The organism is Paraburkholderia unamae (genome assembly GCF_003268775.1).
Lineage (GTDB): Bacteria > Pseudomonadota > Gammaproteobacteria > Burkholderiales > Burkholderiaceae > Paraburkholderia > Paraburkholderia unamae.
Genome location: NZ_QLSU01000011.1, coordinates 1 through 57671, shown reverse-complemented (window position 1 = coordinate 57671; position 57671 = coordinate 1). Strand labels below are relative to the sequence as shown.

General features: G+C 67.7%; 47 protein-coding genes and 1 riboswitch (1 of these 48 running past the window's edge). Of the genes, 21 read left to right on the top strand and 26 right to left on the bottom strand.

Features of this window, described 5'->3' with window-relative positions:
* Positions 1 to 309 carry the end of a flagellar brake protein gene (locus C7401_RS19220; RefSeq protein ID WP_309251998.1) on the top strand. The gene continues 648 nt to the left of window position 1, outside the view, so 309 of the gene's 957 nt are visible here — the last part of the coding sequence; its start codon lies beyond the left edge, outside the window; the stop codon is at positions 307 to 309.
* A 12-nt stretch (positions 310 to 321) separates the two neighbouring features.
* Here the strand turns inward: C7401_RS19220 and C7401_RS19215 are convergent, their stop codons facing one another.
* From C7401_RS19215 to cobW, 4 genes are all read right to left on the bottom strand, one after another.
* Complete coding sequence (locus C7401_RS19215; RefSeq protein ID WP_112172980.1) at positions 322 to 840, bottom strand: vWA domain-containing protein; 519 nt, start codon at positions 838 to 840, stop codon at positions 322 to 324.
* A gap of 146 nt (positions 841 to 986) precedes the next feature.
* Positions 987 to 2021 carry a magnesium chelatase ATPase subunit I gene (locus C7401_RS19210; protein WP_112172979.1) on the bottom strand — a complete coding sequence of 345 codons (1035 nt, stop codon included), beginning with the start codon at positions 2019 to 2021 and terminating at the stop codon, positions 987 to 989.
* The gene (gene cobN, locus C7401_RS19205) at positions 2018 to 5812 is read right to left on the bottom strand and encodes a cobaltochelatase subunit CobN (protein WP_112172978.1); all 3795 of its coding nucleotides are present in this window, start codon (positions 5810 to 5812) and stop codon (positions 2018 to 2020) included. The genes C7401_RS19210 and cobN overlap by 4 nt, the downstream gene beginning before the upstream one ends.
* Positions 5813 to 5838: 26 nt before the next feature.
* A complete protein-coding gene (cobW, locus tag C7401_RS19200) occupies positions 5839 to 6930 on the bottom strand; it encodes a cobalamin biosynthesis protein CobW (RefSeq protein ID WP_112172977.1) in 1092 nt (363 codons plus the stop codon).
* A 220-nt stretch (positions 6931 to 7150) separates the two neighbouring features.
* A riboswitch (cobalamin riboswitch) is annotated at positions 7151 to 7419 on the bottom strand.
* A gap of 133 nt (positions 7420 to 7552) precedes the next feature.
* Between cobW and C7401_RS19195 the strand changes: the two genes are divergently transcribed.
* From C7401_RS19195 to bluB, 4 genes are read left to right on the top strand one after another with little or no spacing between them, the layout of a single operon-like run.
* Positions 7553 to 8008: a cobalamin biosynthesis protein gene (locus C7401_RS19195; RefSeq protein WP_258397146.1), complete on the top strand. Its 456-nt coding sequence runs from the start codon at positions 7553 to 7555 to the stop codon at positions 8006 to 8008.
* Between the two features lie 48 nt (positions 8009 to 8056).
* Positions 8057 to 8659, top strand: a complete 603-nt coding sequence (gene cobO, locus C7401_RS19190) for a cob(I)yrinic acid a,c-diamide adenosyltransferase (RefSeq protein ID WP_112172976.1) — start codon at positions 8057 to 8059, stop codon at positions 8657 to 8659.
* A gap of 4 nt (positions 8660 to 8663) precedes the next feature.
* Entirely contained in the window at positions 8664 to 9974 is a 1311-nt protein-coding gene (locus tag C7401_RS19185) for a cobyrinic acid a,c-diamide synthase CobB (RefSeq protein ID WP_112172975.1), read from the top strand.
* On the top strand, positions 9958 to 10650 hold the full coding sequence (gene bluB / locus C7401_RS19180) for a 5,6-dimethylbenzimidazole synthase (protein ID WP_112172974.1): 693 nt from the start codon (positions 9958 to 9960) through the stop codon (positions 10648 to 10650). The genes C7401_RS19185 and bluB overlap by 17 nt, the downstream gene beginning before the upstream one ends.
* A gap of 9 nt (positions 10651 to 10659) precedes the next feature.
* Here the strand turns inward: bluB and C7401_RS19175 are convergent, their stop codons facing one another.
* From C7401_RS19175 to ribA, 9 genes are all read right to left on the bottom strand, one after another.
* A complete protein-coding gene (locus C7401_RS19175) occupies positions 10660 to 11040 on the bottom strand; it encodes a VOC family protein (protein ID WP_112172973.1) in 381 nt (126 codons plus the stop codon).
* A 167-nt stretch (positions 11041 to 11207) separates the two neighbouring features.
* The gene (locus C7401_RS19170; protein ID WP_181565615.1) at positions 11208 to 11834 is read right to left on the bottom strand and encodes a DUF4136 domain-containing protein; all 627 of its coding nucleotides are present in this window, start codon (positions 11832 to 11834) and stop codon (positions 11208 to 11210) included.
* A gap of 65 nt (positions 11835 to 11899) precedes the next feature.
* Positions 11900 to 14311 (bottom strand): CHASE2 domain-containing protein, encoded by a 2412-nt coding sequence (locus C7401_RS19165; protein WP_112172971.1) that lies wholly within the window; start codon positions 14309 to 14311, stop codon positions 11900 to 11902.
* Between the two features lie 26 nt (positions 14312 to 14337).
* Positions 14338 to 15816, bottom strand: a complete 1479-nt coding sequence (locus C7401_RS19160) for a FecR family protein (protein ID WP_224045120.1) — start codon at positions 15814 to 15816, stop codon at positions 14338 to 14340.
* Positions 15813 to 16511, bottom strand: a complete 699-nt coding sequence (locus C7401_RS19155; protein WP_112172970.1) for a response regulator transcription factor — start codon at positions 16509 to 16511, stop codon at positions 15813 to 15815. The genes C7401_RS19160 and C7401_RS19155 overlap by 4 nt, the downstream gene beginning before the upstream one ends.
* On the bottom strand, positions 16508 to 16768 hold the full coding sequence (locus tag C7401_RS19150; RefSeq protein WP_112172969.1) for a hypothetical protein: 261 nt from the start codon (positions 16766 to 16768) through the stop codon (positions 16508 to 16510). The genes C7401_RS19155 and C7401_RS19150 overlap by 4 nt, the downstream gene beginning before the upstream one ends.
* 71 nt (positions 16769 to 16839) lie before the next feature.
* Complete coding sequence (locus C7401_RS19145; protein WP_181565614.1) at positions 16840 to 17271, bottom strand: hypothetical protein; 432 nt, start codon at positions 17269 to 17271, stop codon at positions 16840 to 16842.
* Between the two features lie 720 nt (positions 17272 to 17991).
* Positions 17992 to 18996, bottom strand: a complete 1005-nt coding sequence (locus C7401_RS19140; protein WP_112172968.1) for an SH3 domain-containing protein — start codon at positions 18994 to 18996, stop codon at positions 17992 to 17994.
* A 79-nt stretch (positions 18997 to 19075) separates the two neighbouring features.
* A complete protein-coding gene (gene ribA, locus C7401_RS19135; protein WP_112172967.1) occupies positions 19076 to 19723 on the bottom strand; it encodes a GTP cyclohydrolase II in 648 nt (215 codons plus the stop codon).
* A 339-nt stretch (positions 19724 to 20062) separates the two neighbouring features.
* On the opposite strand from ribA, the gene C7401_RS19130 reads away from it, so the two are divergent.
* Positions 20063 to 20506, top strand: coding sequence for a CBS domain-containing protein (locus C7401_RS19130; protein WP_112172966.1), 444 nt, complete (start codon positions 20063 to 20065; stop codon positions 20504 to 20506).
* Between the two features lie 371 nt (positions 20507 to 20877).
* Here the strand turns inward: C7401_RS19130 and C7401_RS19125 are convergent, their stop codons facing one another.
* Both C7401_RS19125 and C7401_RS19120 read right to left on the bottom strand, forming a co-directional pair.
* Positions 20878 to 21222 (bottom strand): DUF4148 domain-containing protein, encoded by a 345-nt coding sequence (locus tag C7401_RS19125; RefSeq protein WP_112172965.1) that lies wholly within the window; start codon positions 21220 to 21222, stop codon positions 20878 to 20880.
* A 227-nt stretch (positions 21223 to 21449) separates the two neighbouring features.
* Entirely contained in the window at positions 21450 to 22055 is a 606-nt protein-coding gene (locus C7401_RS19120) for a DNA-3-methyladenine glycosylase (protein ID WP_258397143.1), read from the bottom strand.
* A 230-nt stretch (positions 22056 to 22285) separates the two neighbouring features.
* Here C7401_RS19120 and C7401_RS19115 point away from each other — a divergent pair, with 230 nt between their 5' ends.
* Complete coding sequence (locus C7401_RS19115; RefSeq protein ID WP_112172963.1) at positions 22286 to 22678, top strand: hypothetical protein; 393 nt, start codon at positions 22286 to 22288, stop codon at positions 22676 to 22678.
* A 19-nt stretch (positions 22679 to 22697) separates the two neighbouring features.
* On the opposite strand, the gene prpR is transcribed toward C7401_RS19115, so the two are convergent.
* Positions 22698 to 24770, bottom strand: a complete 2073-nt coding sequence (gene prpR / locus C7401_RS19110) for a propionate catabolism operon regulatory protein PrpR (RefSeq protein WP_112173180.1) — start codon at positions 24768 to 24770, stop codon at positions 22698 to 22700.
* Positions 24771 to 25004: 234 nt separating this feature from the next.
* On the opposite strand from prpR, the gene prpB reads away from it, so the two are divergent.
* The 4 genes from prpB to prpF all read left to right on the top strand — a co-directional run bounded on the left by prpB (position 25005) and on the right by prpF (position 31086).
* A complete protein-coding gene (prpB, locus tag C7401_RS19105) occupies positions 25005 to 25895 on the top strand; it encodes a methylisocitrate lyase (RefSeq protein ID WP_112172962.1) in 891 nt (296 codons plus the stop codon).
* A 40-nt stretch (positions 25896 to 25935) separates the two neighbouring features.
* The gene (prpC, locus tag C7401_RS19100) at positions 25936 to 27102 is read left to right on the top strand and encodes a bifunctional 2-methylcitrate synthase/citrate synthase (RefSeq protein WP_112172961.1); all 1167 of its coding nucleotides are present in this window, start codon (positions 25936 to 25938) and stop codon (positions 27100 to 27102) included.
* Between the two features lie 137 nt (positions 27103 to 27239).
* The gene (gene acnD, locus C7401_RS19095; RefSeq protein WP_112172960.1) at positions 27240 to 29837 is read left to right on the top strand and encodes a Fe/S-dependent 2-methylisocitrate dehydratase AcnD; all 2598 of its coding nucleotides are present in this window, start codon (positions 27240 to 27242) and stop codon (positions 29835 to 29837) included.
* A 58-nt stretch (positions 29838 to 29895) separates the two neighbouring features.
* A complete protein-coding gene (prpF, locus tag C7401_RS19090) occupies positions 29896 to 31086 on the top strand; it encodes a 2-methylaconitate cis-trans isomerase PrpF (protein ID WP_112172959.1) in 1191 nt (396 codons plus the stop codon).
* A 94-nt stretch (positions 31087 to 31180) separates the two neighbouring features.
* Here prpF and C7401_RS19085 read toward each other — a convergent pair whose 3' ends face one another.
* Entirely contained in the window at positions 31181 to 32044 is an 864-nt protein-coding gene (locus C7401_RS19085; protein ID WP_112172958.1) for a peptidoglycan DD-metalloendopeptidase family protein, read from the bottom strand.
* Positions 32045 to 32765: 721 nt separating this feature from the next.
* Between C7401_RS19085 and C7401_RS19080 the strand changes: the two genes are divergently transcribed.
* Complete coding sequence (locus tag C7401_RS19080; protein ID WP_112172957.1) at positions 32766 to 33863, top strand: OpgC domain-containing protein; 1098 nt, start codon at positions 32766 to 32768, stop codon at positions 33861 to 33863.
* 121 nt (positions 33864 to 33984) lie between these two features.
* Positions 33985 to 34839 (top strand): alpha/beta hydrolase, encoded by an 855-nt coding sequence (locus tag C7401_RS19075; protein WP_112172956.1) that lies wholly within the window; start codon positions 33985 to 33987, stop codon positions 34837 to 34839.
* A gap of 42 nt (positions 34840 to 34881) precedes the next feature.
* Here C7401_RS19075 and C7401_RS19070 read toward each other — a convergent pair whose 3' ends face one another.
* Positions 34882 to 35949, bottom strand: coding sequence for an AI-2E family transporter (locus C7401_RS19070; RefSeq protein ID WP_112172955.1), 1068 nt, complete (start codon positions 35947 to 35949; stop codon positions 34882 to 34884).
* Between the two features lie 395 nt (positions 35950 to 36344).
* Here C7401_RS19070 and C7401_RS19065 point away from each other — a divergent pair, with 395 nt between their 5' ends.
* Positions 36345 to 36644 (top strand): DUF3331 domain-containing protein, encoded by a 300-nt coding sequence (locus C7401_RS19065; RefSeq protein WP_112172954.1) that lies wholly within the window; start codon positions 36345 to 36347, stop codon positions 36642 to 36644.
* A 238-nt stretch (positions 36645 to 36882) separates the two neighbouring features.
* Here the strand turns inward: C7401_RS19065 and C7401_RS19060 are convergent, their stop codons facing one another.
* Entirely contained in the window at positions 36883 to 37407 is a 525-nt protein-coding gene (locus tag C7401_RS19060) for a thioesterase family protein (RefSeq protein WP_112172953.1), read from the bottom strand.
* A gap of 247 nt (positions 37408 to 37654) precedes the next feature.
* Here C7401_RS19060 and C7401_RS19055 point away from each other — a divergent pair, with 247 nt between their 5' ends.
* Entirely contained in the window at positions 37655 to 40237 is a 2583-nt protein-coding gene (locus C7401_RS19055; protein ID WP_112172952.1) for an adenosylcobalamin-dependent ribonucleoside-diphosphate reductase, read from the top strand.
* 10 nt (positions 40238 to 40247) lie between these two features.
* On the opposite strand, the gene C7401_RS19050 is transcribed toward C7401_RS19055, so the two are convergent.
* Positions 40248 to 41159, bottom strand: coding sequence for a LysR family transcriptional regulator (locus C7401_RS19050; protein ID WP_112172951.1), 912 nt, complete (start codon positions 41157 to 41159; stop codon positions 40248 to 40250).
* Between the two features lie 131 nt (positions 41160 to 41290).
* Here C7401_RS19050 and C7401_RS19045 point away from each other — a divergent pair, with 131 nt between their 5' ends.
* The 3 genes from C7401_RS19045 to C7401_RS19035 all read left to right on the top strand — a co-directional run bounded on the left by C7401_RS19045 (position 41291) and on the right by C7401_RS19035 (position 45718).
* Positions 41291 to 43096, top strand: coding sequence for an acyl-CoA dehydrogenase family protein (locus C7401_RS19045; protein ID WP_112172950.1), 1806 nt, complete (start codon positions 41291 to 41293; stop codon positions 43094 to 43096).
* A gap of 5 nt (positions 43097 to 43101) precedes the next feature.
* Entirely contained in the window at positions 43102 to 44316 is a 1215-nt protein-coding gene (locus C7401_RS19040; RefSeq protein ID WP_112173179.1) for a CaiB/BaiF CoA transferase family protein, read from the top strand.
* Between the two features lie 76 nt (positions 44317 to 44392).
* Positions 44393 to 45718 (top strand): MFS transporter, encoded by a 1326-nt coding sequence (locus C7401_RS19035; protein ID WP_112172949.1) that lies wholly within the window; start codon positions 44393 to 44395, stop codon positions 45716 to 45718.
* A gap of 65 nt (positions 45719 to 45783) precedes the next feature.
* Here the strand turns inward: C7401_RS19035 and C7401_RS19030 are convergent, their stop codons facing one another.
* Both C7401_RS19030 and C7401_RS19025 read right to left on the bottom strand, forming a co-directional pair.
* The gene (locus C7401_RS19030; RefSeq protein ID WP_112172948.1) at positions 45784 to 47118 is read right to left on the bottom strand and encodes an MFS transporter; all 1335 of its coding nucleotides are present in this window, start codon (positions 47116 to 47118) and stop codon (positions 45784 to 45786) included.
* A 38-nt stretch (positions 47119 to 47156) separates the two neighbouring features.
* Positions 47157 to 48908: an FAD-dependent oxidoreductase gene (locus C7401_RS19025; protein WP_112172947.1), complete on the bottom strand. Its 1752-nt coding sequence runs from the start codon at positions 48906 to 48908 to the stop codon at positions 47157 to 47159.
* 197 nt (positions 48909 to 49105) lie between these two features.
* Between C7401_RS19025 and C7401_RS19020 the strand changes: the two genes are divergently transcribed.
* Positions 49106 to 49888 carry an IclR family transcriptional regulator gene (locus tag C7401_RS19020; RefSeq protein WP_112173178.1) on the top strand — a complete coding sequence of 261 codons (783 nt, stop codon included), beginning with the start codon at positions 49106 to 49108 and terminating at the stop codon, positions 49886 to 49888.
* Between the two features lie 65 nt (positions 49889 to 49953).
* On the opposite strand, the gene C7401_RS19015 is transcribed toward C7401_RS19020, so the two are convergent.
* From C7401_RS19015 to C7401_RS19005, 3 genes are all read right to left on the bottom strand, one after another.
* Positions 49954 to 52014 (bottom strand): EAL domain-containing protein, encoded by a 2061-nt coding sequence (locus C7401_RS19015; protein WP_165841868.1) that lies wholly within the window; start codon positions 52012 to 52014, stop codon positions 49954 to 49956.
* Positions 52015 to 52255: 241 nt separating this feature from the next.
* On the bottom strand, positions 52256 to 53200 hold the full coding sequence (locus C7401_RS19010; RefSeq protein WP_112172945.1) for a 2-hydroxyacid dehydrogenase: 945 nt from the start codon (positions 53198 to 53200) through the stop codon (positions 52256 to 52258).
* Positions 53201 to 53273: 73 nt separating this feature from the next.
* Entirely contained in the window at positions 53274 to 54269 is a 996-nt protein-coding gene (locus C7401_RS19005; protein ID WP_112172944.1) for an AraC family transcriptional regulator, read from the bottom strand.
* Between the two features lie 188 nt (positions 54270 to 54457).
* Between C7401_RS19005 and C7401_RS19000 the strand changes: the two genes are divergently transcribed.
* The gene (locus tag C7401_RS19000; protein ID WP_112172943.1) at positions 54458 to 55510 is read left to right on the top strand and encodes an NAD(P)-dependent alcohol dehydrogenase; all 1053 of its coding nucleotides are present in this window, start codon (positions 54458 to 54460) and stop codon (positions 55508 to 55510) included.
* A 313-nt stretch (positions 55511 to 55823) separates the two neighbouring features.
* Positions 55824 to 56786: a LysR family transcriptional regulator gene (locus tag C7401_RS18995; RefSeq protein WP_112172942.1), complete on the top strand. Its 963-nt coding sequence runs from the start codon at positions 55824 to 55826 to the stop codon at positions 56784 to 56786.
* A gap of 590 nt (positions 56787 to 57376) precedes the next feature.
* On the opposite strand, the gene C7401_RS18990 is transcribed toward C7401_RS18995, so the two are convergent.
* Positions 57377 to 57671: transposase (locus C7401_RS18990; protein ID WP_146757927.1), on the bottom strand; the 295-nt coding region annotated here is incomplete at its 5' end.

Below are 57671 nucleotides of genomic sequence, written 5' to 3'. Positions count from 1 at the left end.
GAGGGATACGACGGCGTGGCGCTCGCGCGCGGCATCAGTGCGCTCGGGCTTTCGGTCAGCGCCGCGTGGGCCGTGGGCAAGGTTGGGGAGCGCCTGCGCATTGCGTTCAACCTGCGCTCGGGCGAAGCCGACACGCCGATCGAAACCAGCGCGATCATCCGCAACGTGCAGGTCGATCCGGGCGACGCCGCCAACGCGACGCTCGGCCTGGAACTGGACAGCCTCACGCCCGCCGAACAGATGGCGATGAAGGTCTATGTGTTCGATCGTCAGGATGACGTACTGTACTGGACCGGCAGCATGCGCTAAAGCGCGGCCGCTTCACCCAGGCAGCGCTTGTGCGTCGAGGCACTCGCCGGACCACGCCTGCGCGAGCGCCTCGCAACGCCCCACGCGCACGGCGCCCAGCTCGCAGTCGATCACGGTGACGTGATCGGCATGACGCGGCCGCGCGGGCCACTGCGTGGTGCGCCCGTCGCTGAACAGCCAGAGATGGCGCGCTTGCCCCGGATCGCGGCGCGCCGCCGTTTCGAGCAGGTGCGCCGCGCGGCCGATTCCTGCTTCAAGCGGCGTGCCCCCGCCTCCGCCGATCGGTTCGATCCAGCGTTCATTCCACCAGCGCGGCCCCGCGGGCCCGAAACGCAACTCGGCACGCGCGCCGCCGAAGGCAACCAGTGCCACGTCCACACGCTCGGCGCGCGCGCGGTCGAACAACGCGATCAGCAGGCCCTTGGCGAGCGCGAGCTGGCCGCGCGCGAGCATAGATGCGGAACAGTCCAGCACGAAGCAATGCAGCGCGCCCGAACCCGTGGTGCGCTTCGCAAAGCGCAGATGCCGCATGTGCAGAGGTGCGGCGCGCTTGGCCGCAAGCGTGGGCGGCCAGGCAATGCGCGCGCCGCGCGCGGCGACTTGCGCGCGGCCTCGGCCGGGCCCATCTCGCCGTCGGGCGCCGCCCTGTGCGAAGGCGGCGGGCCTTGCCCGACGGGTCAGCGTTTTTTTGCGGGCAGCGGAATCACGCCCTTCACCGCCCTGGCGGCAACGGGCTCGGGCGGCAGTTCGCCCCAATCGGAATCGGGATCGGAATCGGCACTGGCTTCGGTGCGCGGCTCATTGCGCGTGGATGGCGGTTGCGCGGAAGAAGGCGCATTCGCGCCCTCCGGCATCGCGCGCCGCCGGTGGGCGAGCACGCTGTCCGCCACCTGATCGACATGATCCGGGCTCACGGCGTTCGCGCCTTCGAACGCGGCGAGCGCACGCGCCGCGCGCAGCATCACGAGGTCGGCGCGCATGCCGTCCACGGCCGCTTCGATACAGCGTTGCGCCGCGCGCTCATGCACGGCGTCGCTCCAGCCGAGCGCGCCCAGCGCGGCGCGCGCCGCCACGATGCGCTGCGCGAGCGCGGCCTGCTGCGCTTCGTACGTTGCGCAAAACGCCTGCGGATCGGCGTCGAACGCAAGGCGCGCCTTGACGATGCGCTGGCGCTGCGCGGCGTCATATGGCGTGCCGAGTTCGACCATCAGGCCGAACCGATCGAGTAGTTGCGGGCGCAACTCACCCTCTTCGGGGTTCATCGTGCCGACCAGCACGAAACGCGCATCATGCGTGTGCGAAACGCCGTCGCGCTCCACGGTGTTCACGCCGCTCGCCGCCGCGTCGAGCAACACATCGACGAGCGCATCGGGCAGCAGGTTCACTTCGTCCACGTAAAGCACGCCGCCGTGGGCGCGCGCGAGCAGGCCCGGCGCGAAGCGCACCGCGCTCTCGCGCAGCGCCGCTTCGAGGTCGAGCGTGCCGATCAGCTTGTCCTCGCTCGCGCCGAGCGGCAGCGTCACAAACGCGCCCTCGGGCAGGAGCGCCGCAAGCGCGCGCGCCGCAGTGGATTTCGCGGTGCCGCGCGGCCCGCTCACGAGCACGCCGCCGATAGCCGGGTCGATGGCCGCGAGCAAAAGCGCGCGCTGCAACGGCGCCTGGCCGACCAGCGCGGTAAAGGGAAACGCGGGACGCGAGGCCGCTGCGCTCATGGTCCTGATCCTTCCAGTTGCTGCCCGGCTTCGAGCAGGCGTTGTTCGAGTTGCGCGCGATGCTCGCCCGGCTCCTGCCACAGGCCGCGCTGGATCGCTTCGAGCAGGCGCTCGCATACCGCGTGCAGCGCGTGCGGATTGTGGCGCTCCATGAAGGCGCGCGTATCGTCGTCGTGGACGTAAGCGTTCGCCACGAGCGCGTACTGATGGTCGCCCACCACGCGCGCGGTCGCGTCATAGCCAAAAAGATAATCGACGGTCGCCGCCATTTCCGCCGCGCCCTTGTAGCCGTGACGCTTCACGCCGTCGATCCACTTCGGGTTCACCACGCGCGAGCGGATCACGCGCGCGATCTCCTCGTGCAGCGGCCGGATGCGCGGCGCGGCAGGATTGCTGTGGTCCGCGTGATAGAGCGCGGGCTGCGCCTGCGAGAAGTGCCGCGCCGCCGCCGCCATGCCGCCCTGGAACTGGTAGTAGTCGTTCGAGTCGAGCAGGTCGTGCTCGCGGTTGTCCTGGTTCTGCAACACCACGTCGAGCGTGGCGAGGCGTGCGCGAAACGCGTCGCCCGCTTCGTCGCCGGCGCTCTTTTGCGCGTAGGCATAGCCGCCCCAGGCCTGGTACGCGTTCGCGAGATCGGCGTCGGTTTGCCACTGGCGGTGGTCGATCATCGCTTGCAGGCCCGCGCCGTAAGCGCCTGGGCGCGCGCTGAACACGCGCCAGCCCGCGCGGCGGCGCGCCTCGTCGGCGGGCAGGCCTTGCTCGACCAGCGCGTCGCGCTCGCGCCGCACGCGCGCGCGCAGCGGGTTCTGGTGCTCGGGCTCGTCGAGTTCGGCCACGGCCTGCACGGCCGCATCGAACAGATGCATCACGTTGGGAAAGGCGTCGCGAAAGAAGCCCGACACGCGCAGCGTCACGTCGATGCGCGGCCGGTCGAGCGCCTCAACCGGCATGATTTCAAAGTCGGTCACGCGCTGACTGCCCGCCGCCCACTTCGGCCGCACGCCGATCAGCGCGAGCGCCTGGGCCACGTCGTCGCCGCCGGTGCGCATCGTCGCCGTGCCCCACACCGAAAGTCCCACCGCACGCGGATAGTCGCCGTGCTCCTGCAAATGCCGCTCGATAAGCTGCTGCGCCGACTTCATGCCGAGCGCCCACGCGGCCTGCGTGGGCACCGCGCGCGTATCGACCGAATAGAAGTTGCGGCCCGTGGGCAACACGTCGGGCCGGCCGCGCGAAGGCGAACCGCTCGGGCCCGGCGGCACGAAGCGGCCTTCGAAGCCGCGGCGCAACTGGCGCATTTCCTCGCTGCCACATGCGTCGAGCCGCGGCAGCACGTCGTCGCGCAGGCGTGCGAGCACCTTGGCCGCGTGCGGCAGCGTGGCGGCCGTGTCGCTGTGCGGCGTGCCTTCACACAGGCCGTCGACCAGCGTCGCCGCGAGCGCTTCGAGCCGTTCGCGCGTGTCGCCCGCGTGACGCCAGGGCGCGTCGCTCACGCTCGCAAGCAACGGCGGACGCGCGCCAGTCCACAGTGCAGACCAATCCACCGTGGCCGGATCGAGCAGATGATCGATACGCATGTCGCGCGCAAGCGCGTCGATAAGGCCCGCGTTCGCACCCTGCCCGTCCGCGCAGGCATAACGTCCGAGCGCAAGCAGCGTGTCGCGGCGTTGGCGGCCCTGCGGCGAGATGCCGAAGGTATGCAGCCCGTCGCGGATCTGCGCTTCCTTCAATTCGCACAGGTAGGCGTCGGCGCGCGTGAGCAGTTCGTCCTCGCCCGCCTGATCCTGTGGCGCGGCGATGCTCAGTTCCTCGTGCAAGCGATGCTCGACGATGGTCGCAAGGATGGTCTTGCGCAGCAGCTTCGAGCGGCGCGGGTCCACCATCAATGCTTCGTAATACTCATCGACTTGCCGCTCCAGGTCTTGCAGCGGGCCGTAATTCTCGGCGCGCGTGAGCGGCGGCATCAGGTGATCGACGATCACGGCCTGGGCGCGGCGCTTGGCCTGGCTGCCCTCGCCGGGATCGTTGACGATGAACGGATACAGGTGCGGCAACGGCCCGAGCGCCATGTCGGGCCAGCAGGTGTCGGCGAGCGCCACGCTCTTGCCAGGCAGCCATTCCAGATTGCCGTGCTTGCCCACGTGCGCGATGGCGTCGATGCCGAACGTCTCGCGCAGCCAGAAGTAAAACGCGAGGTACGCGTGCGGCGGCACCAGTTCGGCGTCGTGATAGTTCGCGTAGGTGTCGTCGCCGCGCGAGCGCGAAGGCTGGATGCCGACGAACACCTGGCCGCAACGCCAGCCCGCGATCATGAAGCGTCCGCGCCGCACCGTGGGGTCGTCTTCCGGAGCACCCCAGCGCGCGATCAGCGCGTTTTGCGCCTGCGCCGGGAGTTGCGAGAAGCGCGCGCGGTAGTCGTCGAGAGAAAGGCTCTGCCACGCGGGACGCAGCGCGCGCGAGTCGGGATCGTTCGTCACGCCCTGCGTGAGCATGCGCATGAGCGCGTCGCTGTCTTCGGGCACGTCGCTCACGCGATAGCCTTCGTCGCGCAGCATGCGCAAGATGCCGACCACCGAAGCCGGCGTGTCGAGCCCCACGCCATTGCCGATGCGCCCTTCGCTCATCGGATAGTTCGCGAGCACGAGCGCGAGCTTCTTCTCTTCGTTCGGCAGGCCGCGCAAGCGGCACCAGCGGCGCGCGAGTTCGGCAACGAACGCCACGCGCTCGACATCGGGCTGATAGCGCACGACGTCGACCTGCGTGTGCTTGCAGTGATACGCGAGCCCCTTGAAGCTGATCGCGCGCGTGATCACGCGGCCGTCCACCTCGGGCAGCGCGATATGCATGGCGATGTCGCGCGAATTCAGCCCGTGATTGTCGTTCACCCAGTCTTCGCGATTGCCGCCGCTCAGGATCACCTGGAGCACGGGCGCGTCGCCCGCGAGCGCGAGCGGCTCGGGGTCGTCCAGCGACGAAGCGGCAAACGCCGTGGTGTTGAGCACGAGCGCAACGTCGTGCTCGGCCGCGAGTTGATCGAGCACGTCGCGGCTCAAGGCGTCCTTGAGCGAGGTGATCGCAAGCGGCAGCGGGTTCATGCCGCGCGCGAGCAGCGCGTCGATAAGCGCGTCGAACGCCGCCGTGTTCGCGGCCTGCAAATGCGCCTTGTAAAACAGCAGCGCGACCACGGGCGCGCCGGGTTGCCAGCGCGCGCGCCATTCGTCGATGGTCGCGACGTCGCGCTGCGGGCAGTAGAGTGCGGCGGCCGGCAGCACGACAGGCGGCGCGGGCTCGCTGCCCCACCCGAACGTGCGCCACGCGAGCGCGCGCAAAAACGATTCGGCGTTCGCCGCGCCGCCTTCGCGCAGGTAGCGCCACAACAGACGGCAGAACTCCGGCTCGGCACGGCTCTTGGCGATGAGGTTGGGATCTTCCTGCAAGTCGCCGGAAAACATCGCGAGCAGTTGCCCACGACGCTGCGCAAGCGACACCGCCTGCTCGATGCCATAAGGCCAGTAGGTCTCGCCGCCCAGATGATCGACCACCACCACGCGCGCGTGCTGCAACACGTCGTCGACGTAGAAGTCCACCGATGCGGGCTGGCGCAGATACGTGACGTTCGCGAGCCGCACGCTCGGAAAGCCTTCGGGCAGGCGCGGCACGACGCTCGCGAGCAAGGCGAGCGTCGTGTCCGCCGAACTCAGCACGACGATCTCGGCGGGCTGCTGGTCGATGCGGATGACGCCCTGGGTGTCGTCGACGAAACCACCCGGCGTGGTGCGCAGCAGATGCATGTTGCGGCCTTGTCTTGCTCAGCGTTTCACTTCGCGCCGGCGGTCTGCACGCTCGCCAATGCCGCGTCGAATGCGGCTTGCAGCGTCGCACCATCGAGGTCTTCGCCAATCAGCACGAAGCGGCTCGCGAGCGGCTGCGCGGCGCTTTCCTGCGCGTTCCAGCGGCGATCGAAATAGCTGTCGAAGCGGCGGCCCACGCCTTGAATCACGAGACGCATCGGCGCGCCCGGCAACGCGGCGAAACCCTTCACGCGATAGATCGTGTGCGCGTCGACGAGTTGTTGCAGCGCCTCGATCACGGTCTCGCGCGAAAGCGCCGCGCCCGACACCACGACCGAATCGAACTCGTCATGGTGATGATCGGGATCGTCGGCGGAACCGTGATGGTCGTGGCGCAGATGAATGCTCTCCTCCGAAGCCGCTTCGAGCCCGAGCAGCGTATGCAGGTCGAGCTTGCCGTGCTGCGCGCGCACGATCTTCACCTGCTGCGGCAGTTCTTCGCGCAGCTCGGCGATGAGCGCGTCCTGGCCCGCTTCGTCCAGCAGGTCGGTCTTGTTGAGGATGACGAGATCGGCGGCCGAAAGCTGATCTTCGAACAGCTCGTGCAGCGGCGACTCGTGATCGAGATTCGGATCGGCGCGGCGTTGCGCGTCCACGGCCTGCGGGTTTTCGGCGAACTGGCCGCTCGCGGCGGCGGGGCCGTCCACCACGGTCACGACCGCATCGACGGTGAACGCGTTGCGGATCGACGGCCAGTTGAACGCCTGCACGAGCGGCTTGGGCAGCGCGAGACCCGAAGTTTCGATCAGCACGTGATCGATCTCGCCGCGGCGCTCGAGCAGTTTTTCCATCACCGGGAAGAACTCTTCCTGCACGGTGCAGCACAGGCAACCGTTCGCGAGTTCGTAGAGCTGGCCTTCCGTTTCGTTGCCGTTCTCGTCGCAGCCAATGCCGCAGCCTCGCAGGATCTCGCCGTCGATACCGAGTTCGCCGAATTCGTTGACGATGACCGCGACGCGCAGGCCGCCCGCGTGCTGGAGAATGTGGCGCAGCAGCGTGGTTTTGCCGCTGCCGAGAAAGCCCGTCACGATCGTGACCGGAATCTTGCGCATTTGCATGAGGTGCTCCTTTTGGCGCCATGCCGGATGATGGGCGCGGTGCGTCGCGCTGGCCGTTCGTGCGGGTGTCGTGCGCGCGAGCACACGCGTGCGTTGCTGCGCCCTGACGCAAAGTAGCGCAACGATTCAACCTGCCGGGGACGAACGACCAGAGACGCGCCACGGGCCACGCCCGGCTGACGCATGAAAATCACGGACCCGGCACCGCATCCCCGCAGCGCGAATCCCACGTATCTGGCCGGTATCCGGACTGACGAAACGCCGCTTCGCCTTCCCGCGCGGGCGGCCTTGCGGCCGGCTCGCACAGTGGCGTGGACTGCTTGAAGCATGGAAGCGGCTTGCAGCGTTCGTGCGAACGCCGCGCTCGTTGTACCGTTGCGGGTGCAGTTCAGGTTGGCCATGCCCCAGGCGGGATGGCTCCCTGATTCCCGTTTAACTGCGCACGCAGAATGAATCGCGCGCGCGAGCACCAGAGTGCGTGCGAGTGTAGGCGTGGCTTGCTTGCGCGTCAAGGAAGGCGTGGGAAGCCGCAAAGGCGTGTGCTATCGTAGCGCGCATCCGGCCAACGCCGGGCCACGATGGTTTTACCTCTCCGGTCACGCCCAGGATCGACGCGCCCGCCGTGAATCTTGCCCACATTCGCCCTTCATTCGAGACCGCGCAAAGCGCGCCGCCGCTCGTGCTGGGCATCGGCTGCAAGCGCGGCGTGACGCTCGCGCAAGTTGAAGCGGCCGTGTGCGCCGCGCTCGGCGCGTGGCCGCTCGAACGCGTAACGGCCGTGGCCACGCTCGACGCGAAGGCCGACGAACCCGCGTTGCGGGCGTTCTGCGCGGCCCATGCGCTGCCGCTGCGCACGTACACGCGCGAGCAGATCGCGGCGACGCCGACGCTCGCGCCGCCTTCCGCCGCGGCGCAAGCGCAATTCGGCGTGCACGGCGTATGCGAACCCTGCGCCCGGCTCGCGGCGAGCGGCGGTCCGCTCGTGCGCGGCAAACTCGCGCTCGAAGGCGTGACAGTCGCGGTCGCGATTGCGGTCGAGACCACGCGCCCGGCACAAGACACGACGAAATCGCCCTGAAAATTCAGCCTCAACCTCATCACGAAACCCGATTCCCGACACCCGACGATGAAAACCGATTCCGAATCGCACCAACGCATGACGCAACGCCGCCGCGAGGGCCACGAGAAAAAACAGGCCGCCGCGACGCTCGAAAAAGGCCTGCTGATCGTCAACACCGGCAACGGCAAGGGCAAGAGCACGGCGGCGTTCGGCATGGCCGTGCGCATGCTCGGCCACGGCATGAAGCTCGGCGTGGTGCAGTTCATCAAGGGGGCGCTGTACACGGCCGAGCGCGACTTTCTCGGCAGCGTCGCGCACTGCGATTTCGTGACGATGGGCGATGGCTACACCTGGAACACGCAGAATCGCGACGCCGACATCGCCACCGCGCGCAAGGGCTGGGACGAGGCGAAGCGCATGATCGAGAGCGGCGACTACGCGATGGTGATCCTCGACGAACTCAACACGGTGCTCAAATACGAGTATCTGCCGCTCGACGAAGTGCTCGGCGTGATCGACTCGCGCGCGCCGCACGTGCATGTGGTCGTCACGGGACGCCATGCGCCCGACGCGCTCATCGAAGCCGCCGACCTCGTCACCGAAATGCGCCTCGTGAAGCACCCGTACCGCGAGCAAGGCGTGAAGGCGCAAAAGGGCGTGGAGTTCTAACGGCATGTGCGCAACGCTTGCCTGCCCCGCGCTTTTCATCAGCGCGCCCGCTTCGGGCCAGGGCAAGACCACACTCACGGCGGGGCTCGCGCGGCTGCACCGGCGCGCGGGTCGGCGCGTGCGCGTGTTCAAGACCGGGCCGGACTTTCTCGACCCGATGATCCTCGCGCGCGCGAGCGGCGCGCCCGTGCTCTCGCTCGACCTCTGGATGGTGGGCGAGCACGCGTGCCGGGCATTGCTCGCGCAGGCCGCGCGCGAAGCGGACCTGATCCTCATCGAAGGCGTGATGGGCCTCTTCGACGGCACGCCGAGCAGCGCCAATCTCGCAACGACGTTTGGCGTGCCGGTGGCGGCCGTCGTCAGCGCGAAGTCGATGGCGCAAACCTTCGGCGCGATCGCGTTCGGCCTCGCGCGCTTTCGGCCCGAGGTGCCGTTTCACGGCGTGCTTGCGAACCACGTCGGTTCGGCGCGCCACGCGCAGATGTTGCAGGAAGCGCTGCCCGCCGACCTGCGCTGGCTGGGGCACGTGGCAAGCGAGACGACGATGGCGCTGCCCGATCGCCATCTCGGCCTGCATCAGGCAAGCGAGATCGACGACCTCGACGCGCGCATCGAACGCGCCGCCAACGCGCTCGCGCAAACCGCCCTCGCCGGTCTGCCGCCTGCGGTGGCATTCGACGATCCTTCGCATGACGAAGCAATGCCGCGCCTGCTCGAAGGCCGCCATGTCGCGGTCGCTCGTGACGCCGCGTTCTCGTTTCTCTATCCCGCGAATATCGCGCTGCTCGAAGCCATGGGGGCGCGCGTGAGCTACTTCTCGCCGCTCGCCGACGAACCCGCTCCCGCCCACGCCGACGCGATCTTCCTGCCCGGCGGCTACCCCGAGCTTCATGCCACGACGCTCGCGCGCAATACGCAAAGCGCGAATACGTTGCGCGCACATGTATCCGCGGGCAAGCCGCTCGTCGCCGAATGTGGCGGCATGCTTTATCTGCTCGACGCGCTCACCGACGTGGCGGGCACGCGCACGCCGATGCTCGGCCTGCTGCCCGGCGAGGCGGCCATGCAAAAGCGCTTCGCGGCGCTCGGCATGCAGCAGGTCGACGGCGAGCACGGCGCGCTGCGCGGCCATACGTTTCATTACTCGCGCATGAGCACGCCGCTTGCGCCCGCGCTCACGGCGCGCCACGCGCAAACCGGCGCGCCGGGCGAGGCGTTTTATCGCCACGGCTCGATCGCGGCGACCTACATGCACGCTTACTGGCCCTCCAACCCGGCTTTCACGGCCGCACTCTTTCATGGCACAGCCCTTTGACGAAGCCGAACGCGCGGCGGTGTACCGCGCGATTTACGAGCGGCGCGACATGCGGCACTTCGTGCCCGGCCCGATCGACCCCGCCACGCTCGCGCGCCTGCTCGACGCCGCCCACCACGCACCGAGCGTGGGTTTCATGCAGCCGTGGCGCATCGTGCGGATTACCGACCCGTCGTTGCGCGAGCAACTTCATGCAACGGTCGAGCGCGAACGCATCGCCACCGCCGACGCGCTGGGCAAGCGCCGCGACGAGTTCATGAAACTCAAAGTGGAGGGCATGCGCGAGTGCGCCGAGGTGCTCGTGTTCGCGCTGATGGACCGGCGCGAGACGCATATTTTCGGCAGGCGTACGCTGCCGGAGATGGATCTCGCCTCCGTGGCGTGCGCGATCCAGAACATGTGGCTCGCCGCGCGCGCCGAAGGGCTCGGCATGGGCTGGGTATCGATCTTCGACGTCGACGAGGTGCGCGCGCTGCTCGCCATGCCGCCGGGCGCGAAACCCGTGGCGATCCTTTGCGTGGGTCAGGTCGAGGCGTTTTATCCGCAGCCCATGCTGGAAATGGAGCACTGGGCGAAGCGCAAGGCGCTGGGCGAATGCGTGTTCGAGAATGCCTGGCCGCAGGGGGAGCCGGACTGCGCACCGGCTCCCGTGCCCGACGTGCCGCCGGGCGTCTGACGCGCTAGTTCACGCTTCGCGGGCGTAGCACACGGCCTCGACGTTGTTGCCGTCGGCATCGATCAGGAATACTGCGTAATAGTCGGGGCTGTAGTCGAGCCGCAGGCCGGGCGCGCCGTTGTCCTTCGCGCCCGCGCGCAGGCCCGCCTCGTAGAAGCCGTCAACGGCCGCGCGGCTCGGGGCCAGGAACGCCACATGCACGCCGCGCGGCGCGCTCGCGTCCTGCGCGGCAAGCGCGTGCAACCACAGCTTCGGCTGGCCTGGCTGGCCGAGCCCCGCGTAGGTGTCGTCGCGCATGCACACCACGACGCCAAGCGGCGCGAGCAGCGCCTCGTAAAAACGCACGCTACGTGCGAGATCCTGCACGCGCAATCCAATGTGATCGAACATGAGCGACTCCCGTGAGGTCCGCGCGCAACCGTTGCGGCGGATCGTGGAGTCAGCATAGCGCGCACGCCGCCGCCCCGGCCTGGGGAAAGTTGCGCTGGATTTGCGGCGGCCTTATGGCGGGTTTGCGGCTGGATGCGCAGCTGATTTACGGCTGATTTACGGCTGATTTACGGCTGATTGATCGGCGAAACCGAGAGCACCGCGGGCATATGCGGCTGGGCGCTCGCCGAGCCTGCGCCCGCGTCGGCCCCGCTGCCGAGCTTGACCCGCCATTGCGGCGCGCCCGCATACGGCAGACGCGCCAGCGCGCCCGCCATGAGGTACGGCAGCGCTTCGCGCGCGTCGGCGTTGCGGTCGCGTTTGACCGCGCTCACCTTGTACACCTCGCCGCCTTCCGGCAGCGTAAAGAAGCGCAGCGTCAGCGTATGGACGTAAGGCCGCCCGAACCATGGAAAAGACGGCCCTTCGGCCGGCACGCAGCCGCCCGCGCACTCGCCTGCCACCACTTTCACGTCGGCGGGGCGCGTGGCCCAGGCCACCGAAACCAGATAGCGCGCCGCCTCGGGCGCGCCCGCGACAAAGCCGCGCTGCGCGAGGCCCTCGCGCAGCAAGCCCTGGTACGGCAGGATCTCGCCCGCGTCGGCCTGCGCGGGCGTGGGGGCGAAACGGTAGTTCGCGGCGGCCGTGCCCATGGCAGGCAGGCCGCCGGTGGCCTCGACATCGGTCGTCACACCGGCGCAGCCGGCGAGAGCGCCGAGCAGCGGCAGCAGACACATCGACAACTGGGTCTTCACTGAACACTCCATCGGGGCCGCCGGCGCGCGGCCGGCGGCGTTCTTGTCATGCGCGTTCGCGCGGCTCAAGCCGGCGCGTCGAATGCGGGGAGCGTCATCGTCAGTTTGGTGCCCTTATCCGGCTCGCTCTCCACATGGACTTCGCCGCCGTGGCGCGTCACGACGGTCTTCACGAAGGCCATGCCGAGCCCCGCGCCGCTCACCTCGGGCCGCTGACCCGCATGGAAACGGCGGAACGGCTCGAACAGCTTCGCCTGATCCTCGTGCGTGATGCCGTAGCCCTGGTCCTGGATCGAGCAGATCACATGCGGCGGCGTCTCATCGTCCAGCGCGATCTTACAGACAATGCGCGTATCGGGGGGGCTGTATTTCACCGCGTTGTTGAGCACGTTGACCAGCGCGCGCGTCATGAGCGAGCGGTCGGCGTTGATCCAGCCCATCTGCTCGCCCTCGAACGCCGTGTCGATCTGGATGCGTTTCGCGCGCGCCTGCGGCCAGACTTCGTCGCTCGCGTCGATCATGAGTTCCGCGAGGCTCGTGGGTTCGAGCGCATAGACCTGCGACTCCGCGCGCGCAAGTTGCACGAAGTCGTCGGCAAGCGTGAGCGAGCGGCGCGCGTAACGCTCGATGCGCTCCATCACGCCGCGCACCGGCTCCGAGGCCAGCGTGCCGCGCTCGCGCTCGGTTTCCACGAGTGCGACGATCGAGGCCTGCGGCGAGCGCATGTCGTGCGAGAGCAGGCGCAACGCGTCCTCGCGCTGGCGCTCGGCGTCGTGCAGTTCCGTGACGTCGACGAGGCCCGCGATCCAGCCCACCGCCTGGCCTTGCGCGTTCGTACAGCGTGCGTAACGCAGCAGGTAGTCGCTGCCGTCGCGCGCCCGCACTTCCACGCCGCGCTCCATCAGCTCCGCGAATTCGCCGCGCGCCGGGTCGAGCGGCGCGGGCCAGTGCGCGTGCGCGAACGTCATCATCTCCGGGCTCGGGTCGATCGGCTTGACGAGCGAGAGATCGCCGAACACGTCCTGCATCCAGCGCCCTTCCGCCGCGCCCACGCGCAGGCGCGCGAGATAGGCGCGCGAAGCGTGATTCGCGATCAGCACGACGCCACGCAGGTCGGCCACGACAATCGGCTCGGGCACCGAGTCGAGGCTGTCCCACACGAAGCGGCGCATGTCCTGGAGGCGCTGCGCGGCCTGCGCCATCAGCGCCATCTGCTGGGCGAGCGCGTCGCCCGCGAACTCGCGGCGCGGCGTGGGCGCCTCGGGCAAAAGATAGGGTTCGTCGGCGAGCTGGCGCAGTTCCTTGCGCAGGTACGCCATCGTCATTTCGAGGCGGCGCCAGCTCCACACCGGATACACGACGAGCAGCGCGACGACCGCGGGCACGGGCGGCAGCCACAGCCGCGCGCCGTACAGCATGCCCGCGCTCGTGCCGAGCGAGACGAGGATGAGCAGCGCGAGCAGCAGCAGCGTGCGCAGCGGCGAGAGTACGAGAAAGCCCGCCAGCAGCACCGCGAGCGGCAGGAGCGAGGCCAGCACGACCGCGAGCGGCGGCGCGGGCTGGATGGCGGTGCCGTTGAGCAGCGTGTCGAGCACGATGGCGTGGATATAGACGCCGGGCAGCGGGCCGAGCGTGCCCGAGAGCGGCGTGGCGAAGCGGTCGTAAAGGCCCGAGGCCGTCACGCCGACGATCGCCACACGTCCGCGCAGCGTCTCGGGCGGCACGCGGCACGCGAGCACGTCGGCGAAGGAGACCTTGCGGTAGGTTTGCGAGCGCGCGCCGAATGGAATCAGAAAGCGCGCCTCGCTGCCGGGCGCGGCGGCGCGCAGCACGTCGTCGCGCTGCGCGGCGGCGGGCGTGCCGTGCGCGAGCGTCACGGCGCCGTCGCGCACCGCGCGCCACAGCGGCACCATCAACTGCGGCCAGCGCTGGCGCGCGTCGCCTTCGAACAGCGCGACGCTGCGCACGATGCCGTCGCTATCGACTTCGAGATTGATGTGGCCTACGCCTGCCGCCGCCTGGGCGAGCGGCGCGACCGGGCGCACGGCGTCGCGATGGCCGTCGTCGGCGGCGGGGGTGAGGAGAATGGGCAGGAACGACGGGCGGGCGCGCAACGCCTGTGCGAAGCGCGCGTCGTCGGGCGAAGGCTCGGTGAACAGCACGTCGTAGACGATGGCGGCCGCGCCCGCTTTCGCGAGCTGATCGACGAGCCGCGCATGCGCCTCGCGCGGCCAGGGCCAACGCCCGAGTGCGGCCACGCTCGCGTTGTCGATCTCCACGAGCACGATGTCGGGCGAGACCGGCCGCTCGCGCGCGGCGAGAAAGCGGTCGTAGACCAGGTTGTCCGCGCCGCCCGTCAGCCGCCAGATCACGCACAGCAGCACCACAACGAAGCCCGCGCAGCCCACCCCGGCCCACTCGAACAGAAAGCGGCGCCCGACTGAGCGGCCAAGGCGCGCGGGCGGCCTCGCGCTCATGCGTGGCTCCACCTCGTCCGGCCGAGTCACCAGTCGAGCCTGAACGACTGGATCGGGCTCGCCTTCTGGTAGTAGTGGCCGTTGTCGAACTGCTCGGCGATCACCGTCCAGTAGTAGACGCCCTTCGGCAAGTCGCGCACGACGGCCTCGCCCGACGTGATGTCCGTGCGGTCGACGAGCGGCACGCGCAGATCGTCCGTGGTGCCGAGCACGAAGCGAAAGCGCGTGTTCTGCGCGTTGCGGTCGGTGAACCAGCGGAAGGCGAAGTCGCGCGAGCCTTCGATACGACCGGCGCTCGTACCGAGCGACATGTGGCGCCGCACGAACGCATAGGACGCGGGCATGCCTTCGAGGCCGCGCTCGTCGATCGCGGAGATACGCACGAAGTACGTGCCGTCGTCGAGCGCGCCGAGCGGCACGTGCGGGTCGGCGCTGCGCGTGTCGCGGATCATGTCGAGCAGTCCCGCGTCCCGGCCGATCTGCGCGCGGTAGCCGCGTGCGTCCTGCAACGGCGCGATATCGAAGGCCACCTCATTATCGTCCTGCACACGGGAAGGATTCAGGAGACTGGGCGCGTCGAGCAGCGGCACGGGCGCGCCCGCCGGCTCGCCGGCGAGCGTCAGGCTGCCGTGATGCGCGGCGACGAGTTGCTCCGAGGCGGCGAGCGGCGTGCCGGGCGCGGGCGCGGCATGCAGTGCGGACGATGCGGACGGCGCATAGGCGCCGCTGCGGCCCTGCGCGAGCGAGGCGGCGTCCACGCCCACGGCGCCGTCCAGGACTTCGACTGCCGTTGCGCCTTTCGCGCCGTCGTAGCTCACGCGAAACTGCGTGCCGCGCACCCCCGCCACCACGGAAGGCGAGCGGATCTGGAAGCGATCGTCCTTCTTCGTTGCGTGCGTGACCTCGGTGCTCACCTCGCCACTGTGCAGATTGACGATGCGGTCGGTTGCCCCCGTGAGCACGGTCTGGCGCAGCGTGGCCAGGTCGAGCGAGGTATCGGGAGGCAAGGCGATGTGCGAGCCGTCGGCCAGTTCGAGCGTGGCGAAACCATTGTGGCCGGTCTGCACGCGATCGCCTTCGACGAGGCTGGCGCCGACCGTGAGCGGCAGCAGCGGCCCGTTGCGGAACGCGTGCTGGGCGGGCCCGTTCGCGGCGATCACCTTCGCACTGAGACTGTCCTGGCGCAGCAGCGCAACAGGCACGCGCAGCGTCGTGCCCGGCCGAAGGCGACGCGGCTCGCTCACGCGATTGACGCTCGCAAGCTTCTTCCAGTCGGCGGGGCTACGCAGATAGCGCGCGGCGATGTCGTAAAGCGAGTCGCCGGGGCGCGTCACGTAGGTGGTCATTTCGGGCGGCTGCGCCGGCGCTCGCGCGGCGCTCTCTCGCGCTTCCGCGCCGCGGGCGAAGGGAACGAGCGCAAGCGCGAAGGCGAACAACGGGAGCGCGGAGGCGCGCACCGCGCTTGCCTTCACGACGGTGGCTTGAACCGCACGCGGGCCCTTCACGCGTCGTCCCCCTCGATGCGTTCGAGTCGATAGCCGTAGCCGTAGATCGGCGTGAGGCGATAGCCGTTTTCGGGGCGCAGGCCGAGCTTCGAGCGCAGCATCGAGACGTGCGTGTCCATCGTGCGCGACGGAATGTCGTCGGACTGCTTCCAGATCACGTCGAGAATATGCGCGCGCGAGAGCGGGCGGCTCAGGTGCTGGAAAAGCAGCAGCGCGAGATCGAATTCCTTCTGCGTGAGCGCGACTTGGCGCCCGCTCACCGACGCCTGGCGCGACTTCAGATCGAACTCGTACTCGCCGAAGGTTTCCTTGAGCGCGGGCGCATGAAGCTGATAGGCGCGGCGCAGCAGCGAGTTCACGCGCGCGATCAGCACGGGCGCGGAAACGGGCTTGACCACGTAGTCGTCGGCGCCCGCGTTGAGCATTTGCGCGATGTCGACTTCGCGGCTGCGGCTCGTCATGAAGAGCACCGGCAAGCGCGTGGAGAGGCTTTGCCGCACCCAGTGCAGCACCTCGTCGCCCGCCATGTCGGGCACGTTCCAGTCGAGCACGAGCAGATCGAACGTTTGCCTGCGAAGCTGCCGGACAAGCTCGCCGCCCTTCGCGAACGGATGGCAGGCATGGCCCGCCGCGGTCAAGGTCTGGCAGACGAAATCTGTCTGCGCCGGATCGTCATCCAGTACTGCAATTCTCATAACACCCCGCAACCAGGTTTGTTCTTCATCTTTTCAGGATGGACTGCCTCCCTGCCGCCGCTCACCGCGACGACGGCCAGCGTCTTGCCGGGCCCGGCGAGCCAGATCGCTCCCGCGCCCAGGTCAAAACGCGTACCCATCCTCAAGGTCAGAGCGCGCGGACGGCGCCGCGCACCAAAGACCGCTACTTTCGCTGCGTCTCGAAAAAAATGGGAGCACGCCGCGAGGGTCGACTTCAGGGATTGGGATGCACTCATGTTAATCGCTCATGGTAGTCGAAATCGTCATCGTTCGAAGCGGGTTTGGCCGGACGGGACCGCCCGCGGCCCTATGACTGGTGCGGCGTGAGGCCGGATTCGTGGGCCGGCGGCGTCGCGTCATGCGCGCTCGCATCGCCGGCCGGAGCCTGCGCGAAAGCCGGAGCCGAAAGCAATGCGGTCAGGTGCGAGCGCACGTGTTCCCATGCCGCGTGGGCGTAGTCGGGTTGCACCGCCGCACGCGCCTGCGCGGTCACGAACACGCGCAGCACCGTGGACGAGCACTGTGTGAGCCGCTCCGCGCGGCCGAACGGCGACAGACGCAGCGCTTCGCTCAGCCACGGCAGCTCGGATGCGCAGGAATCGGCGTAAGCCTCCATCGCGGCGCGCGCATGACGGTCGCGCGGGAGGTCGAGTTCGATGCGCTCGAGTGCGCGACCCAGACCCGCGCCGTTGACGCGCGAGCCCGGCGGGAAGCGGGTGCGGCCGGTTCGGAAAAACATGTAGCCCCCGTTGAGCAGACAAGCGCCAGCCGTTTTTCGCGGACGCAACAACGCCAAGCCGCACGCGGCGCGCGCGGCGGCAAGGAGAATGAATTCAGGATGAAAGAAAAAAAGTGGCGACAGCGGCGTGCTACGCACCGCGTGGTCTCCGGAATCCGCCCCCGGAATCGGACCGCCAGCGCAGTCATCGTCATGCCCGGCGCGAACCCCGCCAACCGCGTCACCGCCCGACGCGGGCCGGCAGGCCGCAGCCGCTCCCTGCACGACGAGGCACGTGCTGCCATCGCCACATCCACCTCAAGGCGCTGGATTTCCAGCGTTATCCGGCGAACTCGGGTTCGCTCTGACTTCCTCGTTCCGGCCGCATCACCAGGTCCCGTGCGTGCCAGCCCCCGTAGCATTATTCCGGCGCCCCCGGGCGCACAGAGCAGACTCGTGCATCGGGAACGTCATGCGGCAACGCTTCGATTTGCCGCGACGAGCTATTCTCACCTGGACGCCAAGAACTTACTGTCAGGGATTGTTAAATCCGTCAGGATGGCGAGCAGCGGACGTAGGAAGGTCTCACGGTGAGGCTTGCGCACGATGATGGTCGCGGAACATTGTTTGGCGATGCGCAACACAGCACACTGATTACCACGCAATCCTAATTAAATGAACTCAAGGCAGGATGCCCGCCAAGGGCATCCATCTAGGTACCGCGAAGGCAAGGAAGATCGGTCAGTGCTCGTGCTCGTCGCCACGGCCGTTGCCCTGGCCCGAAGGATGGCCGCCCTGAGGCGCACCCTGCGGCGCCGAGGGCCGACCCTGCACGGCGGCAGGTGGAGGCGGACGCATGCCGCCGCCCTGAGGCTGCGCCGACGGAGGATGCGCGAAGCCCGGCGCGGGGCCGCCCCGCGGCTGTGGACGGCCACCACCCTGCGGCTGAGGCGCGGGCGGGCGGGCCTGCTCCTGCGGACGCGGCGCCATGTTGGCGGGCGCGTGCGGCCCCTGCTCGTTGAAGTTCGGACGCCCCTCGCCCTGCGGCGGCATGTTGGCGGGCGCATGCGGTCCTTGTTCGCCGAAGTTCGGACGTCCCTCGCCCTGCGGCGGCATGTTGCGGGGCAAGTCGGCCGGTGGACGCGGACCCTCCGCATTGCCGGGCGGGCGGCCTGCGCCGGGAGGCGGCCCGCCGTTCGGATGCCCATACGGCCCGGGCAGACGCTCGCCGCCGGCCGCGGGCTGGCCAGGCGGGCGGCCCGGCGCGCCATGCCACGCGGGTGCCGCGGGCGGGCGGCCACGCTCGGGCGGCGGCATATGCGCCCAGCGGTCCTGCTCGCCGTACCAGGGCCGGTCGCGATAAAAGCTGCCCCAGTACGCGCCGAGCGAGAACGCCACGATCGGCAAGCCGATCGCCGCGCCGTAGTTGGGCAGCGGCACGTAAGTGCCCTGATACGGATAGCTGAGATAAGCGCCGTAGACCCAGCCGCGCAGGCCGGGCACCGTGACGTCACACCATGAGTAGTCGCTCACGCAGCCCATCACGGTGACGGGCACGCCGGGGCCAAGCTCGGAAACAATGGGGTAATCGCCGGACGGTCCCGCGTAGAGTTCGACCGGCTCGCTCGTATAGGCCGCGGTTTGCGCGCTGGCGTCGGCCGAGGCGAGCACGAGGCCGGTGACGAGGCTCGCGCTCGCAAGCGCTGAGGCGAGCGTGCGCAAGCGCGTCTGAGGGCGCTTCGACATTATTTCTCCCTTTTTGCAGCTAATTGCTGTTGCCACTGCGCAAGTCGCGTGCCCACGAGCACCCAGTCGATTCGCCGGGTTACTCGTTTTCTTCGAAGTAGTGCCCGAACTTGACCTGCTTGGTGCGGATATAACGTTCGTTTTCCTCGCGCATGGGAATCGCGAGCGCCACGCGTTCGATCACCGGGAGGCCGTGCTCCCTGAGCGTTTCGAACTTCTTGGGATTGTTGCTCATCAGCCGCACCGACGAGACTTTCAAAAGACGCAGGATCGCCGCCGCCGAATCGTATTCGCGCGCGTCGTCGGGCAGGCCGAGGTCGAGATTCGCCTCGACGGTGTCGCGGCCTTGCTGCTGCAACTGGTACGCGCGGATCTTGTTCGACAGGCCGATGCCCCGGCCTTCGTGGCCACGCAGGTAAAGCAGCACGCCACGGCCTTCGGCCGCGATATAGCGCAGGGCGAGGTCGAGCTGCTCGCCGCAGTCGCAGCGGTAGGAGCCGAACACGTCGCCGGTCAGGCATTCGGAGTGGAGCCGGGTGAGCGTCGGCTCGCCGCTGCCCACGTCGCCCATGACGAGCGCGAGATGCTCGGCGCCGCCGTCCTTTACCCGATAGACATAGGACTCGAACGTGCCGTAGCGGGTCGGCAGCGTGGCGGTCGCGTCAAGCACGACGCATTCGTTGGCGTTGTCGCCGTCCGCACAGGACGACTCAGGAAGCGTAGGCATGATTCTCGAGCAAAAGACTGGCAAAAAACGGCCACGGCCGGATTGAAGTTAGGAACCGGAGTTTACCGCCATTTGGCCCGCCCCGCCGCGCCAGCCCTTCCCCCGGCCTCTCTCGCCCCCGATTTGTGCCACTTGCGCCTCTTGCGCCCGCCCGTCGGGCGGCGACTTGCCGCCTTATGCCCGTCGCGTAAATGGTGCGACCCCGCGCATACCCCGACGACGCGCGCCACGGCATCCGCCTATACTGGAATGGCTTCCCACTGGCAGGACAGCCGCCAAGGCCGGCCTGCCACGCCGCGCAATGACTGAACAACCAGAAGGACGAAGAGGGGTCGCCCTATGACAAGCGTTGCACAGGTACTCAAATCGAAGCCGGATCAGGTGGTGTACACGATCGAAGCCAGCGATTCCGTCTACAACGCCATCCGCCTGATGGCCGAAAAACAGATCGGGGCGCTGCTCGTGACCGACGGCGCATCGATCGCGGGCATCATCACGGAGCGCGACTACGCCCGCAAGATCGTGCTCATGGACCGATCGTCGAAAACGACCGCCGTGCGCGACATCATGAGTCCGCACGTGCGCTTCGTCCAACCCGACCAGACCACCTACGACTGCATGGCGCTCATGACCGAGCGGCGCATGCGCCACCTGCCCGTCATGGACAACGGCAAGCTGGTGGGCATGGTCTCGATCGGCGACCTGGTGAAGGAAATCATCGCCGAGCAGAAGTTCACGATCGAGCAGCTCGAGCACTACATCACCGGCGGTCCGGGCTCCTGAAAGCGGCGCGCACGGCCTCACCCTGTCGATGGAACGTCACGGCGGAACGTGAAAAAACGCCCAATCCCGGCGGGGTTGGGCGAAGCTACCTTGCGGCAGCGGAGGTTCCACGCATGAAAAACGCGCGAAAATTTGCGCGGCGGCGTGCGGCAAGGATGCAAACGCGCGCATGTCCGCCTGGAATGGTCAGGAACCTGTCGGGGTAAGGTCTGTGGCGGGAACGAGGGAGAAACGCTCGGCAGGCGCGCACGGCTCGCGTGCCCGCGTTTCAGTCCTGTGTGCGACCCGCTTCGATGGTTGCGGGTCGATGCCCGGCCAGGGAGCCGGGCAATCGCAGCGCTACCGGGTCAGTTGCCTGAATCGGTCTTCAATCAGTTGCCGAAATACACCGACTGCGACGGGCGCAGCGTGGCCGGCTGGCCGCCCGACTGCGACGAACCCGAGGTCGCCGGGCCATAGCCGCTCGTTTCGGCTGCCGGCGCTTGCGCCACGCCTTCTTGCTGCGACACGCGCGCTTCGGCGGCCTGGATGTCGCTCGGATAGGTGGCGTCGTTCGCGGTAGCCGGGTTGTAGCCGGCCTTTTCAAGCTGGATCAGTTCGGCCTTCACTTCGGCGCGGGTCTTCGGGGCATCGCTTTGCACCTGGGCAAACGAAAGGGCCGGAGCGGCGACGAGAGCGGCGACAATTGCGGCTTGAAGCAGGTTGCGGGTCTTCATGGTATTTACCTCCATCACTTGTTTTATGCCGGTGCTCGTGTGTGGCGCCGGATCAGTGACTTCAGTTTATTGAGTCAAGAGATTAGGGCAAACCCCTATTTTGAAAAAATACAGTTTCAAGCATCGCAACAATGCAGGCTGAGTACGCGGACCGTTGTGCCGCAACGCTTGCGCGTCATCGGCGTTCTGCATCGGCCGGCTGCATTTGCCGGCTTCATTGGCCGACTTTATTGGCCTTCTCCCAGCAGCTTGCGCGGTCCGCTCACGAACGGGCTGCCCAGTTCGTAGAAACGCAGCGGCCGGTCCATCTCCCGCGATAACCCGATGCGCGTCGTCACCCCCACCGGCCGCGCCGGTTCGTCCACGCGCCCGATCCAGAGCCCGTGGCCCAGGCACAGATCGGCGCCGTCGAATGCCGCGCCGATGCCATAGGCCTGCGTGAGCCGCCCCGGTCCGCGCGCGAGGTCGCGCGGCGGCACGCCGGGGCGCTGCGCCTGCATGGCCGCGAGCCCTTCGAGCGGTTCGACCGCCCGAAACAGCACGCCCGCCCCCACGTCCACGGCCTCGCTCGACATGTTGAGCATCCAGGCGCTGCCGTAGGTGAGCCGCACATAGGCGTGGCCGCGCGCCAGGAACATCGAGGCGTTCCACGGCCGCCGCCCGTTGTAGGCGTGGCTCGTGGAGTCGCCCAGCGGGTAGGCCTCGATCTCCACCAGCCGCCCCGCCATGCGTCCGCGCGCCAGGTCGCGCACGAGATACTTGCCGACCATGAAGCGCGCCAGCTCGGTGGTGTCGAGCGGCAGGTCGTCACGGCGCAGCGGCAGGATCTTCATCGCACGGCTCTCCGGGGAATGCGCTGAAACGTGGGCGGCCGCCATCGGCCGGGCGGGCATCGCGCCCCCGCCAGAGTGTAGCGCCCGCACTGAGCGGCGCTGCGCATAACGCCATGCGGCGGGGCATTGCGCTACCATCGTCCGCATACCCGCGCGACTGGCTCGCGCTCCCCCAACATCCGGCGCGCGGCGACTCGCGACCGCGCGCGCGTCAACGAAGGAGCCGCACGATGAACGAACAGAGCGCCATTCAATTCCTCTCGGACGTCCGCAAGCCGCTGCTCATACTGCACAAGGCGATCCTTGACCACGAGCGCGCGGAGTACGAGCGCGAGTTCGGGCCGGTCACGCCGGCGGCCTTCCTCCAGGTGCTCATCAACGGCTCGGGCTTCCGCTGGCTCATGCCGCTCTCGACGATCATCGCCAACGTCGACGAAACGCTCGATGCGAAAGACGCGAGCGCCGAAGATCGCATCGGCGCGGCGCAAGGCGTGGGCGCGCTCTTTTCCGGCGAGGAATCGGCGGAGTTTTATGAGCGCTATCAGGCGCTGTTGCAGGCCAGCCCCACGATCCTGCATTTGCACGGAACCGTCGCGCCGCTGCTCAAGGGGCTGAAGAACTGAGGCGTCGCCGCCGCGCGCCTTAACCGCGCGGTGTTCTGCGCGGGCGCGCCGTCTCGCCTGCCTCGGGCGCCTCGGCGGCTTCACCCGGCCCGGCCGCCCTGTCGCCACGCTTGCCCTTCGCGCCGGAAAGCCGCCGCCACAGCGTCGTCTTGCTAATGCCGAGCATCTCGCACGCGCGGTCGCGGTCGCCGTGGCAGGCGTCGAGCGCCGCGCGGATTTCATCGGCTTCCACGTTCAGGCTGCGCTCGCGCAAGGTGAGCGCGCCCTCGCCCGCCGCGCCTGGCTCGCTGCGCTCATCGGCGGCGCGGCGGCGCGACTCGAACACCTCGGGCGCGATCGAGCGCAGCACGTCGGGCGTCACCACGTTCTCCTCCGAATCCGCCAGCTCCACCACGATCCGCTCGATCACGTTCTGCAATTCGCGCACATTGCCCGGCCACACGTGGCTCGCGAGCGCGCCGCTCACGAGCGCGAGCGTGCGCGCCGCATCGTCGGCAGTACGGATGCGCACGGCCACGCGCGTTTCGCGGCGCGACGCCTGTAGCAGCAGTTCGGCGGCGAGCAGCGCGATATCCGCACCGCGCTCGCGCAACGGCGGAATGGCGAGATTGAGAATGTTCAGGCGATAGAACAGGTCGGCGCGGAACTCGCCCGCCTCGATCTGCTCGGTGAGCGCGCGGTGCGTGGCGGCCACCACACGCACGTCCACGCGCGTGGGCTCCGTCGCGCCGAGGCGCACCACCTCGCGCTCCTGGAGCACGCGCAGCAGCCGGCTTTGCAACGGCAAGGGCATCTCGCCGATCTCGTCGAGAAAGAGCGTGCCGCGGTGCGCGGCCTCGATGAGCCCCACCTTGCCGCCGCGCCGCGCGCCCGTGAACGCGCCCTCCTCGTAGCCGAACAGTTCGCTCTCCAGCAGCGCTTCGGGAAACGCGCCGCAATTCATGGCGACGAATGGAAAGTCGCGCCGCGGGCTCTCGCGATGAATGCCCTGTGCGATCATTTCCTTGCCGGTGCCGCTTTCGCCGCGAATCAGCACGGTGGCGTCCGACTTCGCGTAGCGCCGCGCAAGCTGGCGCACGCGCTCGATGCCGGGCGACGCGCCGCTCAGGTCGTCCAGGCGGTAGCGCGCGACGAACTGCTGCGTGCGCTGGCGCGAGCGCAAGGTGCGATCGAGCCGCTCCACGGCGCGCGACTCCTGGAACGTGAGCACGGCGCCCGTCGTCACGCCATTGTCCACGAGCGGCCCGCGATGCACGACATAGCTCACGCCGCGCACGGTTTCGAGCGATTCGCCGTCGGCTTCGGGCAAGGCGAAGGCGATGTCGGGCGCGAGCGTGGCAAGCGACTGCCCCGCCGCCGCCGCGGGATCGACGCCGAGCACGTCCGCGAGGCGCTGGTTGATCGCCTCGATGCGGCCGCGCGCATCGAGCGCCACCACGCCGTCGCGCAAATGCTGGAGCACGCTGTCAAGGCGCTGGCGGCGTAGCGTCTCGCGCCAGGTGGCCTGCACGAGTTCGAGCGCATTGTCGAAGGCCGCACGCACCGAGGGGCGCGAGTAGACGAAAAACGGCACGAGCCCAAGCCGCGCCGCGAGGTCGTTGACGAGTCCCGGCCCGACGACGGCCCCCACGCCGCGATCGCGCAGGTCGAGCACGCAGGCCTCGGCGTCCTGCACCGTGCGGTACTGGCCGAACACCACGTCGATGCCATAGGCGCTCGCGAAGCGGCGCACCTCGACGGGCGTCTCGCCATAGGTGACGAGCCCGACCAGCTCGGCTTCGCGCCGCGCGCGGGCGAGCGCCTGCATCACGTCGAAGCCGGTGGGCTGCAAGAGCACTACGGGCACGTCGATGCGCGCCTTCAGGTATGTGCCGTTCGAGCCCGCCGCCACCACCACGTCGGGCCGCTGGTTCGGCCCGGCGGCGGCGATGTCGGCCACGGCCTCCTCGAAGCCACGCGGCACCACGCGCAGGTCCGCGAGATCGTCGTATTCGCGGGCGATGTCGCGAAACAGGTCGCGCAGGCGGCTGATGCCCATGGCCCACACGCGCGGGCGGAATGCGGGGGAAGCGGAAGCGGGGAAGCGGTTCATGATGTCCGGCGAAGCGATCACGGTGCGGCGCGGCGAAAAGCCCGAAAGCCCGCCGCAGCTGAATTCGCATTATCGCGCGACGATTTCAGTTTTGAAATCGCGATTTCACCACGGAAATCGGGGCTCGCCTCCTCGTTTTGACAATAACCATAAAAATCAATGCATTAGCGTCATCCGGCAGAGCTGGCACGCTACCTGCAATATAAGGCGGCGATTCAATTGGAGACATCACGCATGAACAGCAAATCCCCCGCAAGCGCCGGCGCGAAGTTCCGCGCCGCCGTGGCCGCCGAGCAACCGCTGCAAGTGGTCGGCGCGATCACCGCGTATGCGGCCAAGCTCGCCGAGGCCACCGGTTTCAAGGCTGTCTATCTGTCGGGTGGCGGCGTGGCCGCCAATTCGCTGGGCGTGCCCGATCTCGGCATCAGCACCATGGACGACGTGCTGATCGACGCGAGCCGCATCACCGACGCCGTGGACATCCCCCTGATGGTCGACATCGACACCGGCTGGGGCGGCGCCTTCAACATCGGGCGCACGATCAAGTCATTCATCAAGGCGGGCGTGGCGGCCGTGCACCTGGAAGACCAGGTGGGCCAGAAGCGCTGCGGCCATCGCCCGAACAAGGAAGTCGTGGCGACCGGTGAAATGGTGGACCGCGTGAAGGCCGCCGTGGACGCGCGCACCGACGACCAGTTCGTCATCATGGCCCGCACCGACGCGGCCGCCGTGGAAGGCATCGACGCCGCGATCGAGCGCGCCGTGGCCTACGTGGAAGCGGGCGCGGACATGATCTTCCCCGAAGCGATGAAGACGCTCGACGACTACCGCCGCTTCCGCGCGGCCGTGAAGGTGCCGATTCTCGCCAACCTCACCGAATTCGGCTCGACGCCGTTCTTCACAACCGAAGAACTCAAGAGCGCCAACGTGGATATCGCGCTCTACTGCTGCGGCGCGTATCGCGCGATGAACGCCGCCGCACTGAACTTCTACGAGACCGTCAAGCGCGACGGCACGCAAAAGGCCGCCGTCTCCACGATGCAGACGCGCGAAGACCTCTACAAATACCTCGGCTATCACGCGTACGAAGACAAGCTCGACGCCCTGTTCGCCGCGAAGAAGTAAATCCGCCCCCACAGCCCATACATAGAGAGAGGAAGACACCATGAGCGAAGCAGAAAACACCACGCAAGCCGCAGGCGGCTTCAAGCCGAAGAAGTCCGTTGCGCTTTCGGGCGTGGCGGCAGGCAACACGGCGCTGTGCACCGTGGGCCGCACCGGCAACGACCTGCACTACCGCGGCTATGACATTCTCGACCTCGCCACCGCGTGCGAATTCGAGGAAGTCGCGTACCTGCTCGTGCACGGCAAGCTGCCGAACACGGCCGAACTGGCCGGCTACAAGGCCAAGCTCAAGGCCCTGCGCGGCCTGCCCGCCGCCGTGAAGACGGCGCTGGAAGCCGTGCCCGCCTCGGCGCACCCGATGGACGTGATGCGCACCGGCGTCTCGGTGCTCGGCACCGTGCTGCCCGAGAAGGACGACCACAACCTGCCGGGCGCGCGCGACATCGCCGACCGTCTGATGGCCTCGCTCGGCTCGATGCTGCTGTACTGGTATCACTTCTCGCACAACGGCAAGCGCATCGAAGTCGAAACCGACGACGACTCGATCGGCGGCCACTTCCTGCACCTGCTGCACGGCCGCGCGCCGTCGAAGTCGTGGGTGGACGCGATGCACGTGTCGCTCAACCTGTACGCCGAGCACGAGTTCAACGCTTCGACGTTCACGGGCCGCGTGATCGCGGGCACGGGCTCGGACATCTACTCGGCCATCACGGGCGCGATCGGCGCGCTGCGCGGTCCGAAGCACGGCGGCGCGAATGAAGTCGCGTTCGAGATCCAGTCGCGCTACGAGAACGCCGACGAAGCGGAAGCCGACATCCGCGCACGCGTGGAAAAGAAGGAAGTCGTGATCGGCTTCGGCCACCCCGTCTACACGATCTCGGACCCGCGCAACAAGGTCATCAAGGAAGTGGCGAAGAAGCTCTCGAAGGAGCAGTCGAACCTGAAGCTGTTCGACATCGCCGAGCGCCTCGAATCGACGATGTGGGAAGTCAAGAAGATGTTCCCGAACCTCGACTGGTTCAGCGCCGTGTCGTACCACATGATGGGCATCCCCACCGCCATGTTCACGCCGATCTTCGTGATCGCGCGCACGGCCGGCTGGAGCGCGCACATCATCGAGCAGCGCGTCGACAACAAGATCATCCGCCCGAGCGCGAACTACACGGGTCCGGAAAACCTGAACTTCACGCCCATCGGCAAGCGTTGATCGACGCTGACCAGTCGGCCGGACGCACTATGACGTCCGGCCGACTGGGAGACGACGGCGCGTGCGTCTAGAGTGAATCCATTCGCTCACGGCGCGCGAAGCCGCCGCAAACCCACTACACATTTGGTCCCCAAGCCGTGAATACCGCCTACCGCAAGTCCCTCCCGGGCACCCGGCTCGATTACTTCGACGCGCGCGAAGCCGTCGAGGCCATCCAGCCCGGCGCCTACGCAACGTTGCCGTACACGTCACGCGTGCTCGCCGAAAACCTCGTGCGCCGCTGCGACCCGGCCACGCTCACGGCCTCGCTCAAGCAGCTCATCGAGCGCAAGCGCGACCTCGACTTTCCGTGGTTCCCGGCGCGCGTGGTCTGCCACGACATCCTCGGGCAAACCGCGCTCGTCGACCTCGCGGGCCTGCGCGACGCCATCGCCGACCAGGGCGGCGACCCGGCCAAGGTGAACCCGGTCGTGCCGGTGCAGTTGATCGTCGACCACTCGCTCGCGGTGGAATGCGGCGGCTTCGACCCGGACGCGTTCAACAAGAACCGCGCGATCGAAGATCGCCGCAACGTCGACCGCTTCGACTTCATCAACTGGACGAAGAAGGCGTTCAAGAACGTCGACGTGATTCCGCCGGGCAACGGCATCATGCACCAGATCAATCTGGAGAAGATGTCGCCCGTGATCCAGGCGCGTGACGGCGTGGCGTTCCCCGACACCTGCGTGGGCACCGACAGCCACACGCCGCACGTCGATGCGCTCGGCGTGATCGCGATCGGCGTGGGCGGCCTCGAAGCCGAGAACGTCATGCTCGGCCGCGCCTCGTGGATGCGCCTGCCCGACATCGTCGGCGTGGAGCTCACGGGCAAGCGCCAGCCCGGCATCACCGCCACCGACATCGTGCTCGCCCTCACCGAATTCCTGCGCAAGGAAAAGGTCGTCGGCGCGTACCTGGAGTTCCGTGGAGAAGGCGCGTCGAGCCTCACGCTCGGCGACCGCGCCACGATCTCCAACATGGCGCCCGAATACGGCGCCACCGCCGCGATGTTCTTCATCGACGACCAGACGCTCGACTATCTGCGCCTCACGGGCCGCGAGGAAGAGCAGGTCAAGCTCGTCGAAACGTACGCGAAGGCTGCGGGCCTGTGGGCCGACACGCTGGCCAACTCGCAGTACGAGCGCACGCTCACGTTCGATCTGTCGAGCGTGGTGCGCAACATGGCCGGTCCGTCCAACCCGCACAAGCGCCTGCCCACGTCCGACCTCGCCGCACGCGGCATCGCGGGCAAGTGGGAAGAAACGCCGGGCCAGATGCCCGACGGCGCGGTCATCATCGCCGCCATCACGAGCTGCACGAACACGAGCAACCCGCGCAACGTGATCGCCGCCGCCCTGCTCGCGCGCAACGCGAACGCACGCGGCCTCACGCGCAAGCCCTGGGTGAAGAGCTCGCTGGCGCCGGGGTCGAAGGCTGTCGAGCTTTACCTCGAAGAAGCCAACCTGCTGCCGGACCTGGAAAAGCTCGGCTTTGGCATCGTCGCGTTTGCCTGCACCACGTGTAACGGCATGTCGGGTGCGCTCGATCCGAAGATCCAGCAGGAAATCGTCGACCGCGATCTGTATGCGACCGCCGTGCTCTCGGGCAACCGCAACTTCGACGGCCGCATTCACCCGTACGCCAAGCAGGCGTTCCTCGCCTCGCCGCCGCTCGTGGTCGCCTATGCGATTGCTGGCACGATCCGCTTCGATATCGAACGCGACTCGCTCGGCACGGACCAGGACGGCAAGCCCGTGTACCTCAAGGACCTCTGGCCGACCGACGAGGAAATCGACGCCATCGTCGCGAAGAGCGTGAAGCCCGAGCAGTTCCGCAAGGTCTACGAACCGATGTTCGCGCTCACGGCGGAAAGCGGCGAAACGACCGACCCGTTGTACGACTGGCGCGCGCAAAGCACGTATATCCGCCGCCCGCCGTACTGGGAAGGCGCGCTCGCCGGCGAGCGCACGTTGCAGGGCCTGCGCCCGCTCGCCGTGCTCGGCGACAACATCACGACCGACCACCTGTCGCCCTCCAACGCGATCCTGCCGAACAGCGCAGCGGGCGAGTACCTCGCGAAGATGGGCCTGCCCGAAGAGGACTTCAACTCGTACGCCACGCACCGCGGCGACCACCTCACGGCGCAGCGCGCGACCTTCGCGAACCCCACGCTCATCAACGAGATGGCCGTGGTGGACGGCGCCGTGAAGAAGGGCTCGCTTGCGCGCATCGAGCCGGAAGGCAAGGTCACGCGCATGTGGGAAGCGATTGAAACCTACATGGAACGCAAGCAGCCGCTCATCATCATCGCGGGTGCGGACTACGGCCAGGGCAGCTCGCGCGACTGGGCGGCCAAGGGCGTGCGTCTGGCGGGCGTGGAAGTGATCGTGGCGGAAGGCTTCGAGCGTATTCACCGCACGAACCTGATCGGCATGGGCGTGCTGCCGCTGGAGTTCAAGGCGGGCACGAACCGCACGACGCTCGGCATCGACGGCACGGAAACGTACGACGTGATCGGCGAGCGCACGCCGCGCGCCGACCTCACGCTCGTGATTCACCGCAAGAACGGCGAACGCGTGGAAGTGCCCGTCACCTGCCGGCTCGACACGGCCGAAGAAGTGTCGATCTACGACGCAGGCGGCGTGCTCCAGCGCTTCGCACAGGACTTCCTCGAGTCGTCGCAGGCAGCGGCATAAACGAAAAACGGGCGGCGCGGTGGCGACACACGCGCCGCCCTTCGTTTCAGGACAACACATGGCACACGTACCTCAGATCAAGATTCCCGCCACCTACATCCGCGGCGGCACCAGCAAAGGCGTGTTCTTCCGTCTTCAGGATCTGCCCGCTACCGCGCAGCAGCCGGGCGAGGCGCGCGACAAGCTGCTCATGCGCGTGATCGGCAGCCCCGACCCGTACGGCAAGCAGATCGACGGCATGGGCGGCGCGACCTCCAGCACGAGCAAGACCGTGATCGTGGCGAAGAGCAGCAAGCCCGATCACGACGTCGACTACCTGTTCGGCCAGGTCGCCATCGACAAGGCCTTTGTGGACTGGAGCGGCAACTGCGGCAATCTCTCCGCCGCCGTGGGCCCGTTCGCCATCAGCGGCGGCCTCGTCGACCCGAGCCGCGTGCCCGACAACGGCATGGCGACCGTGCGCATCTGGCAGGCCAATATCGGCAAGACCATCATCGCGCACGTGCCGATGACGAACGGCCACGTGCAGGAAACGGGCGACTTCGAGCTGGATGGCGTGACCTTCCCCGCCGCCGAAGTGCAGCTCGAATTCCTCGACCCGGCCGCCGAGGAAGACGGCGCGGGCGGCTCGATGTTCCCCACAGGCAACCTCGTGGACGACCTCGAAGTGCCGGGTGTGGGCACGCTCAAGGCTACGATGATCAATGCGGGCATCCCGACGATCTTCGTGAACGCCGAAGCCATCGGCTACACGGGCACGGAATTGCAGGACGCGATCAACGGCGACGCCGAAGCGCTCAAGAAGTTCGAGACGATCCGCGCGCACGGTGCGCTGCGCATGGGCCTCATCAAGAACCTCGACGAGATCGCCACGCGCCAGCACACGCCGAAAATCGCCTTCGTCGCAAAGCCCACGGGCTACACGGCGTCGAGCGGCAAGCGCGTGGAAGCGGGCGACGTGGACCTGCTCGTGCGCGCGATGTCGATGGGCAAGCTGCACCACGCCATGATGGGCACGGCGGCTGTGGCGATCGGCACGGCGGCGGCCATTCCGGGCACGCTCGTGAATCTCGCGGCGGGCGGCGGCGAGCGCAGCGCGGTGCGCTTCGGGCACCCGTCGGGCACGCTGCGCGTGGGCGCGCAGGCGCGTGAAGAAAACGGCGAATGGACGGTCACGAAGGCCATCATGAGCCGCAGCGCGCGCGTGCTCATGGAAGGCTGGGTGCGCGTGCCGGGGGATTCGTTCTAAACGCCCCGCCTCACGGCATCCGATGCGACAAAGCCGCCCCGGCGCATTTCAGCGCCGGGGCGGCTTTTTTTTAACGTGCGGGTGAGCGAGGGATTCAGCCCTGGGGCGACGTCGGCAAATACGGCATCGGATCCACGGGCTTGCCGTCGCGGCGCACCTCGAACAGCACGGCCACGCGGTCGTTGTTCTCGCTGCCCATCTCGGCGATCTGCTGACCCTGATGGACCATGTCGCCGGTCTTCACGAGCAGACGGCGGTTGTGCGAGTAAGCCGTGAGGAAGTCCTTGTTGTGCTGGACGATGATCAGGCTGCCGTACTCGTTCAGGCCCGTGCCCGCGTACATGACCTTGCCGTCGGCGGCGGCGATCACCGGGTCGCCGGCCTTGCCCGAGATCTCGATGCCGCGCGTCGTACCGGGCGCGAACGGCTCGACCACGCGGCCATGCGCCGGCCACACGAGCGCGACGCTGTTCGCGTGGCGCGCCACTTCGGCGGCGACCTGGCGGTTCACGACCGGGTTGGCGTTCGTGCTCGCCGCCTGGGCGCCGGTCGCCGGGGCCGCGGCCTGCACGGTGATCGTCTGCTTCGAGACCAGCTTGATCGACTGGCCCGCGCGCAGGCGGCCGTTCGGCTTCAAGTGGTTCCACGCGGCCAGATCCTTGACCGAAACGCTGTGCTTTTGCGCGAGACGCTGAAGCGTGTCGCCGCGGCGCACGCGCACATAGGTGGTTTTGGTCACGACACGCGTGACCGGTGCGCTCGCCGCCTGCGCGCTCGCATCCGTGCCGGCCGCGGGCGTTGCATCGCTTGCCGGGCTGGCCGCGGCCGACGTGTCGGGCTGCGGCTGTTGTTGCTGCTGATCCATGTTGGCGCAGCCGCCCAGCAGGGCCGCCAGTCCCAACACGGCCCAGAATCCCTTCAGACCGTGGGTACGTTGACCGGTACGATCTTCGAACATATTCGCCTCCTGCGTGCTCGCGGCCGCGCGGCGTACGGAGGCCCGGAACGGTCTGCTGCGTCTGGCGCGCTCCCGCTCTCACGGCGCTCCGGCTCGTCCGCCGGACCGCATCGATTTGCAGCTAAACCACCTGCATTTCGTACGATAAACATCCAACGCACGTCAACGCCGCATTTACGAACGGACGTGCGATCCCAAAATCGATCCGGCATTGTAAAGCGCAATTGAGCTGGATCAGCCCAGGGACAACACTCTGATACAAATGTTAATTACCGGAATTAGCGCCACATCGAAACACGGAAAAAAGGGTCCGAAATCGATTTCAAACCCGGCGCAAACGCCCGTCCTGCCGTGGGTTGCACCGCTCAACACGTGCGCATGATCATGCCCCTTTCCCTGACTTATCGGCCGTCTCCCCGCAAACTTGAACGTCTGCCGGCGGTAACGCTCACTGAAAGCCAATTGAAATTGAGGTAGTATCGGCCGCGTCAAGCCCAAGCCCCGGTTCACGGGAACCCTTGCTCATCCTTCAGGTCTTTTCCCTGCGCTTGTCATGCGGCCACCCTGGCGGCCGCTTCGCGGTTCCCGGCGCACGGCGCCTTGCGAACCTGGCCCGTTTTCCCGATTTCCCGGCAGATGCATTCGCGCATCCGCCCGTCCGGCCCGTCGGCCATGTAGTGCGCCTCGCGCACCGCGTGCCGCCCCCGGCCTGCTGCCCAACATGCCAAAGTCATCCAACCGTCTAGTCGAACTCGATTTTTTCCGCGGTCTTGTCCTGCTCATCATCGTCGTCGATCACATCGGCGGCAGCATCGTCTCGCGCGTCACCCTGCACGCCTACGCGCTGTGCGACGCCGCCGAGGTGTTCGTGTTCCTGGGCGGCTTCGCCACGGCCACGGCGTGGGCCGCGCTCTGCGCGCGCCGCACCGAGGCCGCGGCCCGGCAGCGCTTCATCAAGCGCGCGTTCGAGATCTACCGTGCATTCGTCGTGACGGCGCTCCTGATGCTGCTCGTCACCGCGATCCTCGTGGCGTGCAACGTGGACGCCCCCAATCTCGCCACCACCGACCTCGACGATCTCACGCTCGCGCCCGCCGCCGCGCTGCGCGACATCGTGCTGCTGCGCCGCCAGCCGTACCTGGCCGGCGTGCTGCCGATGTACGCGTGCTTCGCGCTCGCCGCGCCGCTCGCGCTGCCGCTCGCGCGCACGCGCCCCTGGCTGCTGCTGGCCGTGAGCCTCGCGCTCTGGGGCGTCGCGCCCCACCTGGTGCCGTGGCTGCCGCACGTCGAAGACGTGCAGTGGGACTTCAACCCGTTCGCCTGGCAACTGATGTTCGTGCTCGGCGTGATCGCCCAGGCGCAGCCGGTGTTCCAGCGCGTGAACGCGCACCGGCTCGGCACGCTCGTGACGCTCGCCGCGCTCGCCGTCGTGGCGGGCGCCGCGATCTACCGCCTGCAACTGGGCAATGTCGCGCTCGACGGCGACTTCAAGCGCAACCTCGCGTGGTTCCGCGTGCTCAACTTCGCCGGCATCGCGTGGCTTACGGCGCACGTGATCCGTCTGGGCTGGGCGAAGCGCCTCGCGCACGCGCTGCCTTGGGTGGGTCTCGTCGGCCAGAAGGGCATGCTCTCGTTCGTGGCGGGTGCCGTGATTTCGCTCACGGTGGACTCGGTGCTCTACTGGTACACCGACGGCTACCTGAACGTGCCGCTCGGCCTCGTCGCCGACGCCGTCGCGATAACCGCGCTGCTGCTCGTCGCGCGCGCGTCCGATCCGCTCAAGCGCCTGCTGCCCTCGCGCGCCAAGGCCTCGGCCTGACGCGCCGTCCCGCCGCCCGCCCGGGCGCCTCGCCGGGCGGCCCCGGCTTCCGGCGCGCCCAGGTGGCTGCTAGGATGATGGCCCCGCGCTGACAGCGCCTCCCGGCTCCGATTTCCCTGCCATGCGCAGACTCCTTCGAACCGCACTGCTTCCGCTTGCGCTCGCCTGCGCGGCCTTCGCCGCGTCGGCCGCGCCCGCCGCGGCAAGCACGATCGCGGCCCGCACGTTCCATTCGGCCGCGCTCAACCGCGACTGGCCCTACGTGGTGTATCTGCCGGGCGGCTATCGCGCCGACCAGGGCCGCTACCCGGTGCTGTATCTCCTGCACGGCAACAACGGCGACGCAATGGACTGGGTCACGCAAGGCCAGCTCCAGGCGAGCGCCGACGCGCTGATCGCGCACCACGAGATCCCGCCCGTGGTGATCGTGATGCCGCAAGGCGGCACCGACTGGTACGTCGATCGCAAGGAGAAAATGGAGACGGCGTTTTTCCAGGACTTGCTGCCCGAAATCGAATCGCACTTCGCGGTGGACAACGAGCGTGACGGGCGCGCGATCGGCGGCGTTTCGATGGGCGGGTTCGGCGCGCTGCGCTACACGCTGGAGCACCCGGACATGTTCTGCGGCGCGCTGCTGCTCTCGCCCGCCGTCTACGCGAGCGACCCGCCGCCCAGTTCGGCGGCGCGTCACGTGGGCGTGTTCGGCGAGCATCAGTTCGACGCGCAGATCTGGCGCACGCTCAACTATCCGGCACTCTGGAAACCCTATTTCTCGCGGCCCTGGCGCGTGCCGTTCTTCATCGCCGCGGGCGACGACGACCTCGTGATCCAGGCCGAATCGTCGCTGCTCTACACGCGGCTGCGCGAGGCGGGCAACCCGGCGGCGCTGCGCATCGTGGACGGCGGGCACGTCTGGCCCGTGTGGCGCGAACTGCTGCCGGCCGCGCTCAAGTACGCGCTCGCCTGCGTGCGCTAGGCGCGCGCCGCGTCGAGCCCGCGCAACACGTGCAACACGCGCTCACTCCGCCCAGTTCGCCCACAGCACCATCAACACGGTCATGAGCGCCGGGCCGATGAAGATGCCGATCAGCCCGAACGTGGTCGCCCCGCCCAGGATGCCGAACAGCACGAGCAGGAACGGCAGGCGCGTGGAATTGCCGATCAGCACCGGCCGCACGAAATGCTCGGCGACGAACACCACCACGAAGCCCCAGACCGCGAGCGCGACCGCCGCGATCACCGAGCCCTGCACGACGAGGTACAGCGCGGCGCCGCAGAACACGATGGGGGCGCAAAACGGCAGCATGGCCGCGATGGCCGTGACGGTGCCGAGCAGCGCCGCGTGCGGCACGCCGGTCGCGATATAGGCGGCGGCCAGCAGCACGCCCTCGCCGAGCCCCACGACCACGAGGCCCGTGACCGTGGCGCGCACGGCGGCGGCCATGCGCTGAAGCAGTTGCGCGCCGTCGGCGCCGAAAGCGCGGCGCGCACCGCGCATCACCGTGGCCGAGAGGCGCGGGCCCGCCTGAAACATCACGAACAGCGTGACGAGCATGAAGCCGAACGTCATCGTGGCCCGCGCCGCGCGCGCGCCGAAGTGGCGGCCGAACGAGACGATGGTGTCGCCGTGCAGGCTCTTCATCGCCGGGGAAGCCTTGAGCGGCTGGGCCAGGTTGGCCTGCCACCAGTCGCTCACCTGGCGGCTGCCCACGGGCAGATGCGCGACGAAATCGGGCACCGGCACACCACTCTCCTGGGCGTCGTGCAGCCACAGGTAGAGGTCGTGCGCCTCGCCGGCGGCCTGGATGGCCGTGACCGTGATGGGCAGCAGCACGAGCACGCCGATCGCGGCCGTGAGCAGCGTGGCGATCAGCGTCTTGCGGCCCTTGAACCAGGCGCGCCGCTCGATCGCCTGGTAGGCGGGCCACAGGACGATGGCAAGCACGCTCGCCCACGCCACGGCGGGCAGGAATTCGCGCACGATCCAGAGCGCCAGCAGCACGAGCGTGGCGAACAGCGCGGCGGAGGCAACGCGCTGGAGTTTCTGCTCGTTTGCGGAGTTCGGAGCAGGCGGACGATGAATCATGTAACCTCGGGAAAATTCAAAAAAGAAGCGCTCGCTTCAAAGGCTGTACAGCGTCTATGAAGCGGCTGTGCAGCGCAGCAAATCACCGTGCAACGAGCCCGCGCCAGGCCGGATTTTCATCAGATTCAGATCCGCTCCAGCCGTTCCGCCCCTATCCCGGAACACCCTTCCAGACGCCGCTTTTCGCCGATTCCGATGTCGCGCCACGCACAACAGTGCGTTGCACAAATTTAAGATGTCGACCCCGATCGGCCGCAAACCCCCATTCCTTCGTTGGACGCAACGTGTCGCAGGGCGATTGTTGCCGTTTATGGAATGGTGTTTCAACGGCGACACAATGGCACTTGGCGGCGCACAGGACTACATTCGCGGCAACCCCACTTACGGAGCCGACAATGAAGAAAAAAGCGTGCCTCTCGCTTGACGGAGCCAACGGTGAGCGCATCGAAATACTCGAACAGACGGATACGGCGCTGGTGATCCGCTGGGTCGAGCCGGGGCGCTGTCATTATGGCGAACAACGCTGGCGCCGCCGCTCGGCGCATTCGTCGGGTACTTGCGCCGTGTCGCGCCGCAAGATCCGCCGTGGCGACGCCGTGTTCAAGCCGGCCGAACGCCCGGCGCCGCTGAATGCGTCAGTCATGATCGCCGCCGAAGTGTTTGGCGACCTCATCGGCGCGGAAAACGCGCGCTAAGCGTCCACCAGGCGCTCACCAAGTGCCCGCCACCGCTCTCCAGCGCAACCCGCAGGCCAAAGCCAACCGACGACACGGGCCACGACGGCTCGACGCAGTGTACCGAAGCCCTTTGCGCACGTGCGCATCGGTGCTCAAGCCCCCGGCGCCATCGCGCTCTCAGTCGCGTCCACCGCCATGTCCACGGCTCGCCCGGTAATGCGTGGCATGCCCGCGCCATAACGCGCCCGGCGCCGCCTCAGCGGCCCGCGCGAGGCGCGAGCGTGATGGCCCGCGCGGCATGAGGCGGCTCGAAACCCGCCGACGCCGCGCACAACGCGGCCACGCGCGCCAGCACATCGGCATCGAAGGCGGCCGCGCGCGGGCCTGAGCGGTCCACGTGCAGCAGCACTTGCTCGCTCGCCGAAACCGGCGTCGCGCCCGGGTGCGCCGCTTCGTGGCCGGGTTCGAAACCGAACTCGTCAGCGAACATCTCCAGATACACGCGCACGCGCTTCGCGTCGTATTCGAGCACGTGCACATCCACGCGCACCCGCGCGCCCTCTTTAATCTCGCGCAGATAGTTCAGGTGCGCCTCCAGCGTGTACATCGAGCGCCCGCGCGCTTCGCGCTGCGCCGCGTCGAGCCCGATGGCGTCGAGCAGCGCATCCGTCGCGTAGCTGTAGATCAGCATGTAAAACGCGTCGCGCAGGTGCCCGTTGTAATCCACCCACTCCGCACGCACCGTGTCGCGGTAGATCACGCGCGCCGTCCCGTTCGTCATCCTGTCTCCGTGTGTCGTCGAGGCGCGCGCGCCTCTTTGCGCGAGCAGTGTAACCGCAGCGCGGCCTTGGCCGCCGCTTCACCGGCACGCGCAAGCGGCCCCTGGCCTGCGCGCTTGCACCACCGTGCACGCGGGCCGCCACTGGGGTATGGTTGTGCGAACGCGGTACGGCCGCCGCGCGCCACGCGCGCCGGCTTTCGCCGCCCTTCAACCGCCGCCCGCGCGCGGCGCTCCATGAGGCCCGGTCATGGCAGAAAACACGCCCCCGCTTCCGTTTCCCCCGCAGCAGTTCTCGCTCGACGTGATGCTCGAGAAGTACGCCAAAGGCGACGAGCAAAGCGCCGACGACATCTATCGCCGCGTCGCGCGCGGCGTCGCCCAGGTCGAGCCGCCCGAGTTGCGGGCCGGGATCGAGGCGCGCTTCGTCGACAACCTGCGCAACGGCGCGCTCGGCGCGGGCCGTATCATGAGCGCGGCGGGCGCCGGCATCGAGGCCACGTTGATCAACTGCTTCGTGCAGCCCGTGGGCGACAGCATCCAGGGCGTGGACGACGAGGGCCGCCCCGGCATCTACGTCGCGCTGCTGCAAGCCGCCGAAACCATGCGGCGCGGCGGCGGCGTGGGCTACAACTTCTCGGCCATCCGGCCGCACGGCGCGTTCGTGAAGTCGACGGGATCGAGCGCATCGGGCCCATGCAGCTATATCGACGTGTTCGACGCCTCGTGCCGCACGGTGGAAAGCGCGGGCTCGCGGCGCGGCGCGCAGATGGCCGTGCTCGACTGCGATCACCCCGACCTGCCCGAGTTCATCGAGGCCAAGCACTTGAAGGGGCGCTGGAACAACTTCAATGTCTCGGTGGCGGTGACCGACGAATTCATGCGCGCCGTGGAAAACGACGCGACCTGGCAGCTCGTGCACCGCGCCGAGCCCTCGCCCGCGCTGCGCGCCTCGGCCGACCTGCATCGCCGCGACGACGGCCTGTGGGTATACGCCGAAACGCGCGCCCGCGCCCTGTGGGACACGATCATGCGCTCGACCTACGACATGGCCGAGCCGGGCGTGGTGTTCATCTCCCGCATGAACGAAGACAACAACCTGCGCGCGCTCGAAGCGATCCGCGCAACCAACCCGTGCGGCGAGCAACCGCTACCCGCCTATGGCTGCTGCAACCTGGGGCCGCTCGACCTCACGCGCTTCGTGATCGAGCCGTTCGCGCCACTGCGCGGCGGCGGCGCGAACAAGCATGCCGATTTCGACTGGCAGGCACTCGCCGAACGCACGCGCACGCAGGTGCGCTTTCTCGACGACGTGCTCGACGCCACGCTCTGGCCGCTGCCCGAACAGCAGGCGGAAGCGGCGGCCAAGCGACGTATCGGCGTGGGCTTCACGGGACTCGGCGACACGCTCGTGATGCTCGGCATCCGCTACAACTCGGAGCAAGGCTGCGCGTTCGGCGCGCGCGTGGGACGCACGATGCGTGACGCCGCCTATCGCGCTTCGGTCGAACTCGCGCGAGAGCGCGGCGCGTTTCCCCTCTTCGACGCGAACCGCTACCTCGAAGAAGGCACCTTCGCCTCGCGCCTGCCCGACGACCTCAAGGCCGAGATCCGCGCCCACGGCATCCGCAACAGCCATCTGATTTCCATCGCGCCCACGGGCACGGTGAGCCTCGCGTTCGCCGACAACGTCTCGAACGGCATCGAGCCCGCGTTCTCGTGGACGTATCAGCGCACGCGCCGCATGGCCGACGGCAGCCGCGAGACGTTCAACGTCGAGGATCACGCGTGGCGCGTGTACCGGAATCTCGGCGGCGACGTGAACGCGTTGCCCGCGTATTTCGTGAGCGCGCTGGAAATGAGCGCGCAGGAACACATCGCCATGATGGCGGCCGTGCAGCCGTTTGTGGACACGTCGATCTCCAAGACCGTCAACGTGCCCGCCGACTATCCGTTTGAGGACTTCGAGAATCTCTATCTCGACGCATGGCGGCGCGGCCTCAAGGGACTCGCGACCTACCGGCCGAACGAGACGCTCGGCGCGGTGCTGCAAACGCTGCCCCCGGAAACCGCTGCCACCGCCGACGATGCGCTCAGCGACACCCTGCTCGACCCGCTGCGCGTGGCGATCGATCACCGGCCCAAGGGCGAGTTGCCCGCCGTGATCGAGAAGATCGAGTACATCACGCAAACCGGCAAGGTGTCGCTGTACGTGGCGGTGTCGTTCCTCGAAGTGACGGGCCAGGTGGGCGGCGAAGCGGTGACGATCGAGCGGCCTATCGAGTTCTTCATTCCCGTGGGCCAGCGCGACGAATCGCAGCAATGGATCACGGCGACCATGCGCTCGCTCTCGCTCGCGGCGCGCGGCGGCTTTGTGGCGCGCAATCTTCAGGACCTGCGCAAGGTCTCGTGGGATCGCGGCCAGGTGCGCTATGGCGAGACACAGCGCCTGGACGGACGGCGCATTCCGCTGTGGCACGACTCCGAGGTCGCGGCCATTGCCTATGCGATCCAGCAGATCCTGCACCGGCGCGGCTTTCTCGACGCAGAGGGACGGCAGGTGCCGTCACGGCTCCTCGCGCAGCGGCGTGGCGGCGCGCTCGCCACGCACTCCAGCGGTGACTCGCAAGGCGGTGCTGCGCAGGCGCATCCCGCGCAGCAGCCCGGCGATCAGGTGCTCAATGGCGAGAACGCGCTGCCCGCCGATGCGCAGCACGCGTTTGCTCACGCCATGCTCGGGCGCAAGTGTGGTTCGTGCGGCGCGAATGCGGTGATCCGCAAGGACGGGTGCGACTTCTGCACGTCATGCGGAGAGATCGGGTCTTGCGGCTGACGCCGGACGCTCACTTGCCGGGCGGCGTGGCTTGCGCCCGGCTTTCCTTGTGCGCCCCGAGATACGACGCAAACCCCTGCGCGAGCGCATTCGCCTCCCCGCCGCGCACGAGCCTGAGCACCTGCGATTCATAAGGATTACTGGCCAACGGTCGAAACACCACCCGACCGCCGCCTGCGGCCCCGAGCGCCGCGGGCACGAGCGCCACGCCCATGCCGAATTCCACCATCGTCACGACGGTTTGCCACAGCCGCGCCTCGTGACGGATCTGCGGACTGAAGCCCGCCTCCACGCAGGTCGCGATGATCTGATCGTGATAGTGCGGCGACACCGAGCGCGGAAACAGAATGAACGGCTCGCGCGCAAGCGTCGCAAGTTCGATGCGACGCCTGCGCGCAAGCCGATGCCCTTCGGGCAAACAGCAAAGAAATGGCTCGGAAAACAGCACCTCCGATTGCACCTCGGCCGGAAAACGTCCCCAATGCGCAAAGCCGAGATCGATCTGCAAACGCTGCAACGCCTGGACCTGTTCGGCGGTATTCATTTCGCGCAGCACCACTTCCACGGCCGGATGATCGGCCTCGAAACGCCGCACCGCCTCGGGCAGCCCGCGATAAAGCATCGAATTGACGAAGCCGACGCGCAAACGCCCGGCAAGGCCATGCGCGGAACGCGCCGCGATGCGCCGCACCTCGTCGGCCTGTTCCAGCAAGCGCCGCGCCTCTTCGAGCAGCACGTTGCCCGCATTGGTCAGCGCGACGGCCTTATTCGTGCGTTCGAGCAGTTGCACGCCTAGCTGCTCCTCGAATTTGCGGATGTCGAAGCTCAGCGCCGGCTGCGAGATGAAAAGCCGGCGCGCGGCGCGCCCGAAGTGCAGTTCCTCGGCCACGGCCACGAAATAGCGCAGTTGCTTGAGTTCCATGGCGCGGCTCCCCGGACGATCAACGATAGATAGCGCTTATCGTACATGACATCGGTTGTATTGGACCGTTATCGAAGCCGCGCCTAAGCTACGCCGAATCGCAAAGCAAAACAGCACGGAGACAGCACACGATGAGCGACCGACCCGCCTTCGCCACCGCGCCAACGCAGGCCACCCCGGCCAGCGGCGCGTCCAATATTCCCGACAGCCGCGGCATCAACTTCTATACGAGCGACCCCGGCTTCGCGCCCCTTTTGCGCAGCTATCTCGGCGACGCCGCGTTTCACGCGATCGAGGCGCAACTCGATTCGCTCGGCCAGCGCGCCTCCGACGAACTCGACGCCCTGGCGCTGGTGGCCGACAAGCACCCGCCCACGCTCGAACAGCGCACGCGCAGCGGCGAGGCGATCCAGCGCATCGACAAGCATCCCGACTATGTGGCGCTGGAACGCGTTGCGTATGCGGAGCTTGGGCTCGCGGCCATGAGCCATCGCGAGAACGCGCCCGCGCCGCTCGTCAAATACGCACTGACGTATTTGTTCGTGCAGGCCGAGTTCGGCCTGTGCTGCCCCGTGAGCATGACCGACTCGCTCACGCGCACGCTGCGCCGCTTCGGCACGCCGGAACTCATCGCCCGCTATTTGCCGATGCTCGCCTCGCAGGACTTCGACACCCTGTTTCAAGGCGCGATGTTCATGACGGAGCAGGCGGCGGGCTCTGACGTGGCGCGCATCGCCACCCGCGCCACGCGTGAACCGGGCGCAAATGGCGAGGACGCGTGGCGTCTTTACGGCGACAAGTGGTTCTGCTCGAACGCCGACGCCGATCTCGCGATGGTGCTCGCGCGCCCCGACGACGCGCCGCCCGGCATCAAGGGCCTCGCCCTCTTCCTGCTGCCGAAAACGCTCCCCGACGGCACGCGCAACCGCTATCGCATCGTGCGCCTGAAAGACAAACTCGGCAGCCGTTCGATGGCGAGCGGCGAAATCGTGCTGGAAGGCGCGCAGGCATATCTGATCGGCGAAGTCGGCCGGGGCTTTCATCAGATGGCGGACATGATCAACATGTCGCGTCTTTCCAATGGCGTGCGCGCGGCGGGCCTCATGCGCCGCGCGCTGACCGAGGCGCTGCACGTGGCGCGCAACCGCGAAGCATTCGGTCGCAAGCTGGTGGAAATGCCGCTGATGCAGCGGCAACTGCTGAAGATGATGCTGCCCGCCGAGCAGGCGCGTTCGATGTTCATGCGCATCGCCACGCTGCTCGCGCGTGCCGATCGCGGCGACGAACTCGCGGCAAAATGCGTGCGCATCCTCACGCCGCTCATCAAGTTCCGCGCCTGCCGCGACGCGCGCCGCGTGACGGGCGACGCGATGGAAGTGCGCGGCGGCGTGGGCTATATCGAGGAATGGAGCGATCCGCGCCTCGTGCGCGACGCGCACCTCGGCTCGATCTGGGAAGGCACGAGCAATATCGTCGCGCTCGACGTGGCACGCGCGGCGAAACGCGAAGGCGCGCTCGAAGCGCTGACGCAGTACGTACACGCGGAACTCGCCGAAAGCGGCCTGTCCGAAGCCAGTGCGGCCAGTCCAGCAAGCGCGGCGCTCCTGCGCGACGTGTTCGACCGCGCGGGCGCGGCGCTCGTGAGCGTGGCCGAGTGCGGCCGCGACGAGTCGGTTCGCCAGGCGGCAAGCGCGCTCTATCACGCCACCACGGCCGCCTTCATGGCCTGCGAGGCGGCGCAGGTTTCGCGCGGCGCCACCGCCGGCGGCGACTACCGGCGGCTTGCGCTCGCCCACCTGATCGTGCGTCACAAGCTGCTGCCGCACGACCCGCTCGCGCTCGACGAACGCGACGCCAACGCAACGACGCTGCGCGCGCTCGTGGAGGAACAGCCTCTACCGCTCGCCGACGCCCTGCAACTGCTGCCCGCACGGTGATCATCATGAAGGATTCCGAACCGATCAAGGTGAACGGCGCGCTGCACGGCCTGCGCGTGATCGACCTGAGCCGCGTGCTGGGCGGTCCGTACTGCACCCAGGCACTCGCCGACCACGGCGCCGAAGTCGTCAAGCTCGAACCGCCCGACGGCGACGAAACGCGCGGCTGGGGGCCGCCCTTCGTCGGCGACACGGCCTCGTATTACGTGGGCGTGAACCGCAACAAGCAGGGCATTGCCGTCGATCTCTCGCGCGAGGAAGGCCGCGCGATCCTCTGGCAACTGCTCGAAGGCGCGGACGTGCTGGTCGAAAACTTCAAGCCCGGCACGCTCGCACGCTGGGGCATGGACTATGAGCGCGACCTGCGCCCGCGTTTCCCGCGCCTCATTCACTGCGCGATTTCCGGCTTCGGCGCGGACGGCCCGCTCGGCGGCCTGCCCGGCTACGACGCGGTAATCCAGGCCATGGCCGGTCTCATGAGCGTGAACGGCGAACACGACGGACCCGCGTTGCGCATCGGCCTGCCGATCGTCGACATGGTCACGGGCCTGAACGCGCTCGCGGGGATTTTGCTCGCGCTGGCCGAACGCGAGAAAAGCGGCCTCGGGCAGTCGGTGGATATCGCGCTCTACGATTGCGGCGTGTCGCTCCTGCATCCGCATCTGCCGAACTATTTCGGCAACGGCCGCACGCCCCAGCGCAGCGGCAACGCGCATCCCAACATCGCGCCCTACGACAGCTACGCGACACGCAGCGCGCCCATCTTCCTCGCAGTGGGCAACGATCGCCAGTTCGCGAAGCTCTGCGCGCATCTGGGCGTGCCCGATCTCGCGAACGACCCGCGCTTCGCCGACAACCGCAGCCGCTGCGCGCACCGCCCCGAACTCAAGGCGGCGCTCGAAGCGCGGCTCGCCGCGCACGACTGCGAGCCGCTCGCGCAAGCGCTGATCCAGGCGGGCGTGCCCTGCGGCCCGGTGCAGACCGTCGACGCCGTGGCCACGCATCCGCATACGCAGCACCGCCGCATGATCGTCGAGATGGAAGGCTATCGCGGCACGGGTGCGCCCGTGAAGCTCTCGCGCACGCCGCCGACCTACCGCACGCGCCCGCCGGCGCTCGGCGCGGATACGCGCGCCGTGATGGATGCGCTCGGCATCGACGCCGCCACCCAGCAGCGGCTTTTCGAAGCCGGCATCGTCAAGGAGCCCGAACGAGGGTAAGCCGCCAACGCTTCGTCGAACCGCAACGGAATACAGACCGGCCCAAGCCGGCTCAACCCCGATCCAGGAGACATGCATGACCCGCCTCAATGCCACTACCGGCACCTCCGCGCGCCAGCCCGCCCGCGCCTCGCTTGCCGCCTTCGTCGGCACCACCATCGAGTGGTACGACTTTTATATCTACGCCACGGCGTCGGCGCTCATTTTCGGCAAGCTGTTCTTCCCCTCGCACGAGCCGTTCTATAGCACGCTCGCCTCGTTCGGCACCTTCGCCGTGGGCTTTTTCGCGCGCCCCTTCGGCGGGCTCGTGTTCGGGCACCTGGGCGACCGCATCGGGCGCAAGAAGGCGCTCGTCGCCACGCTGTCCATCATGGGCGTCGGCACCGTGGGCATCGGCTTTCTGCCCACCTACGCAAGCGCCGGTGCGCTCGCGCCCGCCCTGCTCGTGCTGCTGCGTGTGGCGCAGGGCATCGCGATAGGCGGCGAATGGGGCGGCGCGGTGCTGATGGCGGGCGAGCATGCGCCCAGGGAGAAGCGCACCTTCCTCGCCTCGTTCGCGCAACTCGGCAGCCCCGCCGGGCTGATTCTCGCGTTGCTCGCGTTTCGCAGCGTCGCGCATCTGGACAAGGACGCGCTCTTTTCGTGGGGCTGGCGTTTGCCCTTCATCGCGAGCGCCGTGCTGCTCGTGGTGGGCTTGCTGATCCGCTCGGGCGTGGGCGAATCGCCGGAATTCGAGGCGATCAAAACGCAACGGCGCACCGCCGCCATGCCGATCGTCGAAGTGCTGCGCGACTCGTGGCGCACCGTGCTGCTGTGCCTGGGCGCGAACGTGATCGGCGTGGCAGGCGCGTGGTTCGTCAACACGTTCATGCTGAACTACACGACGCAAACACTCGGCCTCGACCGCGGGCTCATTCTCGACTGTCTGTTCGTCGTCGCGTTCATCCAGCTTTTCACGCAGCTTTTTTCCGGCTGGTTCGCGCAGCGCGTGGGTACGGGGCGCTTCCTCGTGCTCGCCGCGGCGCTCGCGATGATTTCGCCTTACCCGATGTTCGTGCTCGTTTCGACGGGGCGGCCGGTGGCGATCGTGATCGGCATTGCGATCGCGGTGATGTGCATGTGCAGTTCGTACGCGGTCATGGCGGGTTTCATGACGAATGCGTTCCCGGTGCGCGTGCGCTATTCGGCTATTTCGATCTCCTATCAATGCTGCGCGGCGCTCGCGGGCGGCCTCACGCCGCTTGTCGGCACGCTGCTCGCGCACGACTATCCGGGCCAATGGGGGCCGCTCGCGCTGTTCTATAGCGCGCTCGCCGCCGTCTCGCTCGTGTGCATCGCGGTGTTGCAGCGCAAGCAGTCATCGTCCGCGCAGGCCGAGGTGTCGTTGGCGCTGCCGGAATAAGCGGCCCAAAAAGCGAAGCGGGCGCCTCCAGGGCGCCCGCTTCGCTTAACGCATCAAATCCCGCCTCAGCGCGACATGGCCGGCTTCACGCCCGCCAGCATCGCCCCCGCACAGGCGACGAGCAGCGCCGCGATCAGATACAGCGCGTAATCCATGCTGCCTGTGAGCGTACGGATCTGCCCGATCACCCACGGGCTGATCATGCCGCTCGACACGCCGATACTGCTGATAAGCGCAATCGCCCCCGCCGCGCCCGTGCCGCTGAAATACGTGGACGGCACCGCCCAGAACACCGGATGCGCCGAAAAAATGGCCAGCGCCGCGAGCGAAAGCAGGCCCAGCATCACGGCGAGGCTGTTGAAATGCACCGTCATGAGTAACAGTGCGAGCGCGGCCACGGCCACGCAGGAGGCGAAGTGCCAGCGGCGCTCGCCCTTGCGGTCCGAGTGGCGCGCGATCAGGATCACGCCCACCGCACCGATGGCGTTCGGAATGATCGAGAGCAGGCTGATATGCACGACGTCCTTGATGCCGAACTCGCGGATCATGAGCGGCATCCAGAACAGCAGCAGCAACAGCGCCGACGTCAGCGAGAAGTAGATGAACGAGAACAGGTACGTATGCGGATTGCGCAGCGCCGCGCCGAGCGAATGCGAACCGTGCACCGGCGCGCGCTGGCGTTCTGCCGCGAGGTCGGCGGCGAGGCGCTCCTTGTCCGCCGTCGAGAGCCAGCTTGCGCGCTCGGGCTGATCGACGAGCCAGAACCACGCCATCACGCCGAGCAGCACGGCGGGCGCGCCTTCGAGCGCGAACATCCATTGCCAGCCGTGCAGGCCCATCACGCCGTCCATGCCGCGCATGATCGAACCCGAGAGCAGGCCGCCCACCATGCCCGCCACCGCCACGCCCGCGTAGAACACCGAGAGCACGGCCGCGCGGCGCTTCGACGGGAACCAGAACGTCAGATACAGCACGACGCCCGGGAAGAAGCCCGCTTCGAACACGCCCAGCAGGAAACGCAGCACGTAGAACTGACGCGCGCTCGCCACCGTGATCATCGCGACCGAAATCGCGCCCCACAGCAGCATGATGCGCGCGAACGTGCGGCGCGCGCCGAAGCGGCGCAAGAGCAGATTGCTCGGCACTTCGAACGCCACGTAACCCACGAAAAAGAGCACGGCGCCAAGGCTGTACATCGCATCGGTAATGCCGAGGTCCTGCTTCATCTGCAACTGCGCGAAGCCGATGTTGCTGCGGTCGAGAATCGACACGATGTAGCAGATGAAGAGGAACGGCACGATGCGCAGCGAAATGCGCCGGTACAGCGACTGGGATTGCGGGTCGTCGACACCCAGCGCATCGCCGGGTGCGAATGCGGACGTCGGGATTGGGGCGGACATCGGGAGTCTCCTTGAAGCAGCCGTCTGAATGCGGCGTGTTACTGGTCGTGTGATGAAACGGATTCAGCGAATGCCTCGCGGGCCTCGTCATTGAGCGCGCCGGCGAGATGCAGCCCCGCGACGTAGCCGAACGTGAGCGCGGGTCCGAGCGTGATGCCCGCACCCGGATAGTTGCCGCCCATGATGCTCGCCATGTCGTTGCCGACGGCGTAGAGGCCTTCGATCGGCGTGTTGCGGCGGTCGAGCACCTGGGCGTGCGCATTGGTGGCGAGCCCGGCGAACGTGCCGATGTCGCCGATCACGAGCTTGATCGCGTAGAACGGGCCGTGCTCGATGGGCGCGACGCACGGGTTCGGGCCTTCGTGCAGGGCGTCGCCCTGGTAGCGGTTGTAGGCCGCGCTGCCCCTGCCGAACTGCGGGTCCTCGCCGCGGCGCGCCGGTTCGTTGAACTGAGCAATCGTGCCTTCGAGCGCATGAGGCTCCACGCCGATGCGCGCGGCAAGCTCGGCCACGCTGCGCCCGCGCTTCAGATAGCCGCTGCGCAGGTGACGGCCGATCGGCATGGGCGCGGGCGCCACACAGCCCAGGCCGTACTTGCGCACGGTGCGGTGATCGCAAATGAGCCACGCGCCCGCTTCACGCTGCCCCGCGCAGGCGCGCACCATGGCCTGAACGAAGTCGTGATACGAGTTGCTTTCGTTCGTGAAGCGGCGGCCGTTGCCGGTCACGGCAATCACACCGGGTTTCGCGCGATCGATGAAATGCGGCATCACGCCCGCCGTGCCGTCCTTGCGCGTGGTGACCGAGGCCGGCACCCAGGCCGCCGCATTGGGAATGGTCGGATCGACCCAGCCGCCAGTCGATTCGCCAAGGCGCAGGCCGTCGCCGGTATTCGCCTGGGGCGACGGGCTGTGGTGCGCATGGCCGTCGGGCGCATGAGCGAACAATTGCGCGCGGCGGCTAACGTCATGCGGGAAGCCGCCGCAGGCGAGCACCACGCCGCGCCGCGCGCGCACCGCAATGCGCGCGCCCTCGCGCTCGACCCACGCGCCCGCCACCCGCTCGTGCTCCACGATCAGGCGCTGTGCCGCCGTCGAGCGCCAGACCGCGATCTTGCGATCGAGCACCGAGCGATAGAGCCGCCCGGCCAGCGCATTGCCGTTGGTGAGCGTCATGCCGCGCCCGTGGCGCAGCACGTCGAGGCCGTGGCGCGCCATGCGCCGCGTGGCCCACGCGAACGATTCGAGCGAGCGGAACATGCGCATGAAATGCCAGATGTCCTTGCCGGAGCCGAGCATCATGCCGAACACGGTCAACTCCGGCAGCGGCGGCGCGAGTTCGCCGATATGCGCGCCGAGTTCGCGGCCGTCGAGCGGGCGCGTGAGCATCGAGCGCCCGCCTTGCAGGCCGCCCGGCGCTTCGGCGTGATAGTCGGGAAACACGGGCGGCATGTCGAATTGCAGCGCCGTTTGCGACGTGAAGAAGTCCACCGCTTCGGGGCCGTGGCGCAGGAAGGCGCCCACGCGCGCCGCGTCGTAATGCTTGCCCGCTTCATGCTGGAGATAGCGCGCAGCCGCGCCTTCGGGCTCCTCGATACCCTGCGCCTTCGCGAGCGAGGTGCCCGGAATCCAGAGCCAGCCGCCCGAGCGCGCCGTCGTGCCGCCGATACGGGCCTCTTTCTCGACCATCAGCACGTTCAGGCCGCGTGCCTGCGCCGTGATCGCCGCGGCCATGCCCGACGCGCCCGTGCCGATAACCAGCACATCGCATTCGACGCTCTGCGTCCCCATGCTGTCTCCTTTGCGCGGCGCCGCGACCGCTTTTTTGCGCCGCCAACGCCTTTTCATTCTGTGGAAACGAGTCTAGCACGCATTCGATAATAGTCAACGCATTCGTTATTATCGAAAACGAGCGGTCAGCCGGTGCGAGTCGGGCGCAGTCGCAGATGCTAAAATTGGCCCCGTTTTTCTCTTTCTTTTTTCGTCGCATGGCCGCTTTGGAAGACAAGCCGCGTCGCGGCATCCAGTCCGTCGAGATCGGCAGCACGCTGCTCGTCGCGCTCGCCAGCCAACTCAAGCCGCTGCCGCTGCGCGAGCTCGCGCGCGAAGCCGGCATGACGGTGGGCAAGGCGCACCCCTATCTCGTGAGCTTCATGAAGGTGGGCTTCGTCACGCAGGACCCGGCCACGGGGCTCTATGCGCTCGGGCCGCTCGCGCTCCAGGTCGGCCTCGCCAAGCTCTATCAGCTCGACCCCGTGCGCGAGGCCGCGCCGCGCATCGCACAGCTTGCGGCGAGCACCGAACAGAGCGTGGCGGGCGCGGTGTGGGGCAATCTCGGGCCGACCATCGTGCAGCTCGTGGAGCCGCAGCCCATGCATGTGAACCTGCGCGTGGGCGCCGTGATGTCGGTGCGCAATACCGCGACGGGGCGGCTGTTCGCGAGCTATCTGCCGCCCAAGGTGGTTGAGCAGTTCCTCGCGAGCGACGCCGCACGGCTCGCGCTGCACGAGGACAAGAAGCGCTCGAAGTCGAGTTTCGAAGCGGACCTCGTGGAAAACCGCAAGCACGGCATGGCGCGCACGATCGGCGACCCGATTCCCGGCATCAACGCGTTCAGCGCGCCCGTGTTCGACGCGCTCGGCAACATCGTGCTCGCCATCACGGTGATGGGACCGGCGGACGGATTCGACTCGCGCTGGGACGGCGCCGTCGCCAAGGCGCTGCGCGAGTGCTGTACGGAAATTTCGCGGCAGCTTGGGCACACCGCGTAGACCTCTCTTCTGCAATCCTTATCGATTTGCACAAAAACGGGTAAGCGGCGTAGCGGCCGCGAACCTCATGCATCGCCCGTAATGGCCTCCATCAGCGCACGCAGCGCATTGCGCCACGCCTCGCTGCCGGCGCCTTCGGCGAGCAGCGCGCCGACCACCTGACGATGCAACGCATCGCGCCGCGGGCCTGGCGGCAGAATGTTGCCGAATCCGGCAAGCGATTGTGCCAGCGGCACGCCGCCGCCCTCGCCATCTTCGCGCGTCAAGGCTTGCAACAGATCGCGCGAGGCCTGCGGCAGGGCGGCGATCATCAGCATGCGCTCCTCCCAGATCACGAAGCGCGCAAGACGCGCAAGCAGGCTTTCCTTGCCCGGCCCGGCTCCGGCGTCAGCTTCGGCGCTCACGCTCGCGACGAAGTCCGGCGTGCAGTCGAGCCATTCGAGCAGGCGCGCGCCCTCCATCGGCTTCGCAATACCGAAGCCTTGCGCGCCGTCCACGCCGAGAATCGCGAGCGCGTGGAGCAGGTCGAGCGTGTCGACGCCCTCGGCGAGCACCTGCCGGCCCAGCGAATGCCCAAGTCGCGTCAACTGGTAAATCACGCGCAGCGTGTTCAACGCGTCGCCGCCGCTCAGCTTCACCATCTCGCGATCGAGCTTGATCCAGTCGAACGGCAGTTCGCGCAGGCGGGTGAGCCCGCTATGCCCCGCGCCCAGGTCGTCCTGCGCGAGCAGCACGCCAAGCTCGCGGAACTTCGCGAGAATCCCGCGCTGCCCCTGAATCAGTGAAAGTGCTTCGTTCTCCAGAACTTCGAGCGTGAGCCGCGCGGCCGGACAGCCGTGCGTGACGAGCGCGCCGCGAGTGGCCTCGAAATAGCGGATGTCGTTGAGCGCCGCGGGCGGCAGATTGATCGAGATGTCGAGATCGCGGCCCTGCGCGCGCCAGCGCGCGCGGTCGGCCAGCGCCTGGTCGAGGCCGCTCGTGAAGAGAGCGAGCAGGTCGTCGGAGGAAAGCGCCGAGAGGAAATCGTCGGGCACGAGCAAACGCTCGCCGTCGCGCAGGCGCGCCAGCGCCTCGACCTTTTCCGCCCGGCCCGTGGAGAGATTGAGCAGCGGCTGATAGTGCATTTGCAGCGCGCCGGTGCGCACGAGCGCCGCCCAGTGCTGGCGCACGCTCACCGGCACGGCCGCGCTCATGCCGTCGTGGATCGGGATGCGCATGGCCGCGCAGCCCAGCAGCGTTTGCAGCAAATCGACGAACGCCACCTGTTCGGGCCCGACGAAGCCGCCAGGAAACGCGCTATACAAACTGAGCACGGCAAGCGGCGGCTGGCCGGGCGCCGCCAGCGGTATCGCCACCGAGGAGCGCACGCCCTCGCGCGCCGCGACCTCGCGCCAGGCCGTGACGAGCGGATCGGTCTGGTAGTTGACCACGCGCTCGGGCTTGCCGCTGCGCCACGCGCGGGCCACCGCGCCTTGCCCTTGCGGGTGATCGGCGCGCACGCTGATGACCTGGTCATGCGCGACGAGCACCTGGAGCATGCCGCCCTCGGTCTTGCCGCCCGAGCCGGCCTCGAAATGGAAAATCCCCTCGGCGTCGGGACGGCCGATCGTGCAGGCGGTCACCTCGCCGTGAGCCGCGAGCGTCGCGATCACCTGGTCGATGAAGTTCGTATACGTGCCCGCTTCCCAAACGAGCCGCGTGATGCGCAACAGCGCTTCCTGCTGTGAATCCTGCACGTCCTGATACGCCTTGAGTTGCCACGCCAGATCGGAAGTCAGCCGGCGCGTGTAGAGCGAGAGTTGCTGCGCGCTCACGGTGCGGCCGACCTCCGCGTACAACAGCTCCTGGAGGATGCCGCGGCTGCGCACCAGCTCTTCCTTGTCGAGACCGACGATCGCGTGAATCCGGCCGATGCGCTGCGCCATCTCCGCGTGCTCGCGCGCGGTCAGGCCGAGGTTGGCGAGCGCAAGGAGATTCTGGATCTGGCGCGACTTCAGATGCGCGAGTTCCGCGCCCGAGAGCATTTCGAGGATGCGGCGGGATTTGGGCAGGCGCCCCAGTTCCTCGTAGAAGCGGTTCACCACGTGGGCCGCGTGTTCTTGCAGCGCCCCGATCAGCGTTTTCATTATTGAGCCTTTGAATTCCCCGCCCGGTCGTCGCGGCCCGGTCGTCGCGCGAAGCACGACGAGCATGCCGTCACGACAGGTTCATGGCCGTTTTCGTCGTTGGCGGCCGCTGGAATAGCCATTCCGGCTCGCACGAATGCAATGATACGATGCCGCGCCACCGTTCGTGCGCGGTGGCGTGCACAAAGGCGGCAATACGCTGGCCGCCGTCGGGGAGAAGGTCGTGCGCCGGTGCGCGCGCTTAGAGCGGGGTGAGCAGCGCTTCGCCCGCGAAATGGCGCGCGGCATTGGCTGCGAAGTGGCGCACCGTTGCAGTGCGCACGTCGGGCGACGTGCCGGCCACGTGCGGCGTGAGCACGATGTTGTCCAGGCCGATGAGCGCGGCGGGCGGCTGCGGCTCGCCCTCATACACGTCGAGTCCCGCGCCGCCCAGCGTGCCGGCTTTGAGCGCCACGGCGAGCGCGGCCGTGTCGACCACGCTGCCGCGCGAGACGTTCACGAGAAAGCCATCCGGCCCAAGCGCCTCGATCACGGCGCGATCGATCAGATGCTGCGTTTGCTCGCCGCCCGGCGTTGCGACGACGAGAAAGTCGCTCCATTGCGCGAGCGCCAGCAAGGTTTCGAAATAGCGCGCCATGGCGCCTTCGCGCGGGCGGCGGCTGTGATAGCCGAGCTCCATGCCGAAGCCCGCCGCGCGCCGCGCGACCTTCTCGCCGATATGCCCGTAGCCGACAATGCCGAGCCTGCGCCCCGACACCGTGGGCCGCATGGGCAGCGCGTCGCGCCAGACGCCCGTGCGGCACGCCGCGTCGAACTGCGGCACCGCGCGCACGGCGCAAAGCAGCAGCGCGAGCGCATGATCGGCCACGCAGTCGGCATTGACGCCCGCTCCGTTGCACAGCGCGATGCCGCGTTCGCGCGCGTGGTCGAGCGCGAGATTTTCGTAACCCGCGCCGAGCGCCCCCGCGAGTTCGAGCGCGGGCATGCTGTCGATTTCGTCGGCGGTGAGGCCCGTGGTGCCGTTGGTGAGCACCACGCGCACGTCCTTGCCGTGCCGCGCCACCGCTTGCGCGCGCGTATCGGCGTCGGGCGCGTAGATCACCTCGAACCGCTCGCCGAGTTCGACGTGATCGCTTTCAACGAGCGGAATCAGGACCAGCAGGCAAGGCTTCTTCACGAGCGTCATCCTTTTGTCATTGCTTCGATGTACGAATCGGCTGTCCACGCAAACCGCCGTGCAAGCGAATGTCGAGGCGGGATCAAACGGCCGTGACGTAGCGCGGCGGCACGATTTCCACGCGCGGCGCGGGCGCCACCACCACCGTCACGGCCACGGCCGCGCTGCGCGCGCGGCGCATTTCGTCGGCGGGGCTCATGCCGAACAGGCGCTTGAACTCGCGGCTGAACTGCGAAGCGCTCTCGTAGCCCACGCGCGTGGCCGCCGCGCTCACGTTCAGGCCGTCGTGCGTGATCAGGAGGCGCGCATGATGCAGGCGCGTGGTTTTCACGTACTGCATCGGCGAGGTCGAGGTGACGGCCTTGAAGTGCGCATGGAAAACGGCGAGGCTCATGCCCGCTTCCGAAGCAAGCGTCTCGACGTCGAGGTCGCCGCCGTAGTCGGTGTGAATGCGGCGCAGCGCCTTCGCGATGCGGCCGAACTGATGCTGGTGCGTGAGCGCCGCGCGGATCGCGTCGCCCTGCTCGCCCGTCAGCACGCGGTAGCAAATCTCGCGCACGATCGCGGGCCCGAGTATGCGTGCCTCGTTGGGCTGCGCGAGCGCTTCGAGCAGGCGCAGCACGGCGTTCGAGAGCGTCGCGTCGAGCGGCGTGGCGTAGATGCCCGAGGGCTCGGAAACCGGGCCTCGCCGGTCGTCGAGCGCCATCAGCAGCTCGGCGACGGTCGTGAGGTCCACGCGGATCGAGATGGCGAGAATCGGCACCTCGGGGCTCGCTTCGGTCTCGCATTCGAACGGCATGGGCACCGAGAGGACCAGATATTGCTGCGCGTCGTAGACGAACACCTGATCGCCGAGAAAGCCGCGCTTGCGTCCCTGGCAAACGATGAAGATGCTCGGTTCGTACATGACCGGCTTGCGCCCATGGCTCTCGCTGCCGCGATAGAGCCGCACGCCTTCGATCGGCGTCGTGTGCACGCCGTCGCACTGCGTGATCTGCATGAGCAGATCGACGGTGCGGGCCTGGGTGGCGGCGGCCGGCGCAATGGCGGCCGCCGCGAGAGTTTTGACGTAGCCCATGACGGTTGTGCCCCAAAAAAGTGAATCAGGCAGAGAAACAGGCTTGCCAATCTATCACCGAACCTGCTGGCGTGCTGAGCGCCAGGAGAATCAGGCAAGTCTTCGATAGCTTCAGGTATTCCCTGGGTCGCCCTCGATCCTTACGATGGGAACCCTGCCGCAACACCCATGCACCAAGGAGCCAACACATGTACCCCACCTACGGATATGCCGCCCGCGACGCCGCCTCGCCGCTCGCCCCGTTCGAATTCCAGCGCCGCGACCTGCGCGAACTCGACGTCCGTATCGACGTGCTGTTCTGCGGCGTGTGCCACTCTGACCTGCACCAGGCGCGCGACGAATGGCGCAACACGATGTTCCCGGTGGTGCCGGGCCACGAGATCGTCGGCCGCGTGGCGGAAGTCGGCCACGGCGTCACGAAGTACAAGGTGGGCCAGCTGGTCGGCGTGGGCTGCCTCGTCGACTCGTGCCGCACCTGCGCGAGCTGCGCGGAAGGCCTCGAACAGTATTGCGAGAACGGCTTCGTCGGCACCTATAACGGCAACGACCGCGTGAGCGGCGACGTGACCTACGGCGGCTACTCCACGCAGCTCGTGGTGGACGAAGCCTTCGTGCTGCGCGTGCCGGAGAACCTCGACGCAGCCGCCGCCGCACCGCTGCTGTGCGCGGGCATCACCACGTTTTCGCCGCTGCGCACGTGGGGCGCGGGCCCGGGCAAGAAGGTCGGCATCGTGGGCCTCGGCGGCCTCGGCCACATGGGCGTGAAACTCGCTCATGCGATGGGCGCGCACGTGGTGCTGTTCACCACCTCGCCCTCGAAGATCGAAGACGGCAAGCGCCTCGGCGCGGACGAAGTGGTGATCTCGAAGGACCCGGAGCAAATGGCGAAGCACGCCAACAGCTTCGACCTGATCGTGAACACGGTGGCCGCGCAGCACGACCTCAACCCGTTCATCGAACTGCTGCGCCGTGACGGCACGATGACGCTGGTGGGCGCGCCCGAGCACGATCACCCGTCGCCGCAAGTGTTCAACCTGATCATGAAGCGCCGCCGTCTCGCGGGCTCGCTGATCGGCGGCATTGCGGAAACCCAGGAAATGCTGGACTTCTGCGGCAAGCATGGCATTACGTCCGATATCGAAATGATCAAGATGCAGGACATCAACAACGCCTACGAGCGCATGCTCAAGAGCGATGTGAAGTACCGCTTCGTGATCGACCTCGATTCGCTGCGCAAGTAACGCGCAAGGCGTGCGCGGGCACTACGCACTGCCCGTCGCGCACCGCGCACGCCGACGTCACACCCTGCCCCGCCGGGCCGTCCATTCAGGACGGGCCGCCAGCCCTCCCGCTTCGAGGCCTTCTTTTTTTGGCCTCCCGTAGTCGAGCCGGCGTCACATTCGCCGCCATCTGATCGTCATCGCTGTTTAACCGCTGCGCGTCGCTTTCCGCGAGACGCCGGCACCGCGAAGCGCATTCATCGCTACGCGGCTCACCTTTTTGCAGCAGCGCGGATTGCGTTCAAGCCTCAAGCCCATTACCAGGAGCTCGCCCGTGATCGACCGCATCCAGGCGATGCGCACGTTCGTCCGCATCGTCGACACCAACAGTTTCACCAAAGCCGCGCAGTCACTCGATATGCCGCGCGCCAGCGCAACCACACTGATGCAGAACCTCGAATCGCTGCTTGGCACGCAATTGCTCGTGCGCACCACGCGGCGTCTTTCACTCACCCCTGAAGGCGCGGCCTACTACGAGCGCGCCGCGCAGATCCTCGCCGACATCGACGATGCCGAAGCGAGCGTGCGCCAGTCGCCCGGCGCGATCGGCGGACGACTGCGCGTGGAGATGCCGGGCCTGATCGCCAATGCGATCGTGTTGCCCGCGCTCGCGGAGTTCCACGCGCGCTACCCGCAGATCGACCTCGTGATCGGCGTGAGCCTGCGCAACGTCGATCTGGTCGGCGAAGGCGTGGATTGCAGCATCCAGTTGGGCGAGCTGCCCGATTCGGGGCTTGCGGCGCGGCGCCTGGGCGTGCTGGAGCACGTGACTTGCGCGAGTCCCGCTTATCTCGCGCGGCGCGGTGCGCCAGGGACGCTCGATGACCTCGCGCAGCATCCTGTCGTCAACTTTCTTTCGCCGCTGACTGGACGCCCTTACGAGTTCGATTTCGAGGTGGACGGCAGCCCGACCAAGGTGAAAGTGGACGGCTTCGTGCATGTTTCCGATGAGTTCGCCTATCTCACCTGCGGTTTGCAGGGCTATGGGCTGATCCAGCCGCCACTACTCGCGGCGCAACCTTACCTGGAGAGCGGCGCGCTGGTCGAGGTGCTGCCGCAGTGGAAGCCGCTGCCTACGCCGGTTTCGGTCGCGTTTGTGAAGTCGCGGCAGGTTTCGCCGCGGGTGCGCGTGTTTGTTGACTGGCTCGCTGAGCTGTTTCAGGGCGCTGGGGCGCTTAATCGGGATCTTTCGCGGGTGCGGGAGTTGTTGGGTGGGTTGTTGCCTTTGGCTGCCTGATTTTTTTGGTGGCTGGGCCTGGGGTTTTCGCGTTTCCTTGTGGTCGTGTCGGTCTGCAAGCGTTGCCCCTGTGCGGGGCGGCACCTACTTTTCTTTGCAGCGGCAAAGAAAAGTAGGCAAAAGAAAGCCGCTCACACCGCCAATGCCTGCCACCGTTCACCCCGCGCCACCCCAGATAGTGGCTCCGGAGCGTCTGTCACCTCGCACCCTTGAACCTGGTGACAAGGCAGTCATACTTCCCGCCGCTCGCTTCGCGCGCTGCGGAAAGGTCGACAAGGGAAACCCGCCTTGCCTACGCGGGGTTTGTGGTTTTGGTTATGCCCTTCGGGGCGCGTAGCGCCGCCGGAAGGATGAGCCCTTTGTCACTCCGCTCAAAGGTGCGTGGTGACAGACGCTCCGGAGCCACTATCTGGGGTGGCGCGGGGTGAACGGTGGCAGGCACTAGCGGTTTGAGCGGCTTTCTTTTGCCTACTTTTCTTTGCCGCTGCAAAGAAAAGTAGGTGCCGCCCCGCACAGGGGCAACGCTGGCAGACCGACACGAAAACAAGGAACCTATCCGCATTTTTGTGTGCAAGGCGGTTTAACAGATCCTAACCTCGGGCGAGCGTAAAGCGCTCGCCAAACAGGATGGCAAACTGGTTCATCGCGGATTTCCAGTCGAAGGTTGCCCGTACCGACTTGGCCAGCACATTGCGCAGCGCCAGCCAGAGTAGTTTGATGGCAGCCTCGTCGGTGGGGAAGTGGCCCCGGGTCTTGATGATCTTGCGTAGCTGCATGTTCAGACTCTCAATGGCGTTGGTCGTGTACACAACCCGTCGAATCTCGGGTGGAAACACGAAGAACGGCGTGACGTGCTCCCAGGCTCGCTGCCAGCATTGCACAATC

Coding starts and splice junctions, on each gene's coding strand:
- C7401_RS19125 (WP_112172965.1), bottom strand. CDS start 21,222: ATGAAGACCCGCAACCTGCTTCAAGCCGCAATTGTCGCCGCTCTCGTC.
- C7401_RS19025 (WP_112172947.1), bottom strand. CDS start 48,908: ATGGGGACGCAGAGCGTCGAATGCGATGTGCTGGTTATCGGCACGGGC.
- C7401_RS19035 (WP_112172949.1), top strand. CDS start 44,393: ATGACCCGCCTCAATGCCACTACCGGCACCTCCGCGCGCCAGCCCGCC.
- C7401_RS19055 (WP_112172952.1), top strand. CDS start 37,655: ATGGCAGAAAACACGCCCCCGCTTCCGTTTCCCCCGCAGCAGTTCTCG.
- C7401_RS19065 (WP_112172954.1), top strand. CDS start 36,345: ATGAAGAAAAAAGCGTGCCTCTCGCTTGACGGAGCCAACGGTGAGCGC.
- bluB (WP_112172974.1), top strand. CDS start 9,958: ATGGCACAGCCCTTTGACGAAGCCGAACGCGCGGCGGTGTACCGCGCG.
- C7401_RS19165 (WP_112172971.1), bottom strand. CDS start 14,311: ATGAGCGCGAGGCCGCCCGCGCGCCTTGGCCGCTCAGTCGGGCGCCGC.
- C7401_RS19080 (WP_112172957.1), top strand. CDS start 32,766: ATGCCAAAGTCATCCAACCGTCTAGTCGAACTCGATTTTTTCCGCGGT.
- C7401_RS19070 (WP_112172955.1), bottom strand. CDS start 35,949: ATGATTCATCGTCCGCCTGCTCCGAACTCCGCAAACGAGCAGAAACTC.
- C7401_RS19015 (WP_165841868.1), bottom strand. CDS start 52,014: ATGAAAACGCTGATCGGGGCGCTGCAAGAACACGCGGCCCACGTGGTG.
- C7401_RS19060 (WP_112172953.1), bottom strand. CDS start 37,407: ATGACGAACGGGACGGCGCGCGTGATCTACCGCGACACGGTGCGTGCG.
- C7401_RS19020 (WP_112173178.1), top strand. CDS start 49,106: ATGGCCGCTTTGGAAGACAAGCCGCGTCGCGGCATCCAGTCCGTCGAG.
- C7401_RS19150 (WP_112172969.1), bottom strand. CDS start 16,768: ATGAGTGCATCCCAATCCCTGAAGTCGACCCTCGCGGCGTGCTCCCAT.
- C7401_RS19030 (WP_112172948.1), bottom strand. CDS start 47,118: ATGTCCGCCCCAATCCCGACGTCCGCATTCGCACCCGGCGATGCGCTG.
- C7401_RS19005 (WP_112172944.1), bottom strand. CDS start 54,269: ATGGGCTACGTCAAAACTCTCGCGGCGGCCGCCATTGCGCCGGCCGCC.
- C7401_RS19000 (WP_112172943.1), top strand. CDS start 54,458: ATGTACCCCACCTACGGATATGCCGCCCGCGACGCCGCCTCGCCGCTC.
- C7401_RS19085 (WP_112172958.1), bottom strand. CDS start 32,044: ATGTTCGAAGATCGTACCGGTCAACGTACCCACGGTCTGAAGGGATTC.
- C7401_RS19145 (WP_181565614.1), bottom strand. CDS start 17,271: ATGTTTTTCCGAACCGGCCGCACCCGCTTCCCGCCGGGCTCGCGCGTC.
- C7401_RS19040 (WP_112173179.1), top strand. CDS start 43,102: ATGAAGGATTCCGAACCGATCAAGGTGAACGGCGCGCTGCACGGCCTG.
- prpR (WP_112173180.1), bottom strand. CDS start 24,770: ATGAACCGCTTCCCCGCTTCCGCTTCCCCCGCATTCCGCCCGCGCGTG.
- C7401_RS19010 (WP_112172945.1), bottom strand. CDS start 53,200: ATGACGCTCGTGAAGAAGCCTTGCCTGCTGGTCCTGATTCCGCTCGTT.
- C7401_RS19130 (WP_112172966.1), top strand. CDS start 20,063: ATGACAAGCGTTGCACAGGTACTCAAATCGAAGCCGGATCAGGTGGTG.
- cobW (WP_112172977.1), bottom strand. CDS start 6,930: ATGCAAATGCGCAAGATTCCGGTCACGATCGTGACGGGCTTTCTCGGC.
- C7401_RS19115 (WP_112172963.1), top strand. CDS start 22,286: ATGAACGAACAGAGCGCCATTCAATTCCTCTCGGACGTCCGCAAGCCG.
- C7401_RS19045 (WP_112172950.1), top strand. CDS start 41,291: ATGAGCGACCGACCCGCCTTCGCCACCGCGCCAACGCAGGCCACCCCG.
- C7401_RS19050 (WP_112172951.1), bottom strand. CDS start 41,159: ATGGAACTCAAGCAACTGCGCTATTTCGTGGCCGTGGCCGAGGAACTG.
- C7401_RS19155 (WP_112172970.1), bottom strand. CDS start 16,511: ATGAGAATTGCAGTACTGGATGACGATCCGGCGCAGACAGATTTCGTC.
- C7401_RS19120 (WP_258397143.1), bottom strand. CDS start 22,055: ATGAAGATCCTGCCGCTGCGCCGTGACGACCTGCCGCTCGACACCACC.
- C7401_RS19215 (WP_112172980.1), bottom strand. CDS start 840: ATGCGGCATCTGCGCTTTGCGAAGCGCACCACGGGTTCGGGCGCGCTG.
- prpC (WP_112172961.1), top strand. CDS start 25,936: ATGAGCGAAGCAGAAAACACCACGCAAGCCGCAGGCGGCTTCAAGCCG.
- C7401_RS19075 (WP_112172956.1), top strand. CDS start 33,985: ATGCGCAGACTCCTTCGAACCGCACTGCTTCCGCTTGCGCTCGCCTGC.
- cobO (WP_112172976.1), top strand. CDS start 8,057: ATGAAAACCGATTCCGAATCGCACCAACGCATGACGCAACGCCGCCGC.
- cobN (WP_112172978.1), bottom strand. CDS start 5,812: ATGCATCTGCTGCGCACCACGCCGGGTGGTTTCGTCGACGACACCCAG.
- prpB (WP_112172962.1), top strand. CDS start 25,005: ATGAACAGCAAATCCCCCGCAAGCGCCGGCGCGAAGTTCCGCGCCGCC.
- C7401_RS19175 (WP_112172973.1), bottom strand. CDS start 11,040: ATGTTCGATCACATTGGATTGCGCGTGCAGGATCTCGCACGTAGCGTG.
- prpF (WP_112172959.1), top strand. CDS start 29,896: ATGGCACACGTACCTCAGATCAAGATTCCCGCCACCTACATCCGCGGC.
- C7401_RS19210 (WP_112172979.1), bottom strand. CDS start 2,021: ATGAGCGCAGCGGCCTCGCGTCCCGCGTTTCCCTTTACCGCGCTGGTC.
- C7401_RS19140 (WP_112172968.1), bottom strand. CDS start 18,996: ATGTCGAAGCGCCCTCAGACGCGCTTGCGCACGCTCGCCTCAGCGCTT.
- C7401_RS19185 (WP_112172975.1), top strand. CDS start 8,664: ATGTGCGCAACGCTTGCCTGCCCCGCGCTTTTCATCAGCGCGCCCGCT.
- ribA (WP_112172967.1), bottom strand. CDS start 19,723: ATGCCTACGCTTCCTGAGTCGTCCTGTGCGGACGGCGACAACGCCAAC.